General features: G+C 64.0%; 51 protein-coding genes (2 of these 51 only partly in view). 37 read left to right on the top strand and 14 right to left on the bottom strand.

Annotated elements, in window-relative coordinates:
- The 4 genes from prsK to RBA40_RS16410 form a co-directional block, all read right to left on the bottom strand.
- Positions 1–2,062, bottom strand: partial view of an XrtA/PEP-CTERM system histidine kinase PrsK gene (prsK, locus tag RBA40_RS16425; RefSeq protein ID WP_306648875.1) — the 5' portion only. It extends 14 nt beyond the left edge of the window; only the first 2,062 of its 2,076 coding nucleotides appear in the window; the start codon lies at positions 2,060–2,062; its stop codon lies beyond the left edge, outside the window.
- Positions 2,063–2,144: 82 nt separating this feature from the next.
- Positions 2,145–3,551, bottom strand: a complete 1,407-nt coding sequence (locus tag RBA40_RS16420) for a TIGR03013 family XrtA/PEP-CTERM system glycosyltransferase (RefSeq protein ID WP_099873608.1) — start codon at positions 3,549–3,551, stop codon at positions 2,145–2,147.
- A 68-nt stretch (positions 3,552–3,619) separates the two neighbouring features.
- Entirely contained in the window at positions 3,620–4,681 is a 1,062-nt protein-coding gene (locus tag RBA40_RS16415) for an SDR family oxidoreductase (RefSeq protein WP_374710505.1), read from the bottom strand.
- A 42-nt stretch (positions 4,682–4,723) separates the two neighbouring features.
- Positions 4,724–6,016, bottom strand: coding sequence for a nucleotide sugar dehydrogenase (locus RBA40_RS16410; protein ID WP_306648873.1), 1,293 nt, complete (start codon positions 6,014–6,016; stop codon positions 4,724–4,726).
- Positions 6,017–6,669: 653 nt separating this feature from the next.
- On the opposite strand from RBA40_RS16410, the gene RBA40_RS16405 reads away from it, so the two are divergent.
- The 5 genes from RBA40_RS16405 to RBA40_RS16385 all read left to right on the top strand — a co-directional run bounded on the left by RBA40_RS16405 (position 6,670) and on the right by RBA40_RS16385 (position 12,639).
- Positions 6,670–7,701, top strand: coding sequence for an SRPBCC family protein (locus RBA40_RS16405; RefSeq protein WP_306648872.1), 1,032 nt, complete (start codon positions 6,670–6,672; stop codon positions 7,699–7,701).
- Entirely contained in the window at positions 7,698–8,873 is a 1,176-nt protein-coding gene (locus RBA40_RS16400; RefSeq protein ID WP_306648871.1) for a zinc-dependent alcohol dehydrogenase, read from the top strand. The genes RBA40_RS16405 and RBA40_RS16400 overlap by 4 nt, the downstream gene beginning before the upstream one ends.
- Before the next feature lie 193 nt (positions 8,874–9,066).
- A complete protein-coding gene (locus tag RBA40_RS16395; protein WP_306648870.1) occupies positions 9,067–9,519 on the top strand; it encodes a hypothetical protein in 453 nt (150 codons plus the stop codon).
- Positions 9,520–10,106: 587 nt separating this feature from the next.
- Positions 10,107–12,137: a glycoside hydrolase family 9 protein gene (locus RBA40_RS16390; RefSeq protein WP_306648869.1), complete on the top strand. Its 2,031-nt coding sequence runs from the start codon at positions 10,107–10,109 to the stop codon at positions 12,135–12,137.
- 136 nt (positions 12,138–12,273) lie between these two features.
- Entirely contained in the window at positions 12,274–12,639 is a 366-nt protein-coding gene (locus tag RBA40_RS16385; RefSeq protein ID WP_306648868.1) for a hypothetical protein, read from the top strand.
- Here the strand turns inward: RBA40_RS16385 and RBA40_RS16380 are convergent.
- The 3 genes from RBA40_RS16380 to RBA40_RS16370 form a co-directional block, all read right to left on the bottom strand.
- On the bottom strand, positions 12,608–13,420 hold the full coding sequence (locus RBA40_RS16380; protein WP_306648867.1) for an ATP-grasp domain-containing protein: 813 nt from the start codon (positions 13,418–13,420) through the stop codon (positions 12,608–12,610). The two genes, RBA40_RS16385 and RBA40_RS16380, sit on opposite strands and share 32 nt — an antisense overlap.
- Positions 13,417–13,908, bottom strand: a complete 492-nt coding sequence (locus tag RBA40_RS16375; RefSeq protein WP_306648866.1) for a hypothetical protein — start codon at positions 13,906–13,908, stop codon at positions 13,417–13,419. The genes RBA40_RS16380 and RBA40_RS16375 overlap by 4 nt, the downstream gene beginning before the upstream one ends.
- A 162-nt stretch (positions 13,909–14,070) precedes the next feature.
- A complete protein-coding gene (locus tag RBA40_RS16370) occupies positions 14,071–14,382 on the bottom strand; it encodes a hypothetical protein (RefSeq protein ID WP_306648865.1) in 312 nt (103 codons plus the stop codon).
- Positions 14,383–14,502: 120 nt separating this feature from the next.
- Between RBA40_RS16370 and RBA40_RS16365 the strand changes: the two genes are divergently transcribed.
- Both RBA40_RS16365 and RBA40_RS16360 read left to right on the top strand, forming a co-directional pair.
- The gene (locus tag RBA40_RS16365) at positions 14,503–14,772 is read left to right on the top strand and encodes a MoaD/ThiS family protein (protein ID WP_099873616.1); all 270 of its coding nucleotides are present in this window, start codon (positions 14,503–14,505) and stop codon (positions 14,770–14,772) included.
- Positions 14,773–14,774: 2 nt separating this feature from the next.
- Positions 14,775–15,863: a WD40/YVTN/BNR-like repeat-containing protein gene (locus RBA40_RS16360; RefSeq protein WP_306648864.1), complete on the top strand. Its 1,089-nt coding sequence runs from the start codon at positions 14,775–14,777 to the stop codon at positions 15,861–15,863.
- On the opposite strand, the gene RBA40_RS16355 is transcribed toward RBA40_RS16360, so the two are convergent.
- A complete protein-coding gene (locus tag RBA40_RS16355) occupies positions 15,842–16,465 on the bottom strand; it encodes a TetR/AcrR family transcriptional regulator (protein WP_306648863.1) in 624 nt (207 codons plus the stop codon). The genes RBA40_RS16360 and RBA40_RS16355 overlap by 22 nt on opposite strands.
- A gap of 130 nt (positions 16,466–16,595) precedes the next feature.
- Between RBA40_RS16355 and RBA40_RS16350 the strand changes: the two genes are divergently transcribed.
- Both RBA40_RS16350 and RBA40_RS16345 read left to right on the top strand, forming a co-directional pair.
- Positions 16,596–17,633: an MBL fold metallo-hydrolase gene (locus RBA40_RS16350; protein WP_306648862.1), complete on the top strand. Its 1,038-nt coding sequence runs from the start codon at positions 16,596–16,598 to the stop codon at positions 17,631–17,633.
- Positions 17,634–17,957: 324 nt separating this feature from the next.
- Positions 17,958–18,311, top strand: coding sequence for an energy transducer TonB (locus tag RBA40_RS16345; protein ID WP_306648861.1), 354 nt, complete (start codon positions 17,958–17,960; stop codon positions 18,309–18,311).
- 65 nt (positions 18,312–18,376) lie between these two features.
- Here RBA40_RS16345 and RBA40_RS16340 read toward each other — a convergent pair whose 3' ends face one another.
- Complete coding sequence (locus RBA40_RS16340; RefSeq protein ID WP_306648860.1) at positions 18,377–20,818, bottom strand: TonB-dependent receptor; 2,442 nt, start codon at positions 20,816–20,818, stop codon at positions 18,377–18,379.
- Between the two features lie 289 nt (positions 20,819–21,107).
- Between RBA40_RS16340 and RBA40_RS16335 the strand changes: the two genes are divergently transcribed.
- The 11 genes from RBA40_RS16335 to RBA40_RS16285 all read left to right on the top strand — a co-directional run bounded on the left by RBA40_RS16335 (position 21,108) and on the right by RBA40_RS16285 (position 32,242).
- Complete coding sequence (locus tag RBA40_RS16335; protein WP_306648858.1) at positions 21,108–22,151, top strand: LacI family DNA-binding transcriptional regulator; 1,044 nt, start codon at positions 21,108–21,110, stop codon at positions 22,149–22,151.
- 114 nt (positions 22,152–22,265) lie between these two features.
- Positions 22,266–24,611 (top strand): glycoside hydrolase family 65 protein, encoded by a 2,346-nt coding sequence (locus RBA40_RS16330; RefSeq protein WP_306648857.1) that lies wholly within the window; start codon positions 22,266–22,268, stop codon positions 24,609–24,611.
- Positions 24,608–25,252, top strand: a complete 645-nt coding sequence (gene pgmB / locus RBA40_RS16325) for a beta-phosphoglucomutase (RefSeq protein ID WP_306648856.1) — start codon at positions 24,608–24,610, stop codon at positions 25,250–25,252. Before RBA40_RS16330 ends, pgmB begins: the two co-directional genes overlap by 4 nt.
- 68 nt (positions 25,253–25,320) lie before the next feature.
- The gene (locus tag RBA40_RS16320; protein ID WP_306648855.1) at positions 25,321–26,532 is read left to right on the top strand and encodes an MFS transporter; all 1,212 of its coding nucleotides are present in this window, start codon (positions 25,321–25,323) and stop codon (positions 26,530–26,532) included.
- A 51-nt stretch (positions 26,533–26,583) separates the two neighbouring features.
- Positions 26,584–27,594: a substrate-binding domain-containing protein gene (locus RBA40_RS16315; RefSeq protein ID WP_306648854.1), complete on the top strand. Its 1,011-nt coding sequence runs from the start codon at positions 26,584–26,586 to the stop codon at positions 27,592–27,594.
- A gap of 246 nt (positions 27,595–27,840) precedes the next feature.
- The gene (locus tag RBA40_RS16310) at positions 27,841–29,184 is read left to right on the top strand and encodes a reverse transcriptase family protein (protein ID WP_306648853.1); all 1,344 of its coding nucleotides are present in this window, start codon (positions 27,841–27,843) and stop codon (positions 29,182–29,184) included.
- A gap of 77 nt (positions 29,185–29,261) precedes the next feature.
- The gene (locus RBA40_RS16305) at positions 29,262–29,792 is read left to right on the top strand and encodes a hypothetical protein (protein ID WP_306648852.1); all 531 of its coding nucleotides are present in this window, start codon (positions 29,262–29,264) and stop codon (positions 29,790–29,792) included.
- Between the two features lie 37 nt (positions 29,793–29,829).
- Entirely contained in the window at positions 29,830–30,384 is a 555-nt protein-coding gene (locus RBA40_RS16300; RefSeq protein WP_306648851.1) for a hypothetical protein, read from the top strand.
- Positions 30,385–30,401: 17 nt separating this feature from the next.
- Complete coding sequence (locus tag RBA40_RS16295) at positions 30,402–30,845, top strand: AAA family ATPase (RefSeq protein WP_306648850.1); 444 nt, start codon at positions 30,402–30,404, stop codon at positions 30,843–30,845.
- Positions 30,835–31,590, top strand: coding sequence for a tRNA(His) guanylyltransferase Thg1 family protein (locus RBA40_RS16290; RefSeq protein ID WP_306648849.1), 756 nt, complete (start codon positions 30,835–30,837; stop codon positions 31,588–31,590). Before RBA40_RS16295 ends, RBA40_RS16290 begins: the two co-directional genes overlap by 11 nt.
- 250 nt (positions 31,591–31,840) lie before the next feature.
- Positions 31,841–32,242: a hypothetical protein gene (locus tag RBA40_RS16285; protein WP_306648848.1), complete on the top strand. Its 402-nt coding sequence runs from the start codon at positions 31,841–31,843 to the stop codon at positions 32,240–32,242.
- A gap of 191 nt (positions 32,243–32,433) precedes the next feature.
- On the opposite strand, the gene icmF is transcribed toward RBA40_RS16285, so the two are convergent.
- The 3 genes from icmF to RBA40_RS16270 form a co-directional block, all read right to left on the bottom strand.
- Positions 32,434–35,721, bottom strand: coding sequence for a fused isobutyryl-CoA mutase/GTPase IcmF (gene icmF / locus RBA40_RS16280; protein ID WP_306648847.1), 3,288 nt, complete (start codon positions 35,719–35,721; stop codon positions 32,434–32,436).
- A 124-nt stretch (positions 35,722–35,845) separates the two neighbouring features.
- Positions 35,846–39,409: an indolepyruvate ferredoxin oxidoreductase family protein gene (locus tag RBA40_RS16275; protein ID WP_306648846.1), complete on the bottom strand. Its 3,564-nt coding sequence runs from the start codon at positions 39,407–39,409 to the stop codon at positions 35,846–35,848.
- A gap of 233 nt (positions 39,410–39,642) precedes the next feature.
- On the bottom strand, positions 39,643–40,575 hold the full coding sequence (locus RBA40_RS16270; protein ID WP_306648845.1) for a LysR substrate-binding domain-containing protein: 933 nt from the start codon (positions 40,573–40,575) through the stop codon (positions 39,643–39,645).
- Positions 40,576–40,701: 126 nt separating this feature from the next.
- Between RBA40_RS16270 and RBA40_RS16265 the strand changes: the two genes are divergently transcribed.
- Positions 40,702–41,922: an HD-GYP domain-containing protein gene (locus RBA40_RS16265; RefSeq protein ID WP_306648844.1), complete on the top strand. Its 1,221-nt coding sequence runs from the start codon at positions 40,702–40,704 to the stop codon at positions 41,920–41,922.
- A 24-nt stretch (positions 41,923–41,946) separates the two neighbouring features.
- Here RBA40_RS16265 and RBA40_RS16260 read toward each other — a convergent pair whose 3' ends face one another.
- The gene (locus RBA40_RS16260; RefSeq protein ID WP_306648843.1) at positions 41,947–42,987 is read right to left on the bottom strand and encodes a GGDEF domain-containing protein; all 1,041 of its coding nucleotides are present in this window, start codon (positions 42,985–42,987) and stop codon (positions 41,947–41,949) included.
- Between the two features lie 438 nt (positions 42,988–43,425).
- On the opposite strand from RBA40_RS16260, the gene RBA40_RS16255 reads away from it, so the two are divergent.
- From RBA40_RS16255 to RBA40_RS16180, 16 genes are all read left to right on the top strand, one after another.
- The gene (locus tag RBA40_RS16255; RefSeq protein WP_306648842.1) at positions 43,426–43,602 is read left to right on the top strand and encodes a Flp family type IVb pilin; all 177 of its coding nucleotides are present in this window, start codon (positions 43,426–43,428) and stop codon (positions 43,600–43,602) included.
- A gap of 92 nt (positions 43,603–43,694) precedes the next feature.
- On the top strand, positions 43,695–44,228 hold the full coding sequence (locus RBA40_RS16250; RefSeq protein ID WP_306648841.1) for a prepilin peptidase: 534 nt from the start codon (positions 43,695–43,697) through the stop codon (positions 44,226–44,228).
- A 107-nt stretch (positions 44,229–44,335) separates the two neighbouring features.
- A complete protein-coding gene (locus tag RBA40_RS16245; RefSeq protein ID WP_306648840.1) occupies positions 44,336–45,763 on the top strand; it encodes a DUF8689 domain-containing protein in 1,428 nt (475 codons plus the stop codon).
- Positions 45,760–46,647, top strand: a complete 888-nt coding sequence (cpaB, locus tag RBA40_RS16240; protein ID WP_306648839.1) for a Flp pilus assembly protein CpaB — start codon at positions 45,760–45,762, stop codon at positions 46,645–46,647. The genes RBA40_RS16245 and cpaB overlap by 4 nt, the downstream gene beginning before the upstream one ends.
- 44 nt (positions 46,648–46,691) lie before the next feature.
- The gene (locus RBA40_RS16235; protein ID WP_306648838.1) at positions 46,692–47,597 is read left to right on the top strand and encodes a pilus assembly protein N-terminal domain-containing protein; all 906 of its coding nucleotides are present in this window, start codon (positions 46,692–46,694) and stop codon (positions 47,595–47,597) included.
- Entirely contained in the window at positions 47,597–48,238 is a 642-nt protein-coding gene (locus RBA40_RS16230) for a type II and III secretion system protein family protein (protein ID WP_306648928.1), read from the top strand. The genes RBA40_RS16235 and RBA40_RS16230 overlap by 1 nt, the downstream gene beginning before the upstream one ends.
- Positions 48,239–48,247: 9 nt before the next feature.
- Positions 48,248–48,523, top strand: a complete 276-nt coding sequence (locus tag RBA40_RS16225; RefSeq protein WP_229413269.1) for a hypothetical protein — start codon at positions 48,248–48,250, stop codon at positions 48,521–48,523.
- Positions 48,520–49,998: a pilus assembly protein TadG-related protein gene (locus RBA40_RS16220; RefSeq protein ID WP_306648837.1), complete on the top strand. Its 1,479-nt coding sequence runs from the start codon at positions 48,520–48,522 to the stop codon at positions 49,996–49,998. The genes RBA40_RS16225 and RBA40_RS16220 overlap by 4 nt, the downstream gene beginning before the upstream one ends.
- A gap of 14 nt (positions 49,999–50,012) precedes the next feature.
- Positions 50,013–50,474, top strand: a complete 462-nt coding sequence (locus RBA40_RS16215) for a hypothetical protein (RefSeq protein ID WP_306648836.1) — start codon at positions 50,013–50,015, stop codon at positions 50,472–50,474.
- Between the two features lie 14 nt (positions 50,475–50,488).
- The gene (locus RBA40_RS16210) at positions 50,489–51,070 is read left to right on the top strand and encodes a TadE/TadG family type IV pilus assembly protein (RefSeq protein WP_306648835.1); all 582 of its coding nucleotides are present in this window, start codon (positions 50,489–50,491) and stop codon (positions 51,068–51,070) included.
- 30 nt (positions 51,071–51,100) lie between these two features.
- Positions 51,101–52,276: a CpaE/TadZ family protein gene (locus tag RBA40_RS16205; protein WP_099873642.1), complete on the top strand. Its 1,176-nt coding sequence runs from the start codon at positions 51,101–51,103 to the stop codon at positions 52,274–52,276.
- A gap of 16 nt (positions 52,277–52,292) precedes the next feature.
- A complete protein-coding gene (locus tag RBA40_RS16200; RefSeq protein WP_306648834.1) occupies positions 52,293–53,639 on the top strand; it encodes a TadA family conjugal transfer-associated ATPase in 1,347 nt (448 codons plus the stop codon).
- An 8-nt stretch (positions 53,640–53,647) separates the two neighbouring features.
- Positions 53,648–54,625: a type II secretion system F family protein gene (locus RBA40_RS16195; RefSeq protein ID WP_306648833.1), complete on the top strand. Its 978-nt coding sequence runs from the start codon at positions 53,648–53,650 to the stop codon at positions 54,623–54,625.
- A gap of 9 nt (positions 54,626–54,634) precedes the next feature.
- Complete coding sequence (locus RBA40_RS16190) at positions 54,635–55,570, top strand: type II secretion system F family protein (protein WP_306648832.1); 936 nt, start codon at positions 54,635–54,637, stop codon at positions 55,568–55,570.
- Between the two features lie 31 nt (positions 55,571–55,601).
- Positions 55,602–56,699 (top strand): LytR C-terminal domain-containing protein, encoded by a 1,098-nt coding sequence (locus RBA40_RS16185; protein WP_306648831.1) that lies wholly within the window; start codon positions 55,602–55,604, stop codon positions 56,697–56,699.
- 94 nt (positions 56,700–56,793) lie between these two features.
- Entirely contained in the window at positions 56,794–57,105 is a 312-nt protein-coding gene (locus RBA40_RS16180; protein WP_306648830.1) for a BON domain-containing protein, read from the top strand.
- Between the two features lie 66 nt (positions 57,106–57,171).
- Here RBA40_RS16180 and RBA40_RS16175 read toward each other — a convergent pair whose 3' ends face one another.
- Positions 57,172–57,671, bottom strand: partial view of a GIN domain-containing protein gene (locus RBA40_RS16175; RefSeq protein ID WP_306648829.1) — the 3' portion only. 271 nt of this gene lie beyond the right edge of the window; the window shows 500 of its 771 coding nt (coding positions 272–771); its start codon lies off the right edge, out of view — the gene reads right to left on this strand; its stop codon occupies positions 57,172–57,174.

Raw genomic sequence — 57,671 nt, 5'->3', positions numbered from 1 at the left:
CGACAGTTTGAGTGTCCTGCTGGCATAGCGGCAGGGTGATTCTGAATGTGGTGCCTTCCGGCGGCGTGCTGCTGACAGTCAGGCTGCCGCCGAGCTCATGGATGTATTCGCGGCTCTCGAAGGCGCCGATGCCCATGCCGGCCGATTTGGTCGATTCAAACGGCTTGTACAGGCGCTCGCGGATGAATTCTTCGCTCATGCCTTCGCCGGTGTCGCGGATCTCGATGATAACCGAATCGTCCGCGCGGCTGAGCGTGATTGCCACCTGGCCTTCCTTGGGCGTGGCTTCGATCGCGTTCTGGATCAGGTGGCCCACCACCCGTTCCAGCCGCTCCCAGTCGGCCACCACGCGCAGGCGCGGCTCGGCGACCGTGAGCAGCGGACGCGGCTCGAAGGCGGCCTTGCTGGCCACCGCCTGGACCAGCAGTTTTTCGATGGACAGCGGAGCAGGGCGCTCCTGCGAGGCGCTGCGGCTGAGCTTTTGCAGCATCAGGCGCATCTTTTGCACCGACAAGGTCACCGTTTCGAGCATGTCGCGCTGGAACTCCGGGTTGTCCTTGTGCTTTTCGGCATTGGGAATGAGCAAGCCCAGCTGCGACACCAGGTTCTTCAGGTCGTGCACGACAAAGGTCGACATGCGGTTGAAGGACTCGAACTGGCGCGCCAGCATCAGGGCGCTGGCCGCTTCGTGCTGGGCCAGGTAGCTGGCGGCCTGGCTGCCGGCAATCTTGAGCAGGTCGATCACTTCCCAGTTCAGGGTGATGGCGCTGCGTGGCTGCAACAGCAGCATGAAGCCGAACAGGCGGCCCTGCAGCATCAGCGGCACCACCAGCCAGCCGCGCGGAAATTTGTTCAGCCACTCGGGCAGCACCAGGCCCTCGTACTTGTCGGGGTCTTTGGCAAATTCCTGCAGGTCGACCACCCACTGGCGCGATTCCAGAAAGCGGCAAAAGGCCGAGTCGTCCGGCTCCGAGGGCGCGCTGGCGGGCAAATGCCAGCTGGCCACCGGTTCGCACTGGCCCGCTTCGCGCCGGATCCACAGCATGCCGCCGGAACTTTCCACCAGTTCGCCCACCGCTTGCAGGGTGCGTTCGCCCAGGTTGGGACCGGCTTCGGACAAGGTGCGGGTAAAGCGCAGCCATTCTTCGCGGTAGTCGTAGTTGTAGCTGTAGAAATGCTTGCTGATGAACACTTTCAGCCAGGAGCGGAAGGTGCCCGAGAACAAAATGCCGGCCAGCAGCACCAGCGCGCCGAACAGGAAGGCCATCTGCATCAGCGAGCCCCACTGGCCGCCGAAGTAGCGCAAATAATAACCGGCAGCGCCCATGGCCAGCAGGTACGCGGCCGAGCCGAACAGGGCGGCCGAATGGAACAGCAGGCGGCGCGAGACGGCAATATGGGTCGACCACGACGCGCTGCGCGCCACCGAGACCGCGATGAGGGGTGCGGTCAGGGCATTGACCACGCCGCGCGCGGACCAGATCTCGGGATTGACCTGGCGCATCAGCAAGGCGTTACTGTACAGATAGAAATCGTAGACGAAGATGCCGCCGATGCCGAGGCAGGCGAACTTGATGGCCCAGCGTTCCTGCACCGGCTTGTTGCGGTACAACTGTTCGACCAGCAGCATGCCGAGCACGGCCATGCCAATGCGCGCCATGACGCCCAGGATACCGCTCTGCTGGCCCAGGACGGCGGGAAAGAATTCGGACAAGACTTTGTCGCCCAGCACCAGCACGTACAGTGCCGCGACCGCCGGCAGGGCCGGGGTGCGGCGCAGCTGGCGCCAGCTGGTGCCCTCGAAGTGGCCCAGCAGCGACAGCAGCACCACGGTCCAGGCGCCGTTGCGCGCCACTTCCAGCAGTTCGCCGGCCCAGTTCTGGGGCAGGGCGCCCCAGGCCTGGGCCGCCAGCGCAGCGCCCCACAGCACCGTCAGGGCGCAGGCGCTGGCCAGCACCGACGCATGCTGGCGGCTGCGCCAGCGCGTGAGCAGCACGGCGCCGAGCAGCGCAAACGCGAGCGCGGCAATGGAATAGCTAAAGGTAGCGATGTTGGTCAGCATTCCGGTCCCGTCGTCTTTCCGGTGTGGATCGAATTGCCGGACGAGGCCGGCGCAGCCGCCCGCCGCAAGGTGCAGGCCGCGGTCAACGCCCGTGACTGCCCATGACGACCTTGAGGGTATCGATCAGGATCAGCAGGTCGAGGAACAGGCTGTTGTTTTTCACATAATACAGATCATACTGGAGCTTTTGCACCGCGTCATCGACAGATGCGCCATAACCGTAGCGCACCTGGGCCCAGCCGGTGATGCCGGGCTTGATGCTGTGGCGTACATTGTAGTAAGGAACCTGCTCGGTCAGCTGCTCGACGAAGTACGGCCGCTCGGGGCGCGGACCGACGAAGCTCATCTCGCCCTTGAACACATTGAGGATCTGCGGCAACTCGTCGATACGGCATTTGCGGATGAAGTTACCTACGCGCGTGACGCGCGGATCGTTCTGGGCCGCCCACTGCGGCTTGCCGCCCTTTTCGGCATCGTTGTACATGCTGCGGAACTTGAGCACCTTGAAGGTTTCGCCATTGGTGCCGACCCGTTCCTGCTGGTAAAAGATCGGGGCCCGGTCTTCGATGAAAATCGCCAGCGCGGTCAGGAACATCACCGGCAGGGAAACCACCAGCAAGGTGCCGCTGACCACCAGGTCGAACGTGCGCTTGACGAAAATGCGGATGAAGCTCTGGTCGAAACCGCCGCCGAAGACCAGCCAGCTCGGCTGCAGCGAATCGACCCGGATCTGGCTCGTTTCGCGCTCGAAAAAGGTGGCGGCGTCGATCACTTTCACGCCGTACAGTTTGCACTCGAGCAGTTCCTTGATTGGAAAGGCGCCGCCGCGGCGGTTTTCCACCGACACCACGATTTCCTCGACGTCATGACGGCGCGCCAGGGTCAGCAGCGATTCGCCGCCACGCACTTCCAGCAGGGTCGAGGCCGGCACGCGCGATTCTTCGGACGGCATGGCGATGAAGCCGGCGATCTCGTAGCGGTGGTACACCTGGTCGCGGTTGGCCAGTTCACGGCATTCGTTGGCCAGGGCGCCGCCGCCGACGAACAGGATGCGCGACTCGAACTTGCGCGCTTCGGACGTCTTGAGGAAAATCGTGCGCGCCACAAAGATGCCGCCGGCTCCGATCATGAACACCAGCAGCATGATGCCGCGCCCGAAATACAGGTTCGGCGCCACGTAGAACAGCAGTGTCAGGATGCAAAAGCCCATCGCGAACGAGGGCAGCAGCTTCTGGAAGAAGGGATTGCGCAAGCCTTCGGTCAGGTTGAGCTGGTACATGCCGAGCGCGCTCATGCTGAACACGATGGCGATGGCGTAGGCGATCGCCGACACCAGGAAATTGTCCAGCCCCGGCGGCAGCGTGGTCTTGCCATCTTCATAGACGCGCAGCGCCGCGCCCGCGTACGCCGAGCCGATCAGGATCAGCACCTCGACGAACAGCAGCACGAACACGACGCGCGATACATAGTGATTAGAAATCCGAAGCATTTTTCCACCCCTGGACAGGAAAAGTGGCGTTGCATGGCGGGCGCGGATGGCGCCCTGCCGCAGCGCTTTTAGTTGTTATAAGTCAAATTCCGGATGTACCATGCCATGGCTTGCCGCATGCCCTCGCCGATCCGGTGGGTGGGGGCAAAACCGAGCAACTTGATCGCTTTGGAAATATCGGCCTGCGAATGGCGCACATCGCCGGCGCGGAAAGGCGCGTACTGCGGCTGATGGTCTCGCACGTGAGGAAACTGTTCTGCCAGCAATTCGCACATCATCGCGTGCAGCTGATTCAGGCTGGTGCGCTCGTTGAGGGCGACGTTGTAGACCTGGTTGCTCGCGTCAAGGTCGTCGGCCAGGGCCGCCAGCAGATTGGCCTGCACCACATTGTCGATGTAGCAGAAGTCGCGGCTGGTTTCGCCGTCGCCATTGATGAACAGCGGCTTGTTCTTGATCAGCGCGGCAATCCATTGCGGGATCACGGCGGCGTAGGCGCCATCCGGGTCCTGGCGCGGGCCGAACACATTGAAATAGCGCAGGCCGATGGTCTGGGTGCCGTAGCAGCGCCCGAACACGTCGGCGTACAGTTCGTTGACATACTTGGTGATGGCGTAGGGCGACAGCGGGCTGCCGATCTCATCCTCGACCTTGGGCAGGGCCGGATGGTCGCCGTAGGTCGAGCTGGAAGCGGCGTACACGAAGCGCTTGACCTTGGCGTCGCGCGCGGCCACCAGCATGTTCAGGAAACCGGTGACATTGGTGTCGTTGGTGGTGATCGGGTCTTCCATCGAGCGCGATACCGAGCCGAGCGCCGCTTCGTGCAGCACATAGTCGGCGCCGGCCACGGCGTTGGCGCAATCGGCGGGCACGCGGATGTCGCCGCGAATGAAGGTGAAGTTGCTCCAGGCCGCGCTGCCGACCAGTTCGCGCACCTGGTCCAGGTTGTGCTGGTGGCCCGTGGCGAAGTTGTCAAGTCCGGTGACTTTCTGGCCCAGACGCAGCAGCGCTTCGACCAGGTTCGACCCGATGAAACCGGCCGCGCCCGTAACCAGCCAGTGGCTGCGGTGCGCGCGCAAGTGCTGTTGAACCTCGATAAATTTACCCACGGCAGACTCCAGTTTCTTATTCATGCTGCATACGAGGAAGCGCCACCGGGCGCTCCCCAGGCACCCCTACAGGCGCCATACGGAAAAACCGGCGGCGCGCAAGGCGTCCTGGTCGAACAGCGATTTGACATCCATGAAGCAACCGCCCTTGTTCAGTTTGGCCTGCAGGTCGGACAGCGGACGCGCCAGCAACTCCTGGTGCGAGACGGCCGCGATGATGGCGTCGGCCTGCGGCAGGCGTTCCCAGCTTTCCAGTTCCACGCCGTACTCGTGCATGGCTTCGGCGGCATCGGCCACCGGATCGTGCACGTGCACCTGCACGCCGTAGGTTTGCAGTTCGGCGATGATATCGGCCACCTTGGAATTGCGCAGATCCGGGCAGTTTTCCTTGAACGTCAGGCCGATCACATTGACCTTGGCGCCCTTGACGTTAAAACCGGCCGCGATCATCGACTTGACCGTCTTTTCAGCCACGAACTTGGCCATGCCATCGTTGATGCGGCGCCCCGCCAGGATCACCTGCGGGTGGTAGCCGATCATTTCGGCCTTGTGCGTCAGGTAATACGGATCGACGCCGATGCAATGCCCGCCCACCAGGCCCGGGCGGAACGGCAGGAAGTTCCATTTGGTGCCGGCCGCCTTCAGGACTTCGAGCGTATCGATGCCAATTTTATCGAAAATGATGGCAAGTTCGTTCATCAGCGCGATATTCAAGTCGCGCTGGGTGTTCTCGATGACCTTCGCCGCTTCCGCCACCTTGACCGACGAGGCGCGGTAGACGCCGGCGGTGATGATCGATTCGTACAGCTTGGCCACTTCATCGAGGGTGGCCTCGTCGTCGCCCGAGACCACCTTGAGGATGGTGGTCAGGGTATGTTCCTTGTCGCCCGGATTGATGCGCTCAGGGGAAAAGCCGACGTGGAAGTCTTGCTTCCACTTCAGGCCCGAATGCTGTTCGAGAATGGGAATGCACACTTCCTCGGTCGCGCCCGGGTACACGGTGGACTCGAAAATGACGATCGCGCCCTTCTTCATATGCAGGCCGACCGTTTTGGTGGCGCCGGCCAGCGGCGTGAAGTCGGGATTGTGGGCGATATCGACCGGGGTCGGCACCGCCACCACGATGTAATCGGCGCCGGCAATGGCGGCAGGATCGGCGCTGACGGTCAGGTGCTGCGCGGCGCGCAACTGTTCACTGTTCAGTTCACCCGTAGGGTCGATGAAGCGCCGATAGCTGTCGATCTTGCTGGTCGACAGATCGAAACCGATCGTCGTGCGCTTCTTGCCGAATTCGACAGCCAATGGCAGGCCGACATAACCCAGGCCAACGACGGCCACTACTTTTGCTGCTGCTTCCATCTTCGGATTCCCTGTTTAAAACGTATTTTGTTATTATAGCAACTGAATTACACCAGCATAATTCGCTTGAAACCCTCGGCCGCCGGCTCGCCTCGCCTGCCTGCCGCGGCGTGTCCCGGGCGCCGCGCGAAGGCAACGCGCGATTCCGGGGCCGGCAAGGAGTGCGCGCGGCACAAGTCGCCGACCACAAATAATGATCGGAACCATATGTTTGGGAATATACACTATTTCCTTGCGAAATAGCAAAGTTCGTTACAACTTAACTAACTTTATAAGAAATTTGTGTTGTTATTTTTATCTGCTCATGACAGGGCTGGCATTTCGCGGGAGCGGCGCACCCGGACGCGTCCGGACGCTGCGGCCGAGGCCGCGCCGCGTTCCGGAAAAGGCCGCATAAGACGGGCCTGAATCCCTATTGTAATGAGGTGACATCGGCCTAAATAAGTATTATTAGTAACTGTTGCGTTTTTGCCCCGACGGATTTTTTTGGCGTGAATGCAAGCTATTCAACGTTAGTTTGCGCGCGCTCAAAGTGCGTCGCCGGGAACTTGAACATGACTCTCCTGCGGGAACATCCGGCGCCCGCCGCGGCCTAATTTTCATGTCCACCGGGCGTGCCACCAGCGGCGCCGGCCATCCGCACAGGAGACGTCATGGAAACGAGCAGCGACACCAGCCGGCGCCAGGCGCGTCCCGGTTCTTGGCAATACCCGGGCGCCGCCCCCGGCATCGACGAGACCGCCCCCGACGGCGGGGAGCTGGCGCGCTTGACCGGCCCGCCGCGCGCCGCGCGCGAAGCGCGGCTCGGCATTGCGCTGGGGTGGCTCAGCATCGGCCTCGGGCTGGCCGGGCTGATGGCGCCGCGCTTCATGGCGCGCGCGGCCGGCATGCCCGACTGGCCGCGTGTCATGCGCGTGGTCGGCATGCGCGAACTGGTCAGCGGCGTGGGCTTGCTGAACCGGCCCCACGACCAGCTATGGCGCTGGTCGCGCGTGATGGGCGACGCCATGGACCTGGGCATTGTCGGCGTTGCCGCGATCCACCCTTATGCCAACCGGCGCCGGCTGGCGTCGACGGCGCTGGCGCTGGCCTCGGTCGGGGCGCTGGACCTGCGCGCCGGCAATCCGCCGCGCATCACGCCGTCCCATGGGGCGCTGAAAGGGCCGCAGGGCGGGCAGCGGGTGCAGCACGCGGTCTGCATCAACCGTCCTCCCGCGGAGTGCTACCGCTTCTGGCGCGACCTGGCGCGCCTGCCGGGCTTCATGCAGCACCTCGAATCGGTCACCGTCATCGACGAGCGGCGTTCGCACTGGTGCGCCAGGGGGCCGGGCGGACGCAAGATCGAGTGGGATGCCGAGATCACCGACGACCAGCCGGACCAGTTGCTGCGCTGGCGTTCGGTGCCGGGGGCCGATGTCGACAACGCCGGCAGCGTGCGTTTCATCCCCGCCAACGGGGGCCGCGCCACGGTGCTGCAGGTGCAGATGAGCTACCACCCGCCGGCCGGGCGCGCCGGCGTGGCGGTGGCCAGGCTGTTCGGCGAGGAACCCATGATCCAGGTGCGCGACGACCTGCGGCGCTTCAAGCAACTGATCGAGACTGGCGAAATTCCCACCACCCGCGGCCAGCCGGCCGGCGCACGCAGCCTCGTGTCCACCCTGTTTCGCAAAGGAGGCGACCAATGAAAGCGACCTGCTGGCACGGCGTGCGCGATGTGCGCGTCGAACAGGTGCCCGACCCGGGCATCCTCAATCCGGGGGACGCGATCGTCAGAATCACGTCCACCGCCATCTGCGGCTCCGACCTGCATCTGTACAACGGCGTGGTGCCGGGCATGATGCAGGGCGACATTCTCGGTCATGAATTCATGGGCGAAATTGTCGAGATCGGCTCCAGTGTCAAGCGCCTGAAGGTGGGTGACCGCGTCGTGGTGCCGTTTCCGATCGCCTGCGGCCAGTGCTTTTTCTGCGAACAGAAACTGTTCTCGGTGTGCGAGAACTCCAATCCGAACGCCTGGCTGGCCGAAAAGATGTGGGGCCACACGACGGCCGGCATCTTCGGCTACTCACACCTGACGGGCGGCTACGCCGGCGGGCAAGCCGAGTACGCGCGCGTGCCCTTTGCCGACGTGGGGCCGCTGGTCGTGCCCAGGGAACTGCCCGACGACAAGGTGCTGTTCCTGTCCGACGTCCTGCCTACCGGCTACATGGCGGCCGAAGCCTGCGACATCGTGCCCGGCGCGGTGGTGGCGGTGTGGGGCTGCGGGCCGGTCGGGCAATTCGCGATCCAGAGCGCTTACTTGCTCGGGGCCGAGCGCGTCATCGCGATCGACCATTACCCGGACCGGCTCGACATGGCGCGCACCGTCTCGCATGCCGAGACGCTCAATTTCGACGAGGTCAATATCGTCGACGCCCTGCGCGACATGACGGCCGGGCGTGGCCCGGATGCCTGCATCGATGCCGTGGGCATGGAAGCGCATGGCGCCGGCGTCGGCTATGTGTACGACCGGGTCAAGCAGGCGATGCGGCTCGAATCGGACCGGCCCACGGCCTTGCGCGAGGCGCTGCTCAGTTGCCGCAACGCCGGGGTGGTGTCGGTGCCGGGCGTGTATGGCGGCTTCAGCGACAAGATTCCCTTCGGGGCGGTGATGAACCGGGGGCTGACGATCCGCGCCGGGCAGTGCCATGTGCAGCGCTATATGCAACCCTTGCTCGAGAGGGTGGTCAACGGCGAGCTCGACCCGGCCTGCATCATCACGCATCACCTCGATCTGGACGATGCGCCACAGGGTTACGCGATGTTCAAGCACAAGCAGGACCGCTGCATCAAGGTCGTCATGCATCCGAGTCACTGAGGCACGCTCAAGCGGGTGGCGGTGTCATGTTTGTCCACGGCTGGTATCACATTTCGCTACCGGCTGAGGCGTTTACTTTTTTGAAACCTGGGTACCTATACTGCGACCAAGCCGAACTTGCAGTGCGTCAGCCAGAGTGGATGACGCTGCAGAGGCGGGTGGCAGTGCGTTTTTTACTCAGGAGATTGGTAACATGGTCAAGACAAAACATATTCTGGCGTTGGTAGCGGTATCGAGCCTGCTGTCGGCATGCTACGTCGTTCCGATCGATCAATATCCGCCGCGCGGCAACGGCAACTACCATAACAACAACGGCGGCGTGGCCATCGTGCCGGTACCGGCCGTGCGCCCGGTCTATACGGCGCGTCTGTATCCCGCCAACGACGAGGCATCGCGCCTGGGCCGCATTTCCGGCACGATCAGCAATCCTGAACGCGGCCATGGCGAATTCTCGTTCGCGGTCGGTGGCGAGGCATTCTCCGGCGAAGCGACACGCGATCCGGGCGCGACCAAAGGCGTGGCCAACGCGTCCGGCAATCGCGGCGGCTACACGCGCTGCGATTACGTCATGACCCGCGCTGAAATGGGTTCCGGCACCTGCGTGTTTTCCAATGGCGCCCGTTTCGACATGCACATCACGCAGTAAGCGGCAGGGGGCTGCAACCGCAGCAAGCGGCACGGCGGTTGCAGCACCAATCAGCACAGCAGTTGCGGCACCAATCAGTACGGCAGTTGCAGTAGCAATCAGCACAGCGGTTATCGTAGCACTCAGCAAAGCGGTGAAGCGCTTGGTGCTATTCCAGTAGGTCCGTTCATTGCTGCATGTCCGCCACATCGTTCATCAGCATTGAGCTGCATGCAATGCGATGTTCGCGCCCGGCTGTCGCGTCGCCAGCGTCCGGATCGGACACCGCCGGCGTCGCCGTACGATGGCCGACGTGGTGGCAACGCATTCCCCCCTCCAGCCCCGCGCGCGCCAGCAGGCTGTTTAGTGCTCCCCGCTAAACTTCGGCAACAATCCCTATCCGCATTGACGGCGCCAAAAACGCCAGCCAAAATATTTCCATAAATACAAAAGTCGCGCGTCCGCGACAGGGCCGCGAACGACGAATTCCCACAGGAGACAGTCTGGCGAATGCTGCGCGCGTTGGCCTGTCCGTCTGCCGAGCTTCTTCATCTGAATGCGAGGATCGCGCGCTGTCGCGGTCCCAGGAAAACCATTAAGGAGACACGATGAACACCGGTGATACGACAAACAAACGACGCAAATTCCTGCTGGCGACGGGCGCCCTGATCCCCATGGGCCTGATCGGGTGCGGTGGCGGCTCGGCGCCATCTTCCGCGCCGGTGTCCGCCGCGGCACCGCCACCGCCAATTCCACCGGCATCGTCCGGGTCGCAGGCCGGGTCGAGGGCACTGGCGAAGTCCTTACCGGCGTCGACCATGACGCTGGGACCGGCCATCGTCGTGGACCAGTTCGGCTACCTGCCGGCCCACGACAAGATCGCGGTGGTGCGCAATCCGCAGACCGGGTTCGACGCGGCCGACAGCTTTGCTCCCGGCGCCGTGTACGAGGTGGTCAACGCCGTCACCAACGTGGTTGTGTTCAGCGGCGCACCGCTCGCCTGGAACGGCGGCGCGACCGATGCCACGTCGGGCGACCAAGCCTGGCACGTCGATTTCAGCACGGTGACCGCTCCTGGCCAGTATTTCATCCGCGACACCCAGGGCAACGTGACCTCGCCGGCCTTCAGGATCGCCGCCGACGTCTACAAACCGGTGCTGCGCGCCGCGGTGCGCTACTTCTATTACCAGCGCGCCGGCATCGCCAAGACCGCGGCGCTGGCCGGCGCCGGCTGGGCCGATGCCGCTTCGCACCTGGGACCCTTGCAGGACAAGCATGCGCGCCTGTTCAGCGCTCCTGGCGATGCCTCGACCGAGCGCGATGTCTCGGGCGGCTGGTACGACGCGGGCGATTACAACAAGTACACGCGCTGGCACGCCGGCTACCTGATCGACCTGCTGCACGCGTTTGCCGACAATCCCGGCATCTGGGGCAAGGATTACAACATTCCCGAATCGGGGAACCAGCACCCCGATCTGCTCGACGAAATCAAGTGGGGCATGGATTGGCTCATCAAGATGCAGGAAGCGAGCGGTGCGATGCTATCGATCGCCGGCCTGGCCCACGCCAGCCCGCCGTCGGCGGCCACTGGCCGGACGCTGTACGGTCCGCCCAATACGTCCGCCACGCTGGCGGCGGCCGGTGCCTTTGCGCTAGGCGCCAAAGTGTTCGGCGCGCGTGCCGGCCTGTCCAGTTACGGTGCGGGGTTGAAGGCGCGCGCCGAGCGCGCTTGGAACTGGGCTGTCGCCAATCCCAACGTGCTGTTCAAGAATAATGACGCCGAGTATAACTCCCAAGGGCTGGGTGCCGGCCAGCAAGAAACCGACGATTACGGGCGCCTCGGCCACAAGCTGGCCGCCGCCGTTTATCTGTATCAACTGACCGGCAAAGCCGTCTACAACAACTTTTTCAACGCGCAATACCGGAACGCGCATCTGTTTGTCTGGTACAACTATGCCTCGCCGTTTGAAGGCGCACTCCAGCAAGCGCTGCTGCATTACGCCAGCCTGTCCACGGCAACGCCGGCGACGGCTGCCGCCATCCGCACGGCCTTTGCCACCGGCATGAATGGCACCGACCATTGGACCGCGATGAGCGGCAAGACCGACCCCTACCTGGCCCATCTGCAGGTGTACACCTGGGGCAGCAATGCCATCAAGTCGCACGAGGGCACGATGTTTGCCGCGCTGGCCCATTACGGCCTGGGCACGCGCCCGGCCGCGGCCAACATGAACGCCGCGTCGCACTATATTCACTACCTGCACGGGGTTAATCCGCTCGGCAAGGTCTATCTGTCGAATATGGGCACGCTCGGCGCCGAAAATTCGGTCGACCAGTTTTATCACACCTGGTTCGCGCATGGTTCCGCCAAATGGGATAGCGTCAAGGACTCGACCTTCGGCCCGCCGCCGGGGTTTCTGGTGGGCGGCCCGTATCCGAGCTACAACTGGGAAAATGGCTGTCCCGGCCTGCATCCGGGCTGCGGCACGGCGGTTCCCGCGCCGCCGTTCGGGCAGCCGCCGCAGAAGTCCTATCTCGACTTCAACGATTCGTGGCCGCTGAACTCGTGGTCGGTGACGGAAAACGCGAACGGCTACCAGAGCGCGTATATCCGCCTGCTGTCACGTTTCGTGTCGTAGCCGTCCCATCACACAGCACGCATCAGCGGGACGGCCGCATAGATACGACGCACGCTGGGTGTCGTGCATTACACTGGGGGAGCCATGTCTGTCCAATCCCTGTGTGAGTGTGGTCGTAACGATGAAAATGTATATCTTGGTGCGCGATGATGTACCGCTCGGTTTTGCGATGGTGGCTGTCGCTCACGCGTCCCTCGCCGCCTATTTGAAATTCAAGGACACACCCGAAGTTCAGGCGTGGCTGGCGGGGCCGTTCTTCAAGGCGGTCTGCATCGTCAACGCCAGGGAATTCGAGAATGCGAAGCAGGTGGCCGACCACATCGTGCTGACCGAGTCCGCGCTCGACAATCGCGAAGTGGCGATTGCGTTTTGTCCACGCGAGGAATGGCCGAAGATGTTCAAGTTCCTCAAGCTCTACCGCGCCCCGCCAGTGATTTCCACTGGAGATACCCTTAGCGGCAAGCGCCGCTTCAGCCTTGCGTGCCGTCCAGCATCGCCATGAACCGCCCGACCGGCCACTGTTTGCGGTCCGATACCTGGCCATCGCCCAGCTCGATAAGGCGCAGTTCGCCTCGACTTGATGCGACGACATCAACCGAGAAAAACGGACTCTCGATGCGTCGTGCGATCTCGTGCACGAGCTCAGGTGCGCTGCCATCGCGGCCATGTGCCTGGCCGTGCAGTACGAAATAGCGCTCTTCGCTGTCGGCTTGCAGCTGCTCAAACTTGCGGATGCAAACGCCGCCTTCAACCGCACCCCGGTATGTTTCGATCAAGCCGACCACGTCCGCAATTTCCTGCGGTGTTGCCGCAACCGAGCCGCGCTGGGTGGTCAGCGATTTGACGTAGTCCTTGACGAAATAGGCGGGCCAGTTCCTGCCGTCCACCGCAGCGGCAAAGTCCGCGTCGCGCGCGACAATCACCGTTTCTGGCGTAAATTCTTTGCACAGTGCATACCATTCGGGAAGGTAATGACAATGGCGGTACTGGGTCGGACTGGTTGCCATCGCGCAGCCATGCTCTGCGGTGGCGTCGTGCAGCCGCGCGTAGCTATCCGGTGTTAGCATCCAGCCACGGTACAGCACTTTGACGCCGCCGCAAAGGGCCGGCTGCGTCTTGAATTGCCCCGCCTCGAAGTCTTCGAAGGAGAACAGCGAGCAGGCGAAACCAGCCGCGCGTGCGGCGTCGAATTCTTCGGCGTACGCCTCGTCGGCTACGCGCCTGTTCAGGGGATCGCAGGGGAACAGCAGTTGCGTCGATGGGGCAGGGCGGACGTCGCTCATTTGGTCAGCAGTACCTTGTAATAGTCTGCGACGTTATTGCCTGCACCCTTGCTGATGCGCTGCGACACATGCGTCCATGGCCAGAAATTGGCCCCCGATGTGGTCCGCATCCCCGGCAGCGTCTGTCCTTCCAAGGTGGCCATGCCCCACGTGCCCCCATGTTTGACGCGAACTACTTCGCCCAGGTAACTGCCATACATCCGCGCCACCGCCATGACCTGCTCTTCCGACGGGCGTGGCGATTTGGCGGCGTACGAGGTGTGTGCGCGCGCCAGCACGGCTTCGAGCTGGACCATGCTGGCATCGGTGCCGTCGAGCTTGATGCCGAACTGGTCGCGTGCCGTCGCCACCGCTTGCGCAGCGTACGCCGTGGCGGCGCGCTGGACCGCCGCGTCAGGCACGAAGCCGGGTTTCGCTTTGTCGGCCGCCAGTGCATTGGCGCCGAACAGCGCGGCGGAGACAAACAGGAGGGCTTGGATCGACGGCATACGAACTTTCTAAGAGGAACCAGTCGATTTTAACATCGGCAACATAACCCAAATGCGCTCAACCGAGAACCGTCGCCTCCGCACAGGTCGGCGCATAGCCACACCAATACAGGTGCCTTGCCACGTCAAGTCCGAGCTGCGAATTCCCCCCGAGACGTTTGATCAACCCCCATCCGGCTTGCGCAGCCGGCTCAGCAACTCCTCGACACTGTCGCTCACCGGCAAGCCATGCTGGCGCAGCAACTGAAGATGCAGCACCAGGTTTTCCAGCACCAGCTTGGCCGACACCGCCAGCAGGGTCATCAGCCGGTCTTCGGTGCTGAAATTTTCCATCGCCGCGGCCATCTCGCACAGGTGCGCCGCCACCAGCTCGCGCAGCTCGGCCTCGCCGAAGGGCAGGTCGGCAAAATCGATGGGATCTTCATGCTCGACTTCCAGCATCAGTGCGGCAAGTTCTTGAGGTTTGATCGGCATGTCCGGCTCCAGAGAGTTGACTTGCTTCATTCTAGGCCCACACGCGACAGGCGCGCCGATCCGCGATAAAATTAAGCCGCTTCGATTCCCCCATCGTCGTCACACCTGTGATTGGATGCCATGGCGCGTCTCATTTTCACCCAGCAGCTTGCCCGGTTCACCGCCGTGCCGCAGGTCGACACCACTGCGGCCACCCTGCGCGGCGGGCTGGACACAGCCTTCGCGGCCAATCCTTTGCTGCGTGGCTATGTTCTCGACGATCAAGGCCATCTGCGCGAGAACGTCGTCGTCTTCATCGATGGGCGCCGCAGCGAAGAACGCATCCGGCTCGACGACCCTCTCACACCTGACAGTACCGTTTACATCCTGCAAGCACTTTCCGGAGGCTGACAATGCATGCGCGTGCTTATCTTTCCACCCGCAAGGGCCTGTTTGAATTACAGCGCGCCAGCGCGGGATGGGAAATCGGTCCCAGCCACTTCCTGGGCGAGCCGGTCTCGATCGCGCTGGCCGATCCGCGCGACGGCGCCCTGTACGCCGCACTGAACCTCGGCCACTTCGGCGTCAAGCTGCACCGCAAGGATGCCGGCAGCGAGGTCTGGACCGAAATCGCCGCGCCCGCCTATCCGCCGAAGCCGGAAGACAGCACCGATAAAGTCGAGTGGAAAAACAGGCTGATCTGGTCGCTGGAAGCGGGCGGAGCCGACCAGCCCGGCGTACTGTGGGCCGGCACCCTGCCGGGCGGCCTGTTCCGCTCAAACGACCGAGGCGCGTCGTGGGAACTGGTGCGTTCCCTGTGGGACGTACCCCAGCGCGCCGAATGGTTCGGCGGCGGCTATGACGTGCCCGGCATTCACAGCATCTGCGTCGATCCGCGCAACAGCAACCACGTGCTGGTCGGCGTCTCTTGCGGCGGCGTCTGGCGCACGGAAGATGGCGGCGCCAGCTGGACCATCAGCGCCACCGGCATGCGCGCCGACTACATGCCGCCCGAGCTCAACGAAAATGAAGCCGTGCAAGATCCGCATCGCATCGTGCGCTCCAACGGCGAACCGGATGTGCTGTGGTGCCAGCACCATAACGGCATCTGGCGCTCCGGCGACAACGGCCACCACTGGACGGAAATCACCAGCGCGCCGCTGTCGAACTTCGGTTTTGCCGTGGCCGCCCATCCGCGTGATGGCGGCACGGCCTGGTTTGCCCCGGCCGAGGCCGACCAGCGCCGCATTCCGGTCGGCGCCGCGCTGGCGGTCACCCGCACCCACGACGGCGGCAACAGCTTCAAGGTAACGAACGCGGGCTTGCCGCAGCAGCATTGCTACGACCTGGTCTACCGCCACGGCCTGGCGGTGGCGGACGATGGCGCCACCTTGCTGATGGCGTCCACCAGCGGCGGCGTGTGGATGTCCGACAATGCCGGCGATAGCTGGCACACGCTGTCGACCACCATGCCGCCCGTCTATGCGGCGTGTTTTGCCTGAGCGAAGTAGCTCAGGAACATGCTGACGGCGGCGTCGACCACGGCGCCGTGCAGTTCCGGCGCCAGCGGCGGCGCGCCCATGGTTACCTGGGGCCAGAACGCCATCGCCTTGACCTGACCCTGCAGCAGGGTGGCGGCAAACACCGGGTCGCACTCCTTGAGCTTGCCGTCGGCCAGGGCCGCGCGGATCCAGCGCGTTACCCCTTCCTCGCGCTCGCCCAGGCGCGCCACGATGGCGCGCGCCCGCTCCGGTGCGTGCATGCCCTCGGCAATGGCCACCCGCGCCAGGTCGAGAAAGTCGCGGTCGGCCATCGCGCGCACCTTGATGGTCATCAGTTCCGTCAGCTGCGCGCGCAGGCTGGCGTCGCTGCGATAAGCCAGGTCCAGTTCGGCGGCGCTGCGCTCGAACAATTGCACCAGCGTCTCGGCGAATAAATCATCCTTGCTGGGGAAGTGGTTGTAGACCGTGCGTTTCGACACGCCGGCGTCGGCGGCGATCTTGTCCATGCTGCTCGCTTCGAAGCCGCAGCTGCGGAATTGTTCGGCGGCGGCGGCCAGGATGGCCAGGCGTTTACGGTCGGTCAGTCGTTGAGGTGCGTTCATTTTAATATTTTACACCCGACAGTTTACTTTTCCAAAGAATGAAACTACACTGTGTAGTGTACATTCTTTGATCGGACGTCACGTGCACCGACTTTTCCTCAGCCTCATCTTCATAGGGACACTCCTTACCATGGCTTCTTGCACCTTCGGCGGCAGCGCCGCGCCGCTTCACCAGTCGCCCCAGTTCAGCGAGGGCAAATTTCGCAACCCGGTGCCCATGTTCAAGCAAAGCGCCGTCGACATGGCCGGCATCTTGTGGACCTTTTTGACGGGCAAGAACAAGGACACCGTACCGAGCGGCGTAATCCCCGTGCAGGCGCTCACCCGCGCGCAATTGCTGGCGGCGCCCGACAATACCCTGTTCCGCCTCGGCCATTCGACCCTGCTGCTCAAGCTCGACAATGCCTTTTACCTGACCGATCCGGTGTTTTCCAAGCGCGCTTCGCCGGTGCAGTGGGCCGGCCCCGCGCGCTTTCACCAGCCGCCGATCAGCATCGACGAGCTGCCGCCGCTCAAGGCCGTGGTTCTCTCGCACGACCATTACGACCACCTCGACCATGGCTCGATCCTGGCGCTGGCCGCCAAGACCGAGCAGTTCATCACCCCGCTCGGCGTGGGCGACCGTTTGGTGGACTGGGGCGTCGATGCCGCCAAGGTGAGCCAGCTCGACTGGTGGCAAGAACGCAAAGTGGGCAATGTGCGCCTGATCGCCACCCCGGCCCAGCACTTCTCCGGACGCGGCGTTAGCGATGGCAACTCCACCCTGTGGGCATCCTGGGTGTTCGAGCACAAGGACTTGCGCGTCTTTTTCAGTGGCGATACCGGCTATTTCGACGGTTTCAAGGCCATCGGCGAAAAATTCGGCCCCTTCGATGTGGCCATGCTGGAGACGGGCGCCTATGACAAGCAATGGCCCGACGTCCACATGCAGCCGGAAGAAACCCTGCAAGCTTTCCTCGACCTCAAGGGAAAATGGCTGATGCCGGTGCATAACGGCACCTTCGACCTCGGCCTGCACCCCTGGCACGAGCCTTTTGATCGCATCGCCGCGCTCGCCACCGCGCGCGGGGTGCCCCTGACGACCCCGGAAATGGGGCAGGCACTTGACCTCAAGACTCCGGCACCGGGCACGGCGTGGTGGAAACGGGTCGATCCCACGCCCGGCTAAGACGTATTTGCAAGGGGCGTCGCGTTATTGTCACAAGGTGAGACCGCGCACCAGCAAAGGGTTTTGCTATAAATCGGGTCATTTGAAACGGGTTTCTTTGCTCATATGCACCACCATAGGTCTTTCATAACTGTTATGCAGTTTGTGAATGCAATATGTTGGTGCACAGCAACAAGATATGCGCATCCGGCATATCCGCCATTGGGATAATAAATTTAGAAAATATGCTGCAGCGCCGTATATTTTGAACTGTCAGCTGGCTACGCAGCAGACGATTCGAGCGCCAGAAGCGCCGGATTTATCCATCATCCCACTGGAGGTTTTATGTTTGCCACTACCCGTTTTGCCACCGTACTGTCGGCGACCTTGCTGTGCCTGAGCGCGACCCAGGCCATGGCTGAAGACCGCCCGGCCCGCCTCGAAGTAGCCGGCTGCGAAAAACCTGAATTCCCGACCCGTTGGCAGGATGATGGCGAAAGCGGCACCGTGACCGTCGCTTACCTGGTCGATACCGATGGCAAAGTGGTGCAGTCGAAAGTGCTTGAGTCGAGCGGCGCGGTGCGCGTCGACCGTGCATCGGTCCGCGCTGGCGCCCGCTGCAAGTTTGAACCGGGTGCAAAAGACGGCCAGGCTGCGCTGGCTTGGGCCAAGGTCAAGTACGCCTGGGTCGTCGAGTAAATGGGCCGTGGCCCCGGCGTGGACAAGCAATCTGCCCACGCCTGCCATTGCTTGAATGCCGAATCTTAGAACCGGTACAGTATCGACGCCTCCACCGCGCGCCCGAAAATCGGCCGTGCATTGATCGGACCGCTGCTCTGCGCCCCGGTCAGGCGAGAATTGCCCTCTGTCAGCCCCAATTCATTGCCCAGGTTCGTGCCCGCGAGCCGGAATTCCCAATGCGCGCCCATCGATGCCAGGATGCCTGCGTCCACCGTTTTATACGACGGCAAGTAAGACAGATTGGCCTGGTCGGCCCAGCGGCTGCCCACATGCGCGTAGGTTCCATACAGTTTCAGTGAATTGTCGCCCATCGGAATCCGGTAACTTGGCGACAGGCGGAACTGCATCTTCGGCTGGCGCTGCACCAGCTTGCCCGCAATCGCCGGATTGTCGCGGTATTTCGATTCCTGATAATTGCCCATCAAGCTCACCTGCAGGTTTTTCACCGGCCGCACGGCCAGCTCGAACTCCACGCCATGCCCGCGCGAACCGCTCACCGAGTTCAGCACCGCGTCGGTCGTGATCTGCTGGAACGAAATGCCGGTGAAATCCGTGTAGAAGCCGTTGATGTACGCGCTGTACATCGCGCCCACGGTCTTGAAACCGACTTCGTACTGCGTCACTTTCGGTGTCGGCACGCCCTTGCGGTCGTTCAGCGCCGCCTGGGTGCCGGCGTTGCGCATGTCGTCGAAATAGATGAAAGTGTGGCCGGTATTGGCGCGCGCAAACACGCTCATATCCTTGGAAAACTTGTAGATACCGCCCACCGTGAAGGAATTGACGCTGTCGTCGCGGCTGAGCTGGGTGTTGGTGCCGGTCGGAACCGAGGTGCCATTGTTGTACACCGTCAGCGGATTGGCATCCGTGTCCATCGAGGTCAGGTTCGAGATCGTCGCTTTCAGGCTTTGCTTTTCGCGGCGCGCGCCCACGTCCACCTTGATCTGCTCGTTCACTTTCCACTCATTGGCGACGAACAGGGCGGTATTGTTGCCCTTGTAGGCGGCCACCGGCGCGTAAAACACATTGCCGTCCACCCCGTTGCGCGAAACGATGATGCCATTGCTCAGTTGCACATTGATCAGGCTGGCGTTGGGCGTGGCCGTCATCAGGTGGCTGTTACCCAGATACCATTCGTCATTCGACTTGTAGCGCGCCACATACGCGCCCACTGTCGTCGTATTGTTCTTGAGTAGTTCCTTGCTGATGCGGAATTCGTTGGTGAACGAGCTCAGTTTTTTCTCGACCGACCACAATCCTGCCTGCACCACTTGCTGGTTGGGATCGACCGCGCCGCCTTTCACATAGCTGATGCTGCCCGAACCGGCCGCCGCCCCCGGATTGTGGGTCGCATTGGCATTGGCCAGATAGGCCGCGGCCGTCAGCGGGTTATTCCCGGTAAACATCGAAATCGTGTTCAGGTCGCCGCTGAAGTAATTGGCCTTGTTCGACACATCCCAGCCGCCCAGTTTTTGCTCGTACTCGGCGCCGAACACGGTTGCGTCCATGCCGCGCCCGTCGGCCAGGTCGCGCGTGAGCGTCTTGCCGGGTGCCGCATCGATGGTGAAGTGACGCATTTCATTGCTCATCAGCGTGCCGGTGAGCGGATCGAAGCCGGGAAACTCGGTGATGGTGCGCCCGTTGTCGCTCGAAATGAGCGGCACGCCCGTGTAAAACGCATTCTTTTCCTTGGTGGTGCGCACGTAGGCGGTCACTTCGCCTTCATCGAGCTTGCGCGTGAGCGAGGCGGTCAGCTGCTTGCCATCGTCGGCCTTGAACTGGGGATCGCGCACGCCCTGGGTCTGGCGCGCGAAGCCGCCGATGGTGCCGTACCAGCCATCGGCAATCTTGCCGCCCACAAAACCGTCGAGCCGGCGCAACTTTCCGGTGCCGGTGGTAAAGCGCAAGGTTGCGTCAGGCGTATCTTCCCCTTTTTTCAGGATGAAGTTCATCGTCGCGCCCGGCTGGCCGACCGAGTAAATCGTGCTCGGCCCGCCGCGCAGCACTTCGACCCGCTCCACCGTGTCGTCCAAACGAAACGCGGACGATCCCTCGAAGAACGACAGTACCGGCACCGGATAGAGCGGATTGCCGTTCATCTGCACCGACACGAACGGCGAATCGCTACCGGACGGAAAGCCGCGCACTTCGATATTCGCGCCCGACTGGCCGCCGGTCGACTCCGCATACACGCCCGGCACCAGTTTCAGTACGTCGGCCGTGCTGCTGGGCGAGGCCGACTTGAGCTGTTCCTCGGTCGCGGTGGTGATGGAAAAGCTGGTGTCGATCTTGCGCGTGCCGCGCGCCGAGGCGGTCCCGGTCACCACCACCTGCTGGATTTCGTTCGCCACCGCATCGGCCGCCGGCGCGGAAGGAGGCGCGGCCTGGCCGGCTGCCTGGGCCTGGTTCATCAGGGTCAGCACGGCCAGCGTGACTGAGGAAAGCAGGAAGTGCTTGTGACTGTTCATCGTTATGCTCGCTTTTTTATCGTGGTTCTTGTTGAAATCCGTCTCCTGGACTGGCTGCGCATTCGCGTTGCGAGTACCTGCCGCATGCGTGTCCACTTTCTTTCCCTACCTTGCCGCACATCGGGCTCGTCTGCAATTTATTAGGATGGCAAGGAAAGACGATTCATTGAAACAAGAAATGATATCGATGTCAATCAAAATGTTATCGATGTCATTTGGTCTGTGGCGAGACGTAAACCTGTCATAATGCGTCGGTGTCGTTGTTTTCTTACCAAAATTGAGCGTTCCCATGGCCGCAAACAAGGCAGCAAGCAAGACTGCATCTATCTCAGCAAGCGCGATCGCAGCGCGCAAGAGCGACGCCTCCCTGACGATGGAAGACCTCGCCAGCCTGGCGGGCGTTTCCACGATCACGGTCTCGCGCGCCTTGCGCGACAGCCCGCTGGTGACGGAAAAGACGCGCGAAAAAATCCGCCGCATCGCCGACGAGCAGGGCTACCGCCTGAACATCAGCGCGCGCAACCTGCGCATGCGGCGCAGCTACTCGGTCGCCGTGGTGGTCGAAATGACGCCGGTGAAGGGCCGTCCCATGTCCGACCCGTATCCGCTCGAACTGTTGGGCGGCATCACCCAGGAACTGACCACCGCCGGCTACAGCGTGGTGCTTACCTCCAAGCAGTTGATGGACACCGCCCCGGTGCAGGGCGCCGACGGCCTGATTTTGCTGGGCCAGGGCTCGCACGGCGAAGCGGTGCGCTTCCTGCAAAAAGCCAATCTGCCGCTGGTGGTGTGGGGCGCGCCGGAAAGCGGCGCCACCACCATCGTGGTCGGCAGCGACAACCGGCGCGGCGGCGCCAGCGTGGCCGAACGCTTCCTCGCGCAGGGCCGGCGCAAGCTGGTCTTCCTGGGCGATGTCGACCACGCCGAAGTGCAGGAGCGCTGCGCCGGCTTCATCGACGCGCTGGGCGGGCAGGGCACGGTGCACATCATCCGCCCCAAGGCCTTCACGTTCGAGTCGGGCTTCGACAGCATGACCGCGCTGCTCAAGAAAAAGGGCCATGCCTTCGACGGCGTGTTTGCCGCCAGCGACCTGCTGGCCATGGGCGCCATCCGCGCGCTCACCGAACACCAGTTGCGCGTGCCCGACGACGTATCGGTCATCGGCTACGACGACACGCCTGGCGCGGCCAGCTTCGTGCCGCCGCTGACCAGCGTGCACCAGTACTTGCGCGACGGCGGCGTGCTGCTCGCCAAAAAAATGCTGGCGCTGATGAACGGCGAGCAGGTCGAATCCGAAATGCTGCCGACCACCCTGATCGCCCGCCAGACCTGATTTCCCCACTCGAATCTAAATAAATTGACTTTCCAAACCGATTTGAAATAGACTCGGCTCAAATCCAAACCGGTTTGAAGTGAAAATTTCAAAAGACAGACAAAGGACAAACCCGTGCCGCACGCAAGTCTCCCCCACGCTCTCCCGACCGATCCATGGTGCCTTCGCGAGACCCATTTCGACCCTGCCACGCATTTTTTGAACGAGACCTTGTTCGCTCTCGGTAACGGCTACATCGGCCTGCGCGGCACGCCGGAAGAGGGCTACAGCGGCCCGGCCGGCACCTCGCTCGACGGTACTTATCTCAACGGCTTCTACGAGTCCGAACCGATCGTCTATCCGGAAGCGGCCTTCGCGCTGGCCAAGACCAACCAGTTCATGCTCAACGTGCCAAACGCGAAAGGCATCGAAGTCTGGCTCGGCGACGAACGCTTCGACCCGCTGCAAGGAACACTCGACCGCTACGAGCGCGTGCTCGACTTTCGCACCGGCGTGCTGCGACGCAGCCTGGAATGGACTTCCCCGAGCGGCAAGCGGATTTCGCTCGTCACGCGGCGCGTGGTATCGCTGGCCGACAAGCACCTGTTCGCGCTCGATGTCGAACTGACCGCGCTCAATTTCTCCGGCCAGGTACGCGTGGTGTCGGGTATCGACGGGGCTGTGCGCAACCAGGAAGCCGGCGACGATCCGCGTATCGGCTCCGCGGCCTGCGGCCCGGCGCTGCATCTGCTGGCGGTGGAGCAGGGCGCCACGGCGTCCAGCCTCACCCAGCGCACCCACAACAGCGGCTTTACGCTGGTAAGTGCAATCGACACCGTGGCTGCGGTGGCGGGCAGCGCGAGCCGGCACGAGCTGGCGGCCAGCCACAGTTTCGCGTTCGACCTCGATGTCATGCTGCCGCAAAGTCTGACCAAGTATGGCGTCTATTTTTCTTCGCGCGACTATCCCGAGGCTGAACTGGCGGGCCTGGCCAGCGCAGCACTGACCAAGGCCAAAGCCGACGGCTTCGACGCCCTGTGCGCGCGCCAGGGCGCCTACCTGGCCGACTTCTGGGACCGTGCCGACGTGGAGATCGCCGGCGACGACGCGCTCCAGCAAGGCATTCGCTTCAACCAGTTCCACCTGCTGCAATCGGTCGGGCGCGACGGCAAGACCAACATCGCGGCCAAGGGCGTGACCGGCGAAGGCTATGAAGGTCACTATTTCTGGGATACGGAGATCTATATCTTCCCGTTTTTCTTGTACAGCAAACCGGAGATCGCCAAACAGCTGCTGGCCTACCGCTACGCCGGTCTTGAGCAGGCCCGCGCGCGTGCACGCCAGATGTCGCACGCCAAAGGCGCGCTGTACCCGTGGCGCACCATCGCCGGCGAAGAGTGCTCCGCCTACTTCCCCGCCGGTACCGCGCAGTACCACATCAACGCCGACATCGCCTACTCGATCAAGCTGTATCTGGACGCCACCGGCGACCTTGACTACATGGCGCAGGCCGGCGCCGAAATCGTGCTGGAAACCGCGCGCATCTGGATCGGCATCGGCAACTACGACCGCGCCGGGCGCTTCTGCATCAACGAAGTCACGGGGCCCGACGAATACACGGCGCTGGTGAACAACAACTACTACACCAATGCGATGGCGCAGATGCACTTGCGCTTCGCGGCGGAGATTGTCGACACCCTGCGCGGCGCGCGCCCGCACGACTTCGAGCGCATCGTGCAGGCCATCGGCCTGGACGACGCCGAACCGGCCGCCTGGCGCCGCGCCGCCGGCCGCATGGCGCTGCCCTACGACGCCGCCCTCGGCATCCACGAGCAGGACGACAGCTTCCTCGGCAAAAAGCCGTGGGACTTCGCCGCCACGCCGAAAGAAAACTATCCGCTGCTGCTGAACTACCACCCGCTGGTGATCTACCGCCATCAGGTCTGCAAACAGGCCGACGTGGTGCTGGCGCTGCTGCTGCTGTCCGACCAGTTCACGCAGGATGATAAAAAGCGCGACTTCGACTACTACGAAGCGGTCACCACGCACGACTCCTCCCTGTCGTCCTGCATCTTCAGCATCATCGCGTCGGAAGTGGGCTACCACGACAAGGCCTACGACTATTTTCTCGAGACCGCGCGCCTGGACCTGGACGACACGCACGGCAACACCCACTACGGCGTGCACACGGCCGCCATGGCGGGCACCTGGATGGGCGTGGCCTACGGCTTTGCCGGCATGCGCGTGGCCGACGGCGCGCTGCGCTTTGCGCCCACCCTGCCGGCGCGTTGGCAGCACTACCAGTTCCAGATTCACATCCACGGCGCGCTGCTGCAGGTGCGCATCGACGCCACCCACGCGCGCTACACGCTGCTGCAGGGCGAAGCGCTCGGACTGACCCACTGCGGCGAGCGCGTAGCGCTGACCCGCGCCACGCCATCGCTATCGATTGCGCGTCCACTTCAGGAAGAAAAAGCATGAGCAGGTTCAAGGCAGTGATTTTCGATCTCGATGGCGTCATCACCGACACCGCGCATTATCATTACCTGGCGTGGAAACGGCTGGCCGAATCGGAAGGCGTGCATTTCGACGAAGCGTTCAACGAACAGTTAAAAGGCATCGACCGCATGGGGTCCCTGAACCTGATCCTGGCTGGTGCGTCGCGCAGCTACAGCGATGAACAAAAGCTGGCGCTGGCCGACGCCAAGAATCGCCACTACCAGGAGCTGATCGCCACCATGTCGGCGGCCGACCTGCTGCCCGGCGCGGTCGATGCGCTGGCGGCGGTGCGCGCGGCTGGCCTGCGCATCGGCCTGGCGTCGGTGAGCAAGAACGCGTTCACGGTGCTCGAACGCCTCGGCATCCGCGAGCGCTTCGATTATGTGGTGGACGCAGCGTTGATCGCCAACAGCAAGCCGCATCCGGAGATTTTTTTGACGGCGGCGCGCGAACTGGGCGTGGACCCGGCGCACTGCCTTGGGGTGGAAGACGCGGTAGCCGGCGTGGCATCGATCAAGAGCGCCGGCATGTGGGCACTGGGCATCGGCAACCCGGACGTGCTGACGCAGGCCGACCGCGTCATCCCCGCGCTGGACCGCTTCAAGCTGGAGGATTACCAGTAAGCGCCAGCAGCAGGTAGTAGCACGCCAGAATAAAAAATAATGGAGACAGTGTGAAAAACCAACGCATCATGTTAGCCCTTTTTCTGATTTACTTTGTCTTTGCGATCCTGCTCAACAGCGTCGGCACGGTCATCCTCCAGGTCATCGGCAACTACGGCGTGAGCAAATCGAGCGCCAGCATCCTGGAAGCGTTCAAGGACTTGCCGATCGCGGTCGTGTCGTTTTTGGTGGCGTCCTTCCTGCCACGCATCGGCTACAAGAACGCCATGCTGGCGGCGCTGGCGCTGGTCACCGCGGCCTGCATCGCCATGCCGCTGGTGCCCGCCTTCTGGACCGCCAAGCTGCTGTTCCTGTGCGTGGGCGTGGCGTTCGCGCTGGTCAAGGTGTCGGTGTATTCGACCCTGGGCCTGATCGCGCGCGACCGCCGCCACCACGCCGGCATCATGAATACGCTCGAAGGCGTGTTCATGGTCGGCGTGTTGAGCGCCTACTGGATCTTCGGCTACTTCATCGATTCGTCCGATCCCGCTTCGCGCAGCTGGCTGCAGGTGTACTGGGTGCTGGCCGCGCTGTGCGCCGTCACCTTCGTGCTGGTGCTGTCCACCTCTTTCGACGAAGGCACGGCGCAGCTGCCTGCGGGGCGCAGCCGCTGGGACGACTTTACCGCCATGCTCAAGCTGTTCTTCAAGCCGCTGGTGTGCGTGTTCGTCATGACCGCCTTCCTGTACGTGCTGATCGAGCAAAGCGTGGGTACCTGGCTGCCGACCTTCAACAACGAAATCCTCAAGCTGCCGGCAGCGATGAGCGTGGAAGTGACCAGCATCTTCGCCGCCTGCCTGGCCATCGGGCGCCTGTCCGCCGGTTTTGTCATGCGCAGGATGAACTGGTATCCGGTGATGAACATCTGCGTGATCGGCATGGCCGCCATGGTGCTCCTGGCGCTGCCGCTCACGCACGACGTGGTGGCCGACCCCAACATCACCTGGTCCAGCGCCCCGCTGGCGACCTTCCTGTTCCCGCTGATTGGCCTGTTCATGGCGCCGATTTACCCGGGCATCAATTCGGTCATGCTTAGCTCCCTTCCGCCGCACCAGCACTCGTCGATGACCGGGCTGCTGGTGATTTTTTCGGCGCTGGGCGGCACCACCGGCTCCTTCATCACCGGTTACGTGTTCGGCAATTTCAGCGGCCACTTCGCGTTCTACCTGACGCTGGTGCCGATCACGCTGGTGCTTATCACTTTATACTTCTTTAAACGGCAGGTCGATCATGTGGCCTGATGCGATTGCTATAATTACAGTCTTTACAACATCGCCCAACGAAGTCCGACCATGAATCTCAAGAGCTTGGCCCGTACGCTCGGGATTTCGAAGACCACCGTCAGCCGTGCCCTGAACGGCTACCCCGAAGTCAATGTCCATACTCGCGAGCGCGTGCTGGCCGCGGCCAAGGAAGCCGGCTACGAAGCCAATCCGATGGCGCGCAGCCTGGCGGTGGGGCGCACCAATGTCTTCGGCATCATCTATCCGCTGCTGCCGAGCGACCTGGGTGACCCGATGTTTTTGGGCGTGGTGGGCGGCATGTCGGCCGCGCTTGAAAAGAGCAAGATGAACCTGATCATCGCGCCGGTGTCGCCGCAAAACGAGCTGCCGTCGTACGAGCAGATGGTGCGCGGGCGCCGCGTCGATGGCCTGGTGGTCAGCCGCACGCTGGTGCATGACGAGCGCATCGCCTATCTGGTGAAGAAGGGTTTTCCGTTCGTGGCGCACGGCCGCACGGAACTCAAGCAGCCGTACGCATGGTTCGACTACGACAACGAGGCCGGTATCGGGCTGGCGTGCGCGCACCTGATCGAACATGGCCACAGCCGCATCGCGCTGGTGAGCGCGCCGCTCGAACTCAATTTCGCGTGCCAGCGCAAGAACAGCTTCATCGCCTGCATGCAGGCGGCCGGCCTCGCCGTCGATCCGCGTCATCTGGTCGACAATACGCTCGACCGCCGCACCGGCTACCAGGCCATGCAGGAGCTGCTGGCCTGCTCGCCGCGGCCGACCGCCGTCATCGTCGACAATCACCTCTCGGGCGTGGGCGCCGTGCGCGCGTTGCTAGATGCCGGTATCGAGATCGGCAAGGACATGTCCGTCATCGTCTGGGGCAGCATCGAGGACAGCCTGGTGGGATCGAACGTCACCACCATCGACCAGCCGGGCCCCAACGAAGCCGGCGCCAAGATGACCGAGATGCTCTCGGCCCTGGTGGCGGGCACGCCGCCGGCGCAGTTGCAGGTCTTGTGGCAGCCGGTGCTGCTGCCCGGTGCCACCGTCGGGCGCTGCAGCGCTTGAATTGCGGCGCAGCAACCGCATTGACGTTCATGCAAAATTGCCTTACTCTCTACACGGGCGGATCCTTCAAGCCGGCGTGTTCTTGCCTCGTGCAGGGACAAGCCTCTACGGGGCTACCCCGTGGGATATTTATTGCTGTGCAATTCACCGCATGAGTGCCGGTGCGCTGACGCGCACGACTACTCAAGCATCACCAGACTGGTTGAAGGCTCTCCGCCCCCTTAAAGCCTACAACCTGACCCAACCATGATTCCCAAAGACGCCGTCGCCCTGGCGCTCGCCGACACCATGCTGGCGCGCGAATCAACCCTTGCCGGCCTGATTGCCAGCGCGACCTGGGCGTTCGGCCATCCGTGGCCGTGGATACCGGCGCTGTGCGAAGAAATCCACGCGCGCACCGCCGAACACTTTTACCATTTCAGCCGCGACGAACTGGCGCAGATCATCTTTGACCTGGACGTGTTTCACGAGGCGTGGGAAGGCGACGGACCGGCGCCGCAGCTCAAACGCTACTGCCTCGACTTGCCGCTGGTGCCGCCACCGCCCGACTGGCTGGCCGCGCTCGCGCTGCCGCCGCTGCCTTCCGTGGGCGAGCTGGCGCAGTGGCTGCGGCTGCGCCCCGGCGAACTGGGATGGTTCGCCGACCAGTGGCGCCGCGAGCCCATGCCCGACGCACAACTGGAGCATTACCACTATCGCTGGGTGCCCAAGCGCAGCGGCGGTGTACGCCTGATCGAAATCCCCAAGCAGCGCCTGCGCGCGATGCAGGCCACCATCCTGCGCGAACTGCTCGACCGCGTGCCCGCGCATCCGGCCGCGCATGGCTTCCGGCGTGGGCATTCCTGCGTCACCCACGCGGCCCTGCATACCGGGCAGCGCGTGGTAATCCGCATGGACCTCAAGGATTTCTTCCCCAGCATTCCGGCTTCGCGCATTCATGCGCTGTTTGCCAAACTCGGTTACTCGCAAACCGTGGCGCGTGTGCTGGCGCGCCTGTGCGTCAACCGCGTGCCGGCCGGCGTGCTGCGCACACCCGCCGGCGACAATGCGCTCACGTGGACGCAGCGCCAGGCACTGCGCGCGCCGCACCTGCCGCAAGGCTCGCCCTGTTCGCCGGCATTGGCCAACGCCTGCGCCTGGCGGCTCGACCTGCGACTGGACGCGCTGGCGCAGTCGCTCGGCGCGCGCTACAGCCGCTATGCGGACGACCTGGTGTTCTCCGGTGGGCGCGAACTGGAACGCGCCATGGACCGCTTCCACGCGCAGGTAGGTGCCATCGCCATCGAGGAAGGCTTTGCCGTCAACGCGCGCAAGACGCGGCTGATGCGCGCCGGGACCCGTCAACAGGTCACCGGCATCGTCGTGAACCGCCATCCCAATATCGCGCGCACCGAATTCGATCTTCTCAAAGCCACCCTGACCAACTGCGCCCGCCATGGGCCGCAGGCGCAGAATCGCGACCAACGCCCCGATTTTCGCGCTTACCTCGCGGGCAAGGTCGCTTATGTGACGATGGTCAATCCCCAGCGCGGAGAGCGTCTGCGGCGCCTGTTCGACGCCATCGCCTGGCCGCCGGCCCACCCCGGATAACAACAGCGTGCAAAATAGTTTCCCACAATCACTTGGCCTGATTAAGATTGCCTTCTCAACCGTTCCCGGAGTACGTAGTGAAACCGACGTCCGCCAATCCCTATGCAGCGCCGAAGGCCTCCTTCATGGACGTGGCGACAAACCGATGCTGGCGCGACGGCGACATCCTGGTCGCGTCCAGGAGGGCGCACCTGCCGCCGCGCTGCATCACGTGCAACAAGCCGTCCATCATGGACATGCCGCGCTCCTTTTCCTGGCACCATCCCGGCTGGTATGTGCTGGTTCCGATCCTGGTGTACATCCTGGCCAGCATGTTCGTCCGGAAAAGGGCGACCCTTGTGATTGGCCTGTGCGACGACCACCGCCGCAGGCGCCGCAATGTGTGGCTGGCCAAGTATGGCTTTTTCGCGCTCAATATCGTGGCGCTGATCAACCTGGCCCGCAACGTCGATCCTTTGCTGGGATGGCTTGCGTGGCTGCTCATGTTGTGCGGTCTCATGCTTGCCAGTGCGGCCCAGCGTACCTTGCGTGCGGTCAGCATCACCGAGCACGAAATCCGCTTGAAAGGTTGCGGCTCCGCCTTTCTCGACTCGCTGCCCAGGCGCTGAGCCCAAATTGCCTCCTCACCGGTTGCCGGAGAATGTCGTGACACCGATCTCCACCAATCCCTACGAAGCCCCGAAGGCATCTTTCGAGCCCATGGTCGGCGCGCACAACGCGCTTGAAGAGGGACCATGCTGGCGTGAGGGAGACATCCTGATCGCTTCTGTGGACGCCCATTTGCCGCCGCGCTGTGTCAAGTGCAACAAGCCGGCCAGGATGGACAGTCCGCGCGCCTATTTGTGGCACCATCCCGGCTGGTACGCTTTGATTCCAATGGTTGTTGTATACATGGTGGTTTGCCTTTTCGTCAGAAAAAGGGCGGTCGTTGTGTCGGGTCTGTGCGATGAGCATCGACGTCGCCGCCGCAATTTGTCCATTGCCGCCCCCGTCTTTGGCGTGCTCGGCATGATCGTTCTGCTTGGCGCATTTGGACTCAGCAATCCCTGGCTGGCATTGCTCGCCGGTGTGTTGCTGTTCATTGGCGCCGTGCTTGCCGTTAGCGGCCCACGCCTGCTGGCGCCGGTGCGCATTACCGAACACGAAATCCACCTGAAAGGCTGCGGTCCCGCTTTTCTCGATTCGGTCCCGACGCGCTGAAATACGAAAGAAAACCATTGGAAGCCATCATTTTTGTCGGCCTGCAAGCAAGCGGCAAGTCGACTTTCTACAAAACCAACTATTTCAACACTCACCTGCGGATCAGCAACGACTTGCTGAAAACGAAATATCGCGAGAAAAAGCTGCTGGAAATTTGCCTCGAAACCAGCATGCCCTTCGTGGTCGACAACACCAACCCGACCCGGGAAGTGCGTGCGAAGTACATCGATGTTCTCAAGGGCAGCAAGTTCAGGATCATCTGCGTCTACTTCCGGATCGACCTGGAGCGCTCGCTGGCCTGGAACCGTGGCCGCAGCGGCGCAGCGCTGATTCCGGACGTCGGCATTTTCGATACGCACAAGAGAATCGACGTTCCCACCATGGCGGAGGGCTTCGACGAACTGCATTACGTCGATATCATTGGCGACCAATTTATCGTAAAGGCATGGCATGAAATTTGACGAACTCGACGCGATGATGCGCGGCTATGAAACCGCCAACGACCGCTGCGTGGAGCAGGGCGTGTACATGGTGGCGCGCATTGATGGCCGCAGCTTTACCAAATTGACCAAGGAGAAGGTCAGCTTCGAGGCGCCGTTCGACGTGCGTTTTCGCGACCTGATGGCCGAGACCACGCGCCATCTGATGAACTGCGGTTTCAAGGTGGTGTACGGCTACACCGAAAGCGATGAAATCTCGCTGCTGTTCGACCTGGACATCGATGCTTACGGGCGCAAGCTGCGCAAGTACAACTCGATCCTGGCGGGCGAGACGTCGGCCAAATTCAGCCTGATGCTGGGCGAGCTGGCCGCCTTCGATTGCCGCATTTGCGAGCTGCCGGACCGCAAAATCGTCGTCGATTATTTCCGCTGGCGCAATGAAGACGCGCACAGGAATGGCTTGAACGCGCACTGCTACTGGATGCTGAGGAAAGAGGGCGTGGCGAAAGGTGCGGCGGCGGCGCAGATCGAGGGCCGCACCATCGAGGACAAAGTGGCACTGCTGGCCAGCCGTGGCACCGATTTCCATACGCTGCCATCGTGGCAGTTGCGCGGGACCGGGTTTTACTGGGTGGACGAGGAGAAGCGCGGATACAACCCGAAAGAACAGCTTGAGGTGGTGTCGAGCAAGCGCGTGATCAAAACGGATCTCTATTTGCCGGTGGGCGAGGCATACGGCGATTTCGTGCGCGGCATTCTCACCTAAGCTTGGTGTAGGACCACAACCCACCTCCATTCCCGCCTGCGCGGAACGACGATGCTAGCGGGAACGACCGCGCGCACCCTCGGCGCGCCCGCATGCGAATTTGTGTTTTGGCAAAATGCAAGAAATTGTGCCAGAAGGCAGCATATTCGGGCATCATTCAAGATTCACTTAACCAAAGCTTCTTAATTGAAGCACGTCGCGTGTCGTACGTCGAATCCCACGCAGCCCCTCCCGTCCTCTACAACTTCCCATGACCGAACACAATCCCTATCTTCCTCCACAAGCGCCGTCCGATGGCGGGCTCGATGCCCATATTGATCCCAGCTACGGCTGGACTGTTGCCCGCGCCCAGAAGGCCTTGCTCGTCGCCGTCATGCTGCAGATCGGCGGCATGCTGCCAGACTATGGATGGTACCTCTATATGGGTGGCGTTATCCTGTCTTTTTGGGCAGTGTATAACTTGGGCGACGCGCTGCAAACGCAAGAAGATGGCTTTGCGCTAGGCGGTGGCGGCAAGTGGCTGGCGGTGATATGGATTCCCTATGTGGGCGTTATCGCTCTTTTCATTTTGAATGGAAAAGCGACAAAATTTTTGAAAGATGCTGGCTACAGCGTTGGGTTGTTTGGTGCCCGGCGTAAAACAAGCCGCTAAGAGTCTGCCGGGGAAGTTGCCATGAAAGAGACTTCAACGACCCCTCACAGGCCGCCGCAAGTGGAGGCCGGCATGAACTCGGCAACGGCTGCTGGTGCGATGGTAAGCCGATTGTTCTCCCTGCCGGTGCACTGAAAGGGGGCGGCGCCGCGTTCCTCGATTCGCTGCCGTCCCACTAAGGTTTTACCGACTTACATATTGCGCCGGTACTGCCCACCCACCTCGAACAGCGCGGTCGTAATCTGCCCCAGCGAGCAAACCCGTACCGCTTCCATCAGCTTCTCGAACACATTCGCATTGTCGATGGCGGCCTGCTGCAATGCCGCCAGCACTTGCGGCGCCTGCTCGGCGTTACGGCGATGGAAGTCGTCCAGGCGCGTCAACTGCGACTGCTTTTCCTCGTCCGTCGAACGCGCCAGTTCGATTTTTTGCGGGGTGTCGTTCGCCTTCGGGTTGCGGAAGGTGTTCACGCCGATGATCGGCAGCGTGCCGTCGTGCTTCTGGTGCTCGTACAGCATCGACTCTTCCTGAATTTTGCCGCGCTGGTAGCCGGTTTCCATCGCACCGAGCACGCCGCCACGTTCGGCGATGCGTTCGAACTCCTGCAGCACCGCTTCTTCCACCAGATCGGTCAGTTCCTCGATGATGAACGAACCCTGGTTCGGATTCTCGTTCTTGGCCAGGCCCCATTCGCGGTTGATGATCAGCTGGATCGCCAGCGCGCGCCGCACCGATTCGTCGGTCGGCGTGGTGATCGCCTCGTCGTACGCATTGGTGTGCAGGCTGTTGCAGTTATCGTAGATCGCAATCAGCGCCTGCAGGGTGGTGCGGATATCGTTGAAGTCGATCTCCTGCGCGTGCAGCGAGCGGCCCGATGTCTGGATGTGGTACTTGAGCTTCTGGCTGCGGTCATTGGCGCCGTACTTGTCGCGCATCGCCACCGCCCACAGGCGGCGCGCCACGCGGCCGAGCACCGTGTATTCCGGGTCCATGCCGTTACTGAAGAAGAACGACAGGTTCGGCGCGAAATCGTCGATGTGCATGCCGCGCGCCAGGTACGCTTCGACGAACGTGAAGCCGTTCGAGAGCGTGAACGCCAGTTGCGAAATCGGGTTCGCGCCCGCTTCGGCGATGTGGTAGCCCGAGATCGACACCGAGTAGAAATTGCGCACCTGGTGATGCACGAAATACTCCTGGATGTCGCCCATGACTTTCAGCGAAAACTCGGTCGAGAAGATGCAGGTGTTCTGGCCCTGGTCTTCCTTGAGAATGTCGGCCTGCACCGTGCCGCGCACGTTCTGCAGCACCCAGGCGCGGATTTTTGCGGCCTCGTCATCGGTCGGCTGGCGCTTGTTCTCGACCACGAACTTGTCGATCTGCTGGTCGATGGCGGTATTCATGAACATCGCCAGGATCGTTGGCGCCGGGCCGTTGATCGTCATCGACACCGACGTGCTCGGGCTGCACAGGTTGAAGCCGTCGTACAGCACCTTCATGTCGTCCAGCGTGGCGATGGACACGCCCGAGTTGCCGACCTTGCCGTAAATGTCGGGGCGCAGCGCCGGGTCGGCGCCGTACAGGGTCACCGAATCGAACGCGGTCGACAGGCGCTTGGCGTCCATGCCTTCGGACACCAGCTTGAAGCGGCGGTTGGTGCGGAACGAATCGCCTTCGCCGGCGAACATGCGGGTCGGGTCTTCGCCCTCGCGCTTGAACGCGAACACGCCGGCCGTGAACGGGAACGAACCCGGCACGTTTTCCAGCATCAGGAAGCGCAGCACTTCGCCATGGTCTTCGTAACGCGGCAGCGCCACCTTGCGGATCTTGGTGCCCGACAGCGTGTGGGCGATCAGGCGCGTGCGGATTTCCTTGTCGCGGATCTTGACCACGTAGTCGTCGCCCGCGTACGCGGCCTGCATTTCGGGCCACATCGCCAGCAGCTTCTTGGCGGTGGCGTCGAGCGCGTTGTCGCGCTCCGTAATCAGTTCGTCGAAGTCGGCGGTCTTGGAGGCCAGCGCCAGCATGCGTTTGGCTTCCGTCAGTTGCTGGCGCTCGCGTGCCAGCTTGACCTGCTTTGATGCGTTCTTGTGGTAGCCGCGCACGGTGTCGGCGATTTCGGCGAGGTAGCGCGCGCGTGCCGGCGGCACGATCACGTGCTTGCCGCTCGAATGGCGGATGTCGGTCTGCGGCAGCTTGCCCGGCGCGATGGCCAGGCCGAATTCGCCCAGTTTCGGCAGCAGGCCGTGGTACAGGGCAGTGACGCCATCGTCGTTGAAGCGCGACGCCTGGGTGCCGTAGACCGGCATTTCCTCCGGGCGCTTGCTCCACATTTCGCGGTTGCGCTGGTACTGCTTGGCGACGTCGCGCAGCGCGTCGAGCGAGCCTTTGCGGTCGAATTTGTTAATCGCGATGAAGTCGGCGAAGTCGAGCATGTCGATTTTTTCGAGCTGCGACGCGGCGCCGAATTCGGGCGTCATCACATACATCGACACGTCCACGTGCGGCACGATGGCGGCGTCGCCCTGGCCGATGCCGGACGTTTCGACGATCACCAGGTCGAACCCGGCCACCTTGCAGGCGGCGATCACGTCGGGCAGCGCCTGCGAGATTTCGGAACCGGCTTCGCGCGTGGCCAGTGAGCGCATGAATACGCGTGCCTGGCCGTTCCATGGATTGATCGCGTTCATGCGGATGCGGTCACCCAGCAGCGCGCCGCCCGATTTGCGGCGCGACGGGTCGATCGAGATGATGGCGATATTGATCGCGTCATTCTGGTCGAGGCGGATGCGGCGGATCAGTTCATCGGTCAGCGACGATTTGCCGGCGCCGCCGGTGCCGGTGATGCCCAGGGTCGGTACGTGCAGGCCTTCGGCCGCGTCGACGATGGCGCGACGCAGTTCCGGCGTGGCCTTCTCGTTTTCGAGTGCGGTGATCAGCTGCGCCAGCGGGCGGTGGCGCGAGGCCACGTCGCCCTGCTGCAGGGGCGCCAGCGTGGTCGGGGAATAGGTGGACAGGTCGATGTCGCAGGTCTGGATCATCGACTGGATCATGCCCACTAAACCCATGCGCTGGCCGTCTTCGGGGCTGAAGATGCGGGTGACGCCGTAGGCATGCAGGTCCGCGATTTCGTCGGGGACGATCACGCCGCCGCCGCCGCCGAACACCTTGATGTGGGCGCCGCCGCGTTCCTTGAGCAGGTCGATCATGTATTTGAAGTATTCGACGTGGCCACCCTGGTAGCTGGAGATGGCGATGCCTTGCACGTCTTCGGCCAGCGCCGCGGTGACGACTTCGTCGACCGAGCGGTTGTGGCCCAGGTGGACTACTTCGACGCCGTTGGACTGCAAAATGCGGCGCATGATGTTGATCGATGCGTCATGGCCGTCGAACAGCGAGGCGGCGGTGACGAAGCGGACTTTGTTGGCCAGTTTCGGCTGTTCGGGGAGATTCAGTTTGGCGGCGGGAGTCAGGTCGTTCATGATGATCCTTGCGATATCGTTCTTGTAAGGTATATGACGTTTACGTAAACGTCAAGCGATGGGCTCCATCGGACAGGGTCGTGCGCAGCACCTCCGTCGCTCCCGCCTGCGCGGGAACGACGCGTTACGCCGCGTGCTTGTGCGCCCCATCCCCCAGCAGCCGCGCCTTCTCCACGCGGAACTGCGCCACTGCCTTTTCCTTCACATGTCCATACCCGCGAATCTGCTCCGGGAGGTTGGCCAGTTCCACCGCGGTCGCATGATTGTCGGCATTGAGCCCGGCGATCAAACCTTCGATCATCTGGCGATACTCCACAATCAGCGCGCGCTCCATCTTGCGTTCTTCGGTGCGGCCAAAAATATCGAAGGTCCCGCCGCGCAGGCCCTTGAACTTGGCCAGCAGCGCAAACGCCTTCCACATCCACGATCCGAATTCGGCCTTCACCAGATGTCCCTTGGCGTCCTTCTTGGCGAACATCGGCGGCGCCAGGTTGAACTTGACCGAGAAATCGCCCTCGAACTGCGACTTGAGCTGCTCGACAAAGCGGCCGTCGGTGTACAGGCGCGCCACTTCATATTCGTCCTTGTACGCCATCAGCTTGAAGTAGTACTTGGCCACCGCCGTCGACAGCCGGTTGCCCAGTGACTGCGCCGTTTCCGCCGCCCGCACCTTGGCCACCAGCTGCTCGTAGATCGCCGCATACGCGCCATCCTGGTACTCGGTCAGGAACTCGACGCGCTTCTTGATGACGTTTTCCAGGCTTTGCGGCATCTGCACCACGATGGCCTGGGTCGGCGTGGCGACCTTCTCCACACGCTTGAGGTCCACGGCGGCGCGGCGGCCCCACAGGAAGCTCTTCTTGTTCGGCTCCACGCCGACGCCGTTCAACTCGATGGCGCGCAGCAGCGACGCTTCGGTCAGCGGAATGCGGCCCTTCTGCCATGCGTAACCCATCATGAACAGGTTGGCGGCGATCGAGTCGCCCATCAGCGCGGTAGCCAGCTTGGTCGCGTCGATGAAGTCGGCCGCATCGTTTGCAGGCGCACCCACCGATTCCATGATCAGCGCGCGCACTTCCGCGGCCGGATATTCCCAGTCAGCCTGCTGCGCGAACGTGCCGGGTGGCTGCTCGTGCAGGTTGATCACGGCCATGGTGCGGCCCGGACGCATCTTGGAAATCGCATCCTGCGCGCCCGCGGTCAGCATGTCGCAGCCGAGGATCAGGTCCGCTTCGCCGGTGGCGATGCGCTGTGCGCGCAGATGCTCGGGCGAACGCGCCACCTTCACGTGCGAGGTGACCGAGCCGTTTTTCTGGGACATGCCGGTCATGTCGAGCACCGACGCGCCCTTGCCTTCGAGGTGGGCGGCCATGCCCATCAGCGCGCCGACGGTAATCACGCCGGTGCCGCCAATGCCGTTGATCAGGATGTTGTACGGCTGGTCGATATTGGGCAGCACCGGTTCCGGCAGCGGTCCGAAGCCGTCGTCCACGTTACCCTTGGTGACGCCGGTCTTGGTTTTCTTGAGCGTGCCGCCTTCGACGGTCACGAAACTCGGGCAGAAGCCCTTCACGCACGAGTAGTCCTTGTTGCAGGACGACTGGTCGATGGTGCGCTTGCGACCGAATTCGGTTTCCTTCGGCAGGATCGAGACGCAGTTCGATTGCACGCCGCAGTCGCCGCAGCCTTCGCATACGGCGTCGTTGATGACCATGCGCTTGTTCGGGTCGGGGAACTCGCCTTTTTTGCGGCGGCGGCGCTTTTCGGCCGCGCAGGTCTGGTCGTAGATCAGCACCGATACGCCTTCGACCTCGCGCAGCTCGCGCTGGACCGCGTCCATGTCCTTGCGGTCATGCAGGCTGACGATGGATGGCAGCGAGGAACGGTCGCTGTAGCGCGACAAGTCTTCGGTCACCAGCGCGATGCGCTTGATGCCTTCGGCCGCCATCTGCTGGGCGATCATCGGCACCGAGGTCTGGCCGTCCACCGGCTGGCCGCCCGTCATCGCGACCGCGTCGTTGTACAGAATCTTGTAGGTCATGTTGACCTTGGCCGCCACCGCCGCGCGGATCGCCAGGTAACCGGAGTGGAAGTAGGTGCCGTCGCCCAGGTTCTGGAACACGTGCGGTACTTCGGAAAACGCCTGCTGGCCGATCCACGGCGCGCCTTCGCCGCCCATGTGGGTGGTCAGCTTGTTCATGCCCGGGTAGATCGCGGTGGCCATCACGTGGCAGCCGATGCCGGCCAGCGCGAAGCTGCCTTCCGGGACCTTGGTCGAGGTATTGTGCGGACATCCGGAGCAGTAGAACGCGGGACGGAACGGCGTGTTGATGGCCTTGCGCAGCACCGCATCCTTGGCGTCGAGGAAGGTCAGGCGCGCCTTGATCAAGTCGCAGGTACGTGCATCGGTAATCAGGCGCGAAATGCGCGAGGCGATCACGCGCGCCACCTGCGAGACCGAGAAATCGGCCTTGGAGGTGAGCAGCCATTCGCCGCGCGGTGCCACCCATTCGCCTTTTTCGTCGAACTTGCCGATCACCTTCGGACGCACATCGTCGCGCCAGTTGTACAGCTGCTCCTTGAGCTGGTATTCGACGATCTGGCGTTTTTCCTCGACCACCAGGATTTCATCGAGTCCCTGGGCGAATTCGCGCACGCTGTCGGGCTCGAGCGGCCATGGCATGGCGACCTTGAACAGGCGCAGGCCGACGTCGGCCGCCATTTTCTCGTCGATGCCCAGTTCTTCCAGCGCTTCGAGCACGTCGAGGTACGATTTGCCGGACGCGATGATGCCCAGCTTGGCGTTGGCGCTGTCGATGGTGGTGTGATTGAGCTTGTTCTCGCGCGCATAGGCCAGCGCCGCGTAGATTTTATAGTCCTGCATCAGCGCTTCCTGCTTGCGCGCCTGCAGGCCGAGCGGATCGGACGAGAGGCGCGTATTGAGGCCGCCTTCGGGCATGACGAAGTCCTGCGGCAGTTTCACCTGCACGCGGAACGGGTTGGCGTCGACCGAGGCGCTCGATTCGACCGTGTCGGCCAGGGCCTTGAAGGCCACCGTGCAGCCGGAAAAGCGCGACATGGCCCAGCCGTGCACGCCCAGGTCCAGGTATTCCTGCACATTGCACGGGTACAGTACCGGCACCATGCAGGCCGAGAAGATGTGGTCCGACTGGTGCGGCAGGGTCGAGGAATAGGCGCCGTGGTCGTCGCCGGCCACCAGCAGCACGCCGCCGTGCTTGCTCGTGCCGGCGTGGTTCATGTGCTTGAAAACATCGCCGCAGCGGTCCACGCCCGGGCCTTTGCCGTACCACATGGCGAATACGCCATCGTACTTGGCCGGGCCGATCAGGTCGACCGTCTGCGAGCCCCACACCGCGGTCGCGGCCAGGTCTTCGTTCACGCCCGGCACGAATTTCACGTGGTGCGCTTCGAGGTGGGCCTTGGCCTTCCACAGGTTTTCATCGAGGCCGCCCAGGGGCGAACCGCGGTAGCCGGAAATGAAACCGGCCGTGTTCAGGCCGGCGGCCTGGTCGCGTTCGCGCTGCATCATCGGGAGGCGCACCAGCGCCTGGATACCGGACAGGAAAATATTGCCCGTGGTCGCCGTGTATTTGTCGTCGAGGGTGACCGTGGTCAGGCGTGAAGCGACGTCCTGCTTCGCAGGCGTCGTTGCCGTGGTATCTGGCATGGTGTGTCTCCAAAAGGGTATTCGGGATGTTGCCCCGCCAGGACGGCGCCGGGTAAGCGCCTTGGTGACAGGGTAGGTTGCCGCTTTATGCGGCTTGTTTTACAGCTTGATTCTACAAGACTCTCCGGTACGGATCGCCGTTGGCGTGGAGTGTATGACCTTCACGCCCGTAGGGGAAATATGGTTTGCGGATGGGGGTATAAGAAAAAGTGATGGCTCGGGGCTGCTGCGACTTATTTGAGCAGGCGCGCGCCCGGCCAGGCGCCGCCGGCGCACAGTTCTTCGGTCACCTGGTGCACCAGGCGCTTGACCGCGGCGGCGGCATTGGTGAGGGGAATATTGCGCGAGGCGCACAGGGTCACCGTGCGCGCCAGCGCCGGGCTGTGGATGGCCCGGGCCAGCATGGCGCCCCGTTCGATGTCCGCCAGCAGCGGGGCCACCGGCAGGATGGTGGCGCCCATGTCGGCCAGAATCGCCGACTTGAGGATGGCGATCGAATTGATTTCGATCACGTTCGACAGGTGCAGGCCGGCTTCGCGCGCCACGTTCTCGATGCGCGGGCGCACCCCTTGCTGCTGGGCCGGCAAGATCAATGTGGCGGCCAGGGCGTCGGCCAGCGCCACCCGCTCGCCCGGCGGGCTGAAGGCGGAACCGGCGCGGCAGATGAAACTCAGTTCTTCCTCCACCAGCGCGCTGCTGGCGAAGGCCCCCAGCTGGCCATCGTCGAACAGCACTGCCAGGTTGATCCGGCCCGACTTGAGCTGTTCGTTCAGGTTGCCCGATAACTCTTCGGTGAGCTGCAGGGTGATCTCGGGATAGGTGCGGCGCGCCGCCATCAGCAAGGGCAGGGCGAGGGCGCCGGAGATGCTGTGGGGCAGCCCCAGGGTCACGCTGCCAGACGGCCTGGTGGTCGACTGGGTCACGGCCGAACGGGCGTCGCCGACTTGCTTGAGGATCGCCAGCGCATGCTCGTAAAACACCTTGCCGGCGTCGGTGGTGAGCACGCCCTGGGCCGAGCGGTGCAGCAGTTGCGCGCCGAGGTCGTCTTCCAGCTGGCGCAACTGCTGGGTCAGGGCCGGCTGGGCCACGTGCAGCACCAGCGCCGCGCGCGAGAGCGAGCCGTGATCGACAATGGCGACGTAGTAGCGCAGCTGGCGTAATTCCATGATCGTCCGGGGCGGTGAGTGAGTTCAGTGACTCTTGGAAAGTATAAATGCACAAGAGAAATATTGACGTTATACTGACGGTCGTTGCCGCGATTGCGCGAGATTACACCACAGACGGACAGAAAAATGCTCAAGAAAGTCGATGTTTCCCAACTCAAGCCCGGCATGTACATCCATGACCTGAGTTGCGACTGGATGACGCACCCGTTTTTGCGTAATCGTTTCCTGCTGACCAGCGACGAGGAAATCGGCAAGATGATCCAGGCTGGCATCCACGACGTGGTCATCGATGGCAGCAAGGGACTCGACCTCGGCCATGCGCCCACGCTCGACGAGGTGCGCCAGGGTACCGAAGAGGCGCTGGTGGCCATCGCCGCGGCGCCGGTGATCGTTACCCGCACCACCCTGGCCGAGGAACTCAAGCGCGCCGCCGTGATCCGCCACCAGGCCACCGGGCTGGTGCGCACGGTGATGCAGGATGCGCGGCTGGGCAAGGCTATCGAACTGGACAATGTGTCGCCGGTGGTACAGAGCATTACCGAATCGATCCTGCGCAATCCCGGCGCGCTGATGGGCATGCTGCGCATCAAGAACAAGGATGACTACACGTTTTTGCATTCGGTCAGCGTGTGCGCCCTGCTGGTGGCGTTTTGCCGCTCGCGCGGGATGGATGCCGATACCATCCACCAGGCCGGCCTGGGGGGGCTGCTGCACGATACCGGCAAGGCGCTGGTGCCGGACCATATCTTGAACAAGCCGGGGCCGCTGACGGACGAGGAGTTTGCCATCGTCAAGCGGCATCCGCGCGACGGCTACGATATCCTGGTCAAGTCGCCCGACGTGAGCGCCATTGCGCTCGACATCACCCTGCATCACCACGAGCGGCGCGACGGCGGCGGCTATCCGGACCGGCAGGGCGAGGGCGCCATCAGCGAACTGGCGCAGATGGCGGCCATTGTCGATGTGTACGACGCCATCACGGCTGAGCGCTGCTATCACAAGGGCATGTCGGCGGCTGAAGCGCTGCGCAAGATTTTCGATTGGAGCAAGTTCCACTTTCATCCCACGTACGCCCAGGAATTCATGCGCTGCGTCGGGATTTATCCGGTGGGAACCATGGTGATGCTCGAATCGGGGCGGCTGGCGGTGGTGATCGAGCCGCACGAGACCAATCTGCTCGCGCCCAAGGTGAATGTGTTTTTCAACACCCGGCGCAATGGGTATATCAAGCCGGAAACGGTGGATTTGTCGCGTCCGCTGGGCTTCGGCGGCGGCGACAAGATCGTCCGTCCCGAATCGCCCGAGAAGTGGCGTGTCGACCCGATGCGCTTCATCAGCGTCGCATAGCCATCCGGCGCCCGGCCGGGCGGACTAGAAGAACTCGGCCGTATCGTTCGACGCCACCGCCTGCAGCAGCCCGCCCGACACCAGCTCGTCGTAGTGGCATGCCTGGTTGCGTCCGTGGCTCTTGGCGTAGTACAGCGCCTGGTCGGCGTGCCCGAGAATGATCACGGGCGACTCGAACGGGCTGATGCTGACGAAGCCGACACTCACCGTCACCTGCCCCACCTGGGGGAAATCATGCGATTCGACATTCATGCGGAAGCGGTCGATGATCTTTTGCGCATTGTCGAGCGTGGTCGAACGCAGCAGCACCACGAATTCTTCGCCGCCGAAACGGAACACCCGGTCCTGCGAGCGGAATGACGATTGCAGCAGGTTGGCGATCAGGATCAGCACTTCATCGCCGTACAGATGGCCGAATTTGTCGTTGACCAGCTTGAAATGGTCGACATCGACCACCGCCAGCCACTGCTTTTCGGCGTCCGAATGCTGGCGCCGCTCTTCCTGGCCCGGTTCCAGCGATTCTTGCTCGGCGGTGACGTGCAGCATCTTGGCCAGCTGGTCGTCGAAGGTCTTGCGGTTGAGCAGGCCCGTGAGCGAGTCGCGTTCGCTGTAGTCGAGCAGGTTCTGGAAGTTGCGGTACACGCTGACGATGCCGCCGATGACATGGATGGTGTCGGTGGTGTACGGCGTCGGATGCAGGATTTCGAGGCAGGTGTCGACCTTTTCGCCGATCCAGATCGGCAGCCACAAGGTGCGCTTGCCGTCGGCCGCGATGCTTTCGGCACTCGTTTCGTTGTTGGCGATGCATGCGGCCAGGGCCGGGAAACTGCCGATCGGCTCGCCCGGCGCATTCACATCGACAGGCTCTTCCATGCGCGCCGCGCCACCGGCGCAGATGCTGGCGCGCACGCGCACATACTGCTCCCCGCGCACATGCATGATGGTCAGCACGCGCGTCTGCGACGCCCGTGCCAGCTCCTGAACCGCCGAGATCACCGAGATGTCGAGCATCGTGTGGTCGCGGTGGCCAGTCATGTCCACCATGTGTTTAAGAAGGGAATCCATGTCGTTCTCGGAAATGTAAATCAAACAACTACCACCTAGCGGAAGAATCGATGTCCATCGACATTGGCGCAGGCTAGTGTACCTGATCGCCCGGTGCGTCCGGTTGGCGCAGTTCGTGCGCCGTCACCAGTGTTGCCTGATCCGTAATTGTCGTGCATAAACGCTCGCGCTCACCCGATTCTACCGTTGTGCGACGCCTTGCGGCTCACCGCACAGCAACTTTTTCGCCATCCTGTCGTATATCGACCGTTTCAATAATAACAAAATTCATACCACGGAGGAAAGTTGCGTGAGGTCAAGGCATCTCTTCGGCAACTCCCTATAGTGAACTCAATGGCGGAAAAATTGAAGAACAGCAGCAGCGTACTTCAAGGTAAGGCAGCAACGATGCCGAACCCGTGCCAGAAGTTGGCAGTCCTTAACTAACCGGAGGTCACCATGAGCACCATCACCACCGCAGTGCAAGCCTTTATCAACGACGAAGACGGCGCCACCGCCATCGAGTACGGTCTGATTGCAGCACTGATTGCAGTTGCGATCGTCGCATCGCTGAAAGAGGTGCAGACCGAGCTCAAATCCTTGTTCGCTCAGGTCGTAACCGGCCTGCAAGGATAAGACGTCCCAGGCCCCACCTGAGCCGTCGTTTGCTGCACCACGCCCCCCGGAACAGGGCCCTGTTCCGGGGGGCTTTTTTATGCGAGTAGCCCATGCCTGCCTTGACCCTTCCCCAATTTTTTCTGATCGCCCTGCTGCTCGCCGCCGCCGCCACCGACCTGGCGTCGCGCCGCATTCCCAACCGCCTGCTGGCCGCCGGCCTGGCCTGCGCCGCCATCGTCCATCTGTGTTCCGGCAACCCGCTGGCGCTGCTGAGCACGGGCCTGGCCGGTTTCGCCACCGGCCTGCTGCTATTCCTGCCCCTGTACTGCCTGCGCGGCATGGCCGCCGGCGACGTCAAGCTGATGGCTACCGTCGGCGCCTTCACCGGTCCCGCCCTGGCCCTGGACATCGCCCTGGCCGCCTTTTGCGCCGGGGGCCTGATGGCGCTGCTGATCATCCTTGCCAGCGGGCGCCTGCGCGATACCGGCGCCAATCTGATGGCGCTGCTGCGCCCCCTGTTCCTGCGCATCGGCGGCATGCCGGCCGTGGCCGAACCGATGCCGGCCCCGAGTGTGGGAAATATGCCATACGCCGTCGCCATCACCGGCGGCACCTTTTTCACTCTGGCGCAGCCCTGGCTATAAATTTCCGTGCGGTCAGAGCTTGCTGTTTGTCAAATCGGCCAAGGGAGGCGTGGCTAAAATAAATTGTGCCTTTCGGAAACGCCATCTGCCTTTTTTTAGGAACCGACATGAGTTACATCGATCCGACCGGAGCGCTTCCGCCCAGCAGCCAGCGGGTGCGCGCCTCTTCCGCCGACTACGGCATCAGCAGCCCGCCGCCGCAGCCGCGCTGCGTACGCGACACCGGCCTCGAACTGGGGCTGGTGATTGAACTGGTGACCAAGGCCATGTACGCGATCGGCAGGATTCACCTGCCTGTCCTCACCGGCAAGCTCAAGCTGTCGATCAATGTCTTGCGCGAAGTGCTGGACGCCATGCAGGCCGACCACCTGGCCGAGGTGGCCGGGCGCGGCGACTCCGATCTCGACGTCCACTATCAGCTCACCGAGGGCGGACGTTTGCGCGCGGCCGAGTTCCTGGCGCGTTGCCGCTATGTGGGGCCCGCTCCGGTCACCCTGCAGGCTTACCGCGACCTGGCCGAACGCCAGTCGAGCCGGCACGCCCAGGTCCAGCCGATCGGCATGGCCGAGATGGCCGCCGCCTTCGCCGACGACGTGCTCGATCCGGGCGTGCGCGACCAGCTCGGCGCGGCGCTGCAGTCGCGCCGCCCGCTGCTGCTGCACGGCCCGTCCGGCAGCGGCAAGACCACCTTGGCGCGCAAGCTGGGCCAGCTGCAAAGCGGGCTGGTGGCCATTCCCCATGCGATCCTGGCCGAGGGCCACATCATCCAGTTCCACGATCCGGCCCTGCATGTGCCGGCCTCGCCCCTGCACACGCGCCACAACGAAGAACGGCGCAAGCCCGATGCACGCTGGGTGCTGTGCCAGCGCCCGGTGGTGCAGGTCGGCGCCGAACTGGGCTACGAAATGCTCGACCTGCGCCTGGACCAGGCCAGCGGCGTGTACCGCGCGCCGCCGCACTTCATGGCCAATAACGGCATCCTCGTGATCGACGACCTGGGCCGCCAGCGTATTCCGGCCGAAGAATTGCTCAACCGTTTCAGCGCCCCGCTCGACAGCGGCAGCGACCAGCTCACCATCGAGGGCGGCTGCAAGATCGCCGTGCCGTTCGACGTCACCCTGGTGCTGGCCACCAATCTGGCGCCGCAACTGCTGCTCGACGATGCCTTCCTGCGCCGCATCGGCTACAAGATCCTGGTCGGCCCGCTCTCCGAAACGGCCTACGCCACCCTGTTCCGGCGCCAGTGCCAGCGGCATGGGCTGGCCTGCGACGAGGCCGTGCTGGACTACCTGATCACGCGCCTGCATCGCGCCAGCGGACGGCCGCTGCTGGCCAGCTATCCGGCCGAGCTGCTGGGGCGGGTGAACGATTTCGCCGCCTTTGCCGGCGTCACGGCGCGCGTGAGCGCGGCCGCCATCGAGCAAGCCTGGCACAGCATGTCGGTGGCGCCGCCCGCGCTGGCCACTGCCCCGGCCCATCCGCCCCTGTCTTTTTCAGCCGATAACGGCACCACCCTGTACGAGAGGATCTCATGAAAAACAAACGCGCATTGCTGACCATGGGTGTGGCGGTCCTGTTGGGGATCGGCGCCGTCATCCTGGCTTCCCTCTGGCTGCTCGGGCAGCCGGCCAACGCGGCCAGCCGCATCGTCGTCGCCACCGGCGACATCAGCCGCGGCCAGCGCATCTCGCCCGACATGCTGCGCCTGGTCGACTGGCCGACCGCAACGATCCCCAAGGATGCCTTCAAGGATAGCCTCAAGCTGAGCGACCGGGTGCTCAAGACCAATGTCCTCAAGGGCGAGCCGCTGACCGAAGCCAAGCTGGCCCCGGCCGGCACCCTGGGCGGCCTGTCGGCCCTGATCAGCGAAGGCAAGCGCGCCATCACGGTGCGCGTCAACGATGTCATCGGCGTGGCCGGCTTTGCGCTGCCGGGCAATTACGTCGACATCATCGTGCACACCGAGCGCGACCCGGGCGACCAGGTCAGGCAGCACCGCAATGCGCTGCACATCTCCAAGATCGTGCTCGAACGCATTCTGGTGCTGGCCGTGGCCCAGGAAGTGAGCCGCGACGAAACCAAGCCCAAAGTGGTCAACGCCGTCACGCTCGAAGTCACGCCGGAACAGGCCGAGACGCTCGACCTGGCACGCGGCGTCGGCACCTTGTCGCTGGCGCTGCGCAACCAGGTCGATCCCGGTTCGCCGCAGACGGCCGGGGCCACCAAGGCCAGCCTGCTCGACGAGCTGGTCGCCGCCACGCCTGTATCCGGATCCGGGTCCGCTGCCAAGGCGGCGCCGCCGGCCAAACCGCGCGCAGCCCCGCGTGCCGCCGCGCGCCCCGCGCCGGTGGTGGCGCAGGTCCGGCGCGACTGCGTCAGCGTCTTGAACGGCGTGACCACATCACAAGAATGTTTTTGATTTTCGAGCAATCACCTTACAGGATGGCCGACATGAACAGATGCATGAAGCAAGGAAAACCGACCCGGACCGCCGCCGCCGCGCTCGGCGTACTGCTGGCGCTGAGCGGCGCCAGCGCCGCCGCCGCCACCCCCAAGGAAGCGCAGCCCCAGGCCGAGCGCGCCGATAGCGGTCCGCGCTGCAGCGGTGAAGCGGCGCGTCCCGGCAATATGACGCTGCTGGTGGGCAAATCGAACCTGATGCGCCTGCCCGAACCGGTGCGCAACCGCAGCATCGGCAACGCCGCCGTGGTGCAAGCGATGCTGGTCGCGCCGGACACCCTGTACCTGCTCGGGGTCGATGTCGGCACCACCAACATGATCGTGCAAGGCAAGAGCGGCACCTGCAGCATCGTCGACATCGTGGTCGGCATGGACCCGGCCGCGCTGCAGGCCAGCCTGGCGGCCCTGATGCCGGAAGAGAAGGATATCCGCGTGCACGGCGCCGCCGACTCGCTGGTGCTGAGCGGTACCGTGGCCGATGGCGCCGCCGTGCTGCGCGCGGTCGAACTGGCGACCGCGTTCGTCAGCCGGCCGCTGCGCTCGCTGGCGCAGCAGGGCGGCGACGCGGCCACCGGCGGCGCGGCCGCGGCCAAGGGCGGCCCCGGCGGCGGGGGCGCCGCCAGCACGGCCCCGGCCGCGCGCGTGATCAACCTGCTGGCGGTCAGCGCGCCCCAGCAAGTGATGCTCGAAGTGAAGATCGCCGAAGTTTCGAAAAGCTTGCTCGAGCGGCTCGAAGGGGGCGTCACCTGGGGCTCGGCTCGGGCAGCTGGGCCACCACCTTGCTGGCCAATTTCATCACCGGCAATGCCCAGGGCGCGCTCGGTTCGCAGCGGCGCAGCGGTAATCGCGTCAACCTGGAAGCGCAGAAGCAGGATGGCATCGTGCGCATCCTGGCCGAGCCGAACGTGATGGCCGTCAGCGGCCAGGAAGGCAGCTTCCTGGCTGGCGGCAGCATCTTTATTCCGGTGGCCCAGGAAAACAACAAGGTCACCCTGGAAGAGAAGGAATTCGGGGTCGGCCTGCGCTTCACCCCGACCGTGCTGGCCGGCGGGCGCATCAACCTGAAGGTGGCGCCGGAAGTGTCGGAAGTCTCGCGTGAAGGCATCGGCGTGTCGGCCGCCGGCTTTTCGGGCGGCGCGGTGCTGCCCTTGATCACCAAGCGGCGCGCCAGCACCACCTTGCAGCTGTTCGACGGCCAGAGTTTCGCCATCGGCGGCCTGATCAAGAACAATCTGATCACCAACCGCAAGGGCTTGCCGCTGCTGGGCGAAGTGCCGGTACTCGGTGCCCTGTTCCGCAGCACCGATTTCCAGGAAGACCGCACCGAACTGGTGTTTGTCGTGACGGCCCACCTGGTCAAGCCCCTGCCGTCGAACTACACCCTGCCGACCGACAGCCTGGCGCCGCCCTCGCGCGCCCAGACGATGCTCGGCTCGCGCCTGGAAGGCGAGCAAGCCACTGCCCGGACCGCCGGTGCAGCGGCGCCCGCGCCAGGCGCCACGCCGGTTGCCCCCGCCTCGTCCGCCCAGCGCGGTTTTGAATTGAAATAGGAGAGCGCCATGAACACACGCATCGGTAGCAGCATGGCCAGCTTGCTGGCATTGACGGTCTGTCTGGCTGGTTGCTCGAGCACGCCGCGCTGGGACGCGCGCTTCGGCCAGGCCGTGCGCACATCGCTGGCGGCCCAGGTGATCGACCCTTCGGCCGTGCGCAACACCCGTCCCGTGGCCGGACTGGACGGCAAGACGGCGGCCGCCGCCCAGGAGCGCTACCAGCATTCGGCCGAAGCGCCCGCCGCGCTGGCGCCGCTGGCTATCGGCGGGGGCGCAAAATGAAGCAGTTGCGCCTTGCGGCCTGCCGGCGGCGGCGCCAGCGCGGCGCTTACACCCTCGTGTTCGCGCTGCTGCTGATGCCGATCGTCCTGCTGGGCGGCATGGCGATCGACCTGTCGATGGCGTACATGCGCCGCACCGACCTGCAGGCGGCGGCCGACGCCGCCGCGCTGGCGGCCGCGCGCGCGCTCGACGGCACCGAGGCCGGCATCGCCAGCGCCGGCTTGCGCGCGGCGCAAGTTGTCAATACCAGCACCTACGCGCTGACGAACACCATGATATGGAAGAGCGACGCCCTGCGCTTTAGCGCCACGCCCGATCTGGGCGGCACCTGGCTGCCGGCCGGCGCCGTCAATGCCGCCAATGTCGCCACGATGCGCTACGCCCGTGTCGATACCAGTGCGCTGGCGGAGGAGCTGGGCCAGGTGCGCACCGTGTTCGCCCGCGCCATCGATCCCGGTTTCAAGATCGTACGGGTGGGCGCGCAGGCGGTGGCCGGGCGCAGCGCGGTCCAGATCACGCCGCTGGCCATCTGCGCCATGAACAACCAGGCCAAAACGGTGCGCGTGAACGCACCCGGCTTCGAGGAAATCGTCGAGCATGGCTTCCGGCGCGGGGTCAGCTACAACCTGCTCAATCTCAATCCGGTCGGGGTTCCCGCGCTGAACTACCAGGTCAATCCCATCGATTTTCCGCCGGCGGTCGAGAACGCGGCGCACCGCAGCCTCGCCACCCTGCGCCCGATGGTGTGCAGCGGCACCCTGGCGCTGCCGTTTTTGCCCACCGGCGCCAGCATTTACGTGCGCGAAGGCTTCCCCGCCTCGCTCACGGCCGAACTCAATTCGCGCTTCGGCAGCGGCAGCGGCTCGACCTGCGACCCGGTCTCGGCCCCGGCCGATACCAACATCAAGGAATACACCGTGCCCACCTTCTGGATGCGCATGCCGGCCGCCACCCCGAGCCTGACCCAGATTCCGGCCAGCGCCACCCAGGTCGTCGGCGCCGGCGAGCGCAAGACCATTGCCGACGTCAGCGGCCCCACGCCCGGCACCAACCGGGTCAGCTACGGTCCCTTGTGGACCTTTGCCAAACCGCAGCGCTACGACGCGGCCACGCCGTCCACGCCCGGCGCCAGCTTTCCCAAGAGCGCCTGGCCGGTCCTGTACCCGGTCGCCACCACCGAGCAGGCCGAAGCGACCGCCATCTACCCCACCGATCCGATGGTGCCGTACCGGGGGACGGGCGCCTTCAAGGTCAACCCCAGCCCATCGAGCTATCCCAAACTGGCGGGGCGGCGCATCCTCAACATTCCGCTGCTGGCCTGCCCGGTGGGCGCGGGCGGCACGGCCACGGTGCTGGCGGTCGGCAGCTTTTTGATGACGTCGCGCGCGACCGACAGCCCGCTCGGCGTGCATGCCGAATTCGGCGGCCTGGCCACGGCCGACTCCCTGAACTCCTCGACGGTCTTGTACCGATGAAAGCGCCCTCCACCATGGCTTCCACTTTCCCGCGACACGCGCGCGGCATCGCGTTTATCGAACTGGCCGTGATCATGTTCTGGATGTCGTTCCTGTTGCCCGTCATCTTCAGCCTGGGCCACCTGTTCTATGTGTACGCCGTACTCAAGCAGACCGCCGCCGCCGCCGCCGCCACTCTGGCCACGGCGCCGCCGTCCGAATGGGCCAGCGGCGCCGCGGCCAGCAGCACGATGAAGCTGCGCACCGTCGCGCTGATCGAGAAGTCGCTGCTCGATGCCAGGGTGGCGCCCCTCATTCCGCTGCTCGAATACGACTTCGACTGCAACGGCAATCTGGTGTGCGGGGGCGAGCGCCCGGACAGCATCACGGTGTCGCTGGTGGTCGCGGTGCCGAACAGCTTTCACGCCGTGACCGAAATGGGCATCCCCAGCAGCATGATGGTCCAGACCGCCGTCACAGTTCCATACAGCCACTGAGCCGGGAGTCCGCCATGCACCAAGCGTTCCGTACGACCGGCCAGCGCATCCGCGGCGGCGCCGTGGTCGAATTCGCCATGACCTTGCCGATTTTCCTGCTCTTCACGCTCGGCCTGCTCGAAATGGCGCGCGCGATGTACCTGTGGAACATGCTCTCGAACGCGACCTACACGGCGGCGCGCGGCGCGGCCCTGGTCGAAGCCACCGACACCGCGGCGCTGGAAGCCGTGGCGCAGGCGGCCGCGCTGGCGGCGCGCGGCGGCGGCATGTCGCTGGGCGCGAGCGGGGCCGATGCGCGCATCGCGATCAGCCACCTGCGCAGCGATTTCGGGCTGGTCACATCCGTGCCGGCCTGCCCCTCGCAGAACATAGTCAACTGCAATGCCAATCCGAATGGCGCCAGCTGCGTGCGTTTCGTGCGCGCCCAGCTATGCGCCCCCGGCAGCGGCGCCGGGTGCGAGCCGGCCACTTACAAACCCCTGTTTGCCGGCAAAGCGCTGGGCTGGGGATTCACCTACCCGAGCTTCGCGGCGGTCGTCCCGGCCGCGTCGCTGGGTCGCCAAGCAGGTAGTACCGAAGTCTGCCCCGGCCCCTGAGCCGCGTTGCCTTACCCACGAGGATGTGCCATGAAAGCTTTACTTATCACTCACGACAGCCAGCTGCAAGCCGAGATCGCTGCCCAGGGCGCCGCGCGGATGCCGCCAGTGACCCTGGTGGCCGTGCGCGCCCGTCTGCGCGACGCGCTCGAGCGCGTGCTGCCCGACAGCCCGGCGCTGGTGATCGTCGACGCCAGCGGCCTCGATGAAAGCGAGGCCGAACAGCTGGTGCGCCTGGCCAAGCTGTACCCGGCCGCCACCTTCATGCTGCTCACGCGCGACCAGCAGCAAAACCTGCTGATCCGCGCCATGCGCGCCGGCGTGCGCGAAGTGCTGCAGCTGCCGCTGGTGCACAGCGCCTTCCACGACGCCATCAACCGCATCGCCGACGCCGCCAATGCCGGCAAGCTGTGCGACGGCAAGGTGCTGGCCTTTATTTCCTGCAAGGGCGGCAGCGGCGCCACGTTCCTGTCGACCAATTTCGCCTACGCCCTGGCCAGCCTGGCGGACAAGAAAGTCATCCTGATCGACCTGCACGGCCAGTTCGGCGACGCCACCCTGTATGTGTCAGACCAGAAGCCGGCCATGACCCTGTCCGACGTGTGCAGCCAGATCGCGCGCATCGACGGCGCCTTCCTCGACTCCTGCCTGGTGCACGTCACGCCCGGCTTCGGGATCCTGGCCGCGGCCGACGATCCGTCCCACGCGGTCGACCTGAAACCGGAACAGATGGACATCATCCTGCGCGTGGCGCGCCAGCACTACGATTACGTGGTGCTCGACGTGGGACGCCAGATCGATGCCATTTCCCTGCGCGCGCTCGACAACGCCGACGCCATCTATCCGGTGCTGCAGCTGGCCCTGCCCGACCTGCGCGACGGCCGCCGCCTGCTCGACATCTTCCGCTCGCTCGGCTACGCCATCGAAAACACGCGCCTGATCGTGAACCGTTACGAAAAGGGCGGGCGCCTGCGCCTGCAGGACGTGCAAGCCTCGCTCGGCGCCGAGGTCATGCACACCGTGCCCAACGACTACGTGGCGGTGACCGATTCGGTCAACCAGGGCGTGCCGGTGCTGCAACTGTCGCGCGCCAGCCCGGTGGCGCGCAGCCTGGCCGAACTGGTCGAGCTGGTCACCGCGCGGCGCGTGCCGGAAACCAAGGGCTTGCTGACCCGCCTGTTCGGGCGCGCCGAGGCCGAACAATAAACCCCAGGAGAATCCCATGACCTTACGCGAACGCCTGACGGCGACCGACGACAGCCGCAACACCCCGCCGGCCGACGCCGAGCCGGCCAACCATGCTTATCACGACCTGAAGAAGAATATGCACCAGATGGTGCTTGACCGCATCGACCTGGAGCGCCTCAAGCGCCTCACGCCCGAGCAGTTCAAGCATGAACTGGGCTTGCTGGTGCAGCACATCATCGAAGAAGAACACATCGTGCTCAACCAGCATGAGCGGCACGACCTGGTGCTCGACATCCAGCACGAAATGCTCGGCTTCGGCCCGCTGGAATCCCTGCTCTCCGATCCGACCGTCTCGGACATCCTGGTCAACACCTTCAACCAGGTGTACGTCGAGCGGCGCGGGCGCCTGGAACTGACCGACATCACCTTCCACGACAGCGCGCACCTGATGAAGATCATCGAAAAGATCGTCTCGCGGGTCGGGCGCCGGGTCGACGAATCGAGTCCGATGGTCGACGCGCGCCTGCCCGACGGCTCGCGCGTGAACGCCATCATCCCGCCGCTGGCGGTCGATGGCGCGATCCTGTCGATCCGGCGTTTTTCGGCCACCCCGCTGACGGTCGAGCACCTGCTGCGCTACAAGAGCATGACCCCGCCCATGGTGCAAGTACTGCAGTCGCTCGGACACTCGAAGATCAACATCCTGATCTCGGGCGGTACCGGCAGCGGCAAGACCACCTTGCTCAACCTGCTGTCGGGCTTCATTCCGGCCAACGAGCGCATCATCACGATCGAAGACGCGGCCGAACTGCAGATGCGCCAGCCGCACGTGGTGCGCCTCGAGACGCGCCCGCCGAATATCGAAGGCAAGGGCGAGGTGACCCAGCGCGCGCTGGTGCGCAACGCGCTGCGCATGCGGCCCGACCGCATCATCCTGGGCGAGGTGCGCGGCGCCGAAGCGATGGACATGCTGCAGGCGATGAACACCGGCCACGAAGGTTCGCTGGCGACGATCCACTCGAACACCCCGCGCGACGCCCTGGCGCGCCTGGAAAACATGGTCGGCATGGCCGGCGTGACGCTCACCCCGCGCGCGGTGCGCCAGCAGATCTGCTCGGCGATCACGGTGGTGCTGCAGGTCACGCGCCTGACCGACGGCGCGCGCAAGCTGGTCAGCCTGCAGGAAATCACCGGCATGGAAGGCGACATGATCGCCATGCAGGAAATCTTTTGCTTCGAGCAGACCGGGGTCGATGCCGAAGGCAAGGTGGTCGGGCATTTCCGCGCCACCGGAGTACGGCCGCGCTTCGCCGACCGCCTGCGCCTGTTCGGCGCACCCGTGCCCGACTCGGCTTTCGACCCCAGCCGCATCTTCGAATAGGAGCCTCCATGGACTATGTCTTTTATGGCTTTGCCGTGCTGCTGTTCGCCGCGGTCATCCTGCTGATCGAGGGTGGTTACCTGCTGTGGTCGGAAACGCGCGGCGGCGGCGCCAAGCGCATCGCGCGGCGCCTGCGCGTGATGTCGGGCGGCACCGATGTCGAGGGTGGCGCAATCTCCATCCTCAAGCGGCGCCGCTACAGCGCCAGCGACGGCTTCGACGCCCTGCTGCACCGCCTGCGCCTGGCGCATGCCATCGACCGCCTGCTGATGCAGGCGGGCGTGAACTGGATGGTGGCGCAGTTCCTGGCCGCCTCGCTGGCTTTTCTGTGCGCGGCCGCGCTGGCGGCGCATGCATGGGATACGCCATCGCTGGTGACCTCGATGATGATGCTGGCCGGCCTGGGCTTGCCGTATTTCCTGCTGCGCCGCACACGCGCCAAGCGCATGGAAAAGATCGAGCAGCAGTTGCCGGAAGCGGCTGACTTCCTGGCGCGCGCCATGCGTGCCGGGCACTCGTTCACCAATGTGCTGCAGATGGTCGGCAGCGAACTGCCCGAGCCGCTCAGCGGCGAATTTCGCACCGTGCACCAGGAGATCAACTACGGCGTGCCGATGGGTGAAGCGCTGCACAGCCTGGCCGAACGGATTCCCCTGACCGACCTGCGCTACATGGTGATCGCGGTACTGATCCAGCGCGAGTCGGGCGGCAACCTGGCTGAAATCCTGGGCAATATCGGCCATATCATCCGCGAGCGCCTCAAGCTGCTCGGGCAAGTGCGGGTGCTGTCGGCCGAAGGGCGCATTTCGGCCTGGATCCTGGGCATCCTGCCGTTCGCGGTCGCGGGGATGATGTATCTGGCCAATCCCGAATACATCAGCATGCTGTGGACCGACCCGAGCGGGATACGCCTGCTGTGCTATGCCGGGGCGATGATCACCATCGGGGTGCTGTGGCTGCGCAAACTGATCAACATTCGCGTCTAGGAGAAAGCCATGAGCGGCTCGCAATTATTGTTTCTGGTGATCGTATTCGCGGTTGTCGTCGGGCTGGCCGGCCTGGCGATGGCGACCTTCTGGCCCGGCTACATGCGCCAGCGCCTGGCGCGCGTGGGTGCCACCGCAGACACTGGCGCGCGCCGCAGCGATGGCTGGGTGGAAAAGGTGGCCAAGGTGGCGCAGCCCTTCAGCACCCTGTCGCTGCCCGAGCAGGGCTGGGAAAAATCGCCCCTGCGCACGCGCTTCATGAATGCCGGCTGGCGCGGCCCGGCCGTGGCCACCCTGTATTTCGGCTCCAAGACCTTGCTGGCGCTGTTCCTGCCGGCCATGGTGGGACTGTGGATCGCGCTCTCGAGCGACGTCATGAGCGGGCAGCGCATCATGATGATGATGCTAGGCACGGCCGCGTTCGGTTACTACGTGCCCAATGCCGTGCTCGAATTCACGGCGCGCCGGCGCCAGCGCGAAATCTTCGAGTCGATTCCCGACGCGCTCGACCTGCTGACGGTGTGCGTGGAAGCGGGCCTGAGCCTGGAGCGCGCGCTGATCAAGGTGGCCGCCGAAATCCACATCAAGAGCATGGTGCTGGCCCAGGAAATGCAGCTGGTGCTGATGGAAATGCGGGCCGGCTTCAGCAAGGAAAAGGCGCTGCGCAATTTTGCCCTGCGCAGCGGCGTGGAAGACGTCGACACCCTGGTGGCGATGATGATCCAGTCCGAGCGCTTCGGCACCAGCATGGGGACGTCGCTGCGGGTGCACGCCGACACCCTGCGCACCAAGCGGCGCCAGATGGCGGAGGAGCAAGCGGCCAAGATCGGCGTGAAGCTGATGTTCCCGCTGATCTTCTTCATCTTCCCGACCCTGCTGATGGTCTTGCTCGGCCCCGCCGCCATGCAGATCATGCGCACGCTCAAGTCGGTCAACGGCCAGTAACTTCTTTCTGTTTTTCGTACCGGAGCCCGCCATGCGAACCACCCTGTCCTGCTGTTCCCTGCTGTGCGCCGGCGCGCTGCTGCTGGCCTGCACCAATCCCGGCGGCCACGCCGGCCCGTCGGCCGTGACGGAGGCTGCCCCGCTGCGGGCCGAGGATGCCTACCTGCTGGGACGCGGCGAGCACCTCGCTTACCGCTACGACGCGGCGCGCGCTTCCTACGAGGCGGCGCTGGCGCGCGATCCCGGGCACGTGAAAGCGCGCAACGGCCTGGCGACCCTGTACGCCGAAAAGGGCGAGTTCGCGCGCGCCATTCGTCTGTGGCAGGCCATGACGCAGGAGGCGGCCGGCGGCGGGCAGGACAGCGCCTTCCTGTTCAGCAATCTCGGCTACGCCCACTTCCTCAACGGCGAGTTCGAGCAAGCCCTGGCCGCCCTCGAAAAGGCGTGCCTGCTCGATCCGCTCAGCGAGCGCGCCTGGCGGCATCTGGGCGAGGCGCTCGCGAAAGTCGGGCAGCACGACCGCGCCGCGCAGATGGCCATGCAGGCCAGCGCCCTGCGCACGCACGACTTCAAGAGCGACTACGCGGTCGCCGAGCGCGCCGGCGTGCGCGCCATCGACAGCGCGGTCAAGGCGGGCGGGCACGCGCTGGCGCAGGAGCCGCAGTGGGACCGGACCGACGTGCGCCAGGACGGCAGCGGGGTGTTCGTGGTGCAGCGCGTGAGCGCGCGGCCGGCGCCGCTGCCTGCCGCGCCCGCAGCGGTAGCGGTAGCGGCACAGGCAAAGGCGCAGGCGCGTCCGGCCCGGGCCCTGCTGGAGATTCGCAATGGCAACGGCGTGACCGGCATGGCGCGCTCGCTGGCCGGCACGATGGAAGAGGGCGCCCTGCGCGTGGTGCGGCTGAGCAACCAGAAAGGCTTCGGCGTGCGCCAGACCCGCATCGAATACCAGCCGGAATTTCGCCAGGCCGCCGAGCGCCTGGCCGAACGCTTCGGCGCCGCCCGCGTGGTGGCCGTGGGCGACATTGGCCGCGCCGACATGCGCCTGGTGATCGGACGCGACCTGGTGCCGGCCACGGCGCCCCCGGTCGCCATCGCGGCGCGCCGCAGGCAGGGGCCGGCGGCGGGCTGATGCACTTTGCGGGGCTGGTCCGTTTGTGCCATGTCAAATCCGGTGCGGCCTCTCACGCGACAATAGGATGATCCATTCACTACCGGAGCATCCCATGACAATCGCAGAACGCCTCACACGGACCCTGTCCGGCTTCGCCCTGCTGGCCCTGGTCGCCTGCGCGCCCACCGCGCAGCGCGAAAGCGCGGGCGAATTCATCGACGACACCGTCATCACCGGCAAGGTCAAGGCGGCCCTGGTGGCCGATCCCGAGCTCAAGGCCACGCAAATCAATGTCGAAACGTTCAAGGGCACGGTGCAGCTGAGCGGCTTTGTCAGCATGCCCGACCACGTTCCCAAGGCGGTGGCGCTGACGCGCAAGATCGATGGCGTCAAGAGCGTGAAGAACGATATTATCGTGCGCTGAGCCGGACATAAAAAAAGCCGCTCCGGATCGACGGGCGGCTCTCTGGCCTTGCGCGTGGCGCGCGCTCTATTCCCAGGTAACGCTGCCCAGGCCGTGGGCGCTGGCGCTGCGCACCGACGGCTTGCCATGCACCGTGGCCGAGCCCAGGCCATTGAGCGTGAGCCTGGCCGAAGTCTTGGCATACACATCGGCGCTGCCCAGCCCCGACATGTCGAGTTCGACGGCATCGGCGCGCAGCTTGCCCGCCTCCAGGCTGCCGACGCCGCCGAGATCGGCGCGCAGCACCTTGGTCTGTCCATTGGCCGCGATGCGTCCGGCGCCGCGCAGCGTCAGGTCGACCCGGTCGGTGTCGCCGGCGTTGAGCGTCATGTTGCCGGCTCCGCCCAGGCGCGCGCTGACCTGCTTGTACTGGCTGTGCAGGTTGATGGCGCCGGCGCCGTCGAGCCTGAGTACGATGCGCTCGCCCTTGAAGCCGCGCAGTTCGGTCGAACCGATGCCTTCCGATACGAATTCGTTCAGGTTCGGCAGGGTCAGTTCGGCGCGCAGATCGTGCGTGCGGTTTCTTC

Source organism: Massilia pseudoviolaceinigra, from assembly GCF_030846505.1.
GTDB classification, from domain to species: Bacteria; Pseudomonadota; Gammaproteobacteria; order Burkholderiales; family Burkholderiaceae_D; genus Telluria_A; species Telluria_A violaceinigra.
Note: the sequence above shows the minus strand (reverse complement) of the source record. Positions and strands in the feature narration are given on the sequence as shown.

Excerpts from the sequence above, each read along its gene's own strand:
- RBA40_RS16420 (WP_099873608.1), bottom strand. The coding sequence starts at position 3,551 with ATGCTTCGGATTTCTAATCACTATGTATCGCGCGTCGTGTTCGTGCTG.
- RBA40_RS16415 (WP_374710505.1), bottom strand. The coding sequence starts at position 4,681 with ATGAATAAGAAACTGGAGTCTGCCGTGGGTAAATTTATCGAGGTTCAA.
- RBA40_RS16410 (WP_306648873.1), bottom strand. The coding sequence starts at position 6,016 with ATGGAAGCAGCAGCAAAAGTAGTGGCCGTCGTTGGCCTGGGTTATGTC.
- RBA40_RS16405 (WP_306648872.1), top strand. The coding sequence starts at position 6,670 with ATGGAAACGAGCAGCGACACCAGCCGGCGCCAGGCGCGTCCCGGTTCT.
- RBA40_RS16400 (WP_306648871.1), top strand. The coding sequence starts at position 7,698 with ATGAAAGCGACCTGCTGGCACGGCGTGCGCGATGTGCGCGTCGAACAG.
- RBA40_RS16395 (WP_306648870.1), top strand. The coding sequence starts at position 9,067 with ATGGTCAAGACAAAACATATTCTGGCGTTGGTAGCGGTATCGAGCCTG.
- RBA40_RS16390 (WP_306648869.1), top strand. The coding sequence starts at position 10,107 with ATGAACACCGGTGATACGACAAACAAACGACGCAAATTCCTGCTGGCG.
- RBA40_RS16380 (WP_306648867.1), bottom strand. The coding sequence starts at position 13,420 with ATGAGCGACGTCCGCCCTGCCCCATCGACGCAACTGCTGTTCCCCTGC.
- RBA40_RS16375 (WP_306648866.1), bottom strand. The coding sequence starts at position 13,908 with ATGCCGTCGATCCAAGCCCTCCTGTTTGTCTCCGCCGCGCTGTTCGGC.
- RBA40_RS16370 (WP_306648865.1), bottom strand. The coding sequence starts at position 14,382 with ATGCCGATCAAACCTCAAGAACTTGCCGCACTGATGCTGGAAGTCGAG.
- RBA40_RS16365 (WP_099873616.1), top strand. The coding sequence starts at position 14,503 with ATGGCGCGTCTCATTTTCACCCAGCAGCTTGCCCGGTTCACCGCCGTG.
- RBA40_RS16360 (WP_306648864.1), top strand. The coding sequence starts at position 14,775 with ATGCATGCGCGTGCTTATCTTTCCACCCGCAAGGGCCTGTTTGAATTA.
- RBA40_RS16355 (WP_306648863.1), bottom strand. The coding sequence starts at position 16,465 with ATGAACGCACCTCAACGACTGACCGACCGTAAACGCCTGGCCATCCTG.
- RBA40_RS16350 (WP_306648862.1), top strand. The coding sequence starts at position 16,596 with ATGGCTTCTTGCACCTTCGGCGGCAGCGCCGCGCCGCTTCACCAGTCG.
- RBA40_RS16345 (WP_306648861.1), top strand. The coding sequence starts at position 17,958 with ATGTTTGCCACTACCCGTTTTGCCACCGTACTGTCGGCGACCTTGCTG.
- RBA40_RS16340 (WP_306648860.1), bottom strand. The coding sequence starts at position 20,818 with ATGAACAGTCACAAGCACTTCCTGCTTTCCTCAGTCACGCTGGCCGTG.
- RBA40_RS16335 (WP_306648858.1), top strand. The coding sequence starts at position 21,108 with ATGGCCGCAAACAAGGCAGCAAGCAAGACTGCATCTATCTCAGCAAGC.
- pgmB (WP_306648856.1), top strand. The coding sequence starts at position 24,608 with ATGAGCAGGTTCAAGGCAGTGATTTTCGATCTCGATGGCGTCATCACC.
- RBA40_RS16320 (WP_306648855.1), top strand. The coding sequence starts at position 25,321 with ATGTTAGCCCTTTTTCTGATTTACTTTGTCTTTGCGATCCTGCTCAAC.
- RBA40_RS16315 (WP_306648854.1), top strand. The coding sequence starts at position 26,584 with ATGAATCTCAAGAGCTTGGCCCGTACGCTCGGGATTTCGAAGACCACC.
- RBA40_RS16310 (WP_306648853.1), top strand. The coding sequence starts at position 27,841 with ATGATTCCCAAAGACGCCGTCGCCCTGGCGCTCGCCGACACCATGCTG.
- RBA40_RS16290 (WP_306648849.1), top strand. The coding sequence starts at position 30,835 with ATGAAATTTGACGAACTCGACGCGATGATGCGCGGCTATGAAACCGCC.
- RBA40_RS16285 (WP_306648848.1), top strand. The coding sequence starts at position 31,841 with ATGACCGAACACAATCCCTATCTTCCTCCACAAGCGCCGTCCGATGGC.
- icmF (WP_306648847.1), bottom strand. The coding sequence starts at position 35,721 with ATGAACGACCTGACTCCCGCCGCCAAACTGAATCTCCCCGAACAGCCG.
- RBA40_RS16275 (WP_306648846.1), bottom strand. The coding sequence starts at position 39,409 with ATGCCAGATACCACGGCAACGACGCCTGCGAAGCAGGACGTCGCTTCA.
- RBA40_RS16270 (WP_306648845.1), bottom strand. The coding sequence starts at position 40,575 with ATGGAATTACGCCAGCTGCGCTACTACGTCGCCATTGTCGATCACGGC.
- RBA40_RS16265 (WP_306648844.1), top strand. The coding sequence starts at position 40,702 with ATGCTCAAGAAAGTCGATGTTTCCCAACTCAAGCCCGGCATGTACATC.
- RBA40_RS16260 (WP_306648843.1), bottom strand. The coding sequence starts at position 42,987 with ATGGATTCCCTTCTTAAACACATGGTGGACATGACTGGCCACCGCGAC.
- RBA40_RS16255 (WP_306648842.1), top strand. The coding sequence starts at position 43,426 with ATGAGCACCATCACCACCGCAGTGCAAGCCTTTATCAACGACGAAGAC.
- RBA40_RS16250 (WP_306648841.1), top strand. The coding sequence starts at position 43,695 with ATGCCTGCCTTGACCCTTCCCCAATTTTTTCTGATCGCCCTGCTGCTC.
- RBA40_RS16245 (WP_306648840.1), top strand. The coding sequence starts at position 44,336 with ATGAGTTACATCGATCCGACCGGAGCGCTTCCGCCCAGCAGCCAGCGG.
- cpaB (WP_306648839.1), top strand. The coding sequence starts at position 45,760 with ATGAAAAACAAACGCGCATTGCTGACCATGGGTGTGGCGGTCCTGTTG.
- RBA40_RS16235 (WP_306648838.1), top strand. The coding sequence starts at position 46,692 with ATGAAGCAAGGAAAACCGACCCGGACCGCCGCCGCCGCGCTCGGCGTA.
- RBA40_RS16230 (WP_306648928.1), top strand. The coding sequence starts at position 47,597 with ATGGCCGTCAGCGGCCAGGAAGGCAGCTTCCTGGCTGGCGGCAGCATC.
- RBA40_RS16225 (WP_229413269.1), top strand. The coding sequence starts at position 48,248 with ATGAACACACGCATCGGTAGCAGCATGGCCAGCTTGCTGGCATTGACG.
- RBA40_RS16220 (WP_306648837.1), top strand. The coding sequence starts at position 48,520 with ATGAAGCAGTTGCGCCTTGCGGCCTGCCGGCGGCGGCGCCAGCGCGGC.
- RBA40_RS16215 (WP_306648836.1), top strand. The coding sequence starts at position 50,013 with ATGGCTTCCACTTTCCCGCGACACGCGCGCGGCATCGCGTTTATCGAA.
- RBA40_RS16210 (WP_306648835.1), top strand. The coding sequence starts at position 50,489 with ATGCACCAAGCGTTCCGTACGACCGGCCAGCGCATCCGCGGCGGCGCC.
- RBA40_RS16205 (WP_099873642.1), top strand. The coding sequence starts at position 51,101 with ATGAAAGCTTTACTTATCACTCACGACAGCCAGCTGCAAGCCGAGATC.
- RBA40_RS16200 (WP_306648834.1), top strand. The coding sequence starts at position 52,293 with ATGACCTTACGCGAACGCCTGACGGCGACCGACGACAGCCGCAACACC.
- RBA40_RS16195 (WP_306648833.1), top strand. The coding sequence starts at position 53,648 with ATGGACTATGTCTTTTATGGCTTTGCCGTGCTGCTGTTCGCCGCGGTC.
- RBA40_RS16190 (WP_306648832.1), top strand. The coding sequence starts at position 54,635 with ATGAGCGGCTCGCAATTATTGTTTCTGGTGATCGTATTCGCGGTTGTC.
- RBA40_RS16185 (WP_306648831.1), top strand. The coding sequence starts at position 55,602 with ATGCGAACCACCCTGTCCTGCTGTTCCCTGCTGTGCGCCGGCGCGCTG.
- RBA40_RS16180 (WP_306648830.1), top strand. The coding sequence starts at position 56,794 with ATGACAATCGCAGAACGCCTCACACGGACCCTGTCCGGCTTCGCCCTG.